Genomic DNA, 57,671 nt, shown 5'->3' with positions numbered 1-57,671 from the left:
TTCTTTGGCCGATTATACAGAAATGTTGATATTTTTCTATGGGTTGTCTTTATGTCTTTTGCTTGGATTTCCACTATAGTTAATCTCGGTGTTTCACTTCACTTTTTCATGTCTCAGTTCTTTTGTGTATGGTTAATGTTTCTGGCTATATACTGTGCTGTTCAGATAACTGATGATCCCCGGGAATTTTTAAGATGGGTTTTCGCAGTCTATTCGGCAGCACTTTGTATGATGTGCCTGTACGTTCTTGTAAAGGCAACTGAATCATTGAGATATAAGTCTTCATATAATGATTATGTCAGGGGATGTTTCCGCTCCGGAAGGTTATGTGCCATGAACAATGCTAACTTATTTGCATTTTCATGTGTTGTACTTATCATATCCTCTTTGCTTGCTTTCTTAAGTATTCGCAGGCGACTTAAGTTTGCGTTTATTTTTACCGGATTTACAGGATGGCTCTGTCTGGGACTTACAGGCTGCAGGTCAGGAATGATAGGAGTTTCGTTATCTTTTGGAATTGTGATGTACTCTTTGCTGCAATCAGGAAAAATCCGCCTGGGAATAAGAAACGCGTTACTTAGGAATATAGAATCGGTGCTGATATCTGTTTTTGTTTTCTGGTGTGCACTGGAGTCTTTCTTGTTGCCTGTGCATTTTTACCGCCTTGCCATTACTGCTGTGGCAAATCTGACAGGTCAGAGCAGTCTTCTTGAAAATGTATCATCGCTGGTTATACGCAGGATATCTGACGATGACGGAACATTTTCTGACAGAATCTTTATATGGCCGAGGGGAATACAACAATGTTTGAAGACCCCCAGACGTTTTCTGATTGGAATATCACCATTTTCAAAAGAACCTATCACTGGCGTTTATGAAGGGCACCATGAGATATTGACTTCTCATTCTCATAACACGTACATAGAACTTTTGCGAAAACACGGCGCTCTCGGGCTTATTACCTGGATTAGCCTGCTATTCATCTGGGGCGGTATAGGCATAAGAATCCTGTTTGATAAAAGAGAATCTTCAGCGATGAAATATTTAATGGCTGCAGCTGCGGGAATACTGGTCATGGGGCTGGTTGAGCCTGTTCCATTCATGTTCTCGAGCTGGAGCTATGCAGCTATACCTTTCTTTTTAGCCGGTGGATACTGTTTCAGAAATAGGAGCATAGTCAAATGAAGCGAAGAACACTTTTTATAGCATATGGAATACTTGCAGCAATATTGCTGCTAGTGACGGCGATTCAGATTTGCAGGATGCATATTCCTGAAAAGACATATCAGGTGACGGAAGAAACAAACGACCCTTATAAGGGTTTGGTTTCAACAATTGAAGGAACTACAACGGAAATGTTATCTGCTGATCATTGGATCACCGAAGGCGGGAATAGAGAGCTCTTTTCTCAAGATGAAATAGAAGCTTTTAACCATAACAATCAGCCCTATGTATTGTATTATTCCAAAACGGATTCGCGCGACAAAAAGCTCTTTATGAACGATCTTCCGGAAGAACTCCCAAGAGAAGCTATAGAGTCACTGATAAACGATGAATCAAAAAGCATTATTTATGAAAGAAAACAACCTCTGTACATAAACGGAGAGGTTGCATCAGAAGATTATTTTGATGACCTAAGGTCATTGATGGCAATTGATGAGATACCTGAAACTGTAGAGCCTGTGTATGCTGTATGCATAAAACGATGCGATGCCAAGACGGTTCCGAGCGAAGATTTTGCCTCAGAGGATAAGGATGAGATATTTTTTAATGACTATACCAGTTCTGAAGTGATGCCCTTTGCCGGAGTTGTGATCCTTCATGAGAGCTCAGACATGCAGTGGTGCTACATTATTGACGGATCATTTTGCGGATGGATTAGAAAGAGTAACCTTGCTGTCTGCAAGGATAAAGATGAATGGTCATCGGTATGTGAACCGGAGGACTTTCTTGTAGTGACCGGTAGTGAAATTGTCATGGATGAGACTGCGGCTCCTACTCATTCATCAGGAATGGTCCTTCCAATGGGAACAAGGATCGCACTGTCAAAAAACAATTCGGAAACAATAAACGGAAGAAGTACAATCGCAGCTTACTGCGTAGATGTTCCCTACCGTGATGATGCCGGCAATCTTGGACTTGAACAGACACTCATTCCTGTGTCCAAAGATGTCAATGCCGGATTTATGCCTATGACTTCTGAGAATGTCTTGAGACAGGCGTTTAAGTTCCTTGGTAAAGTCTACGGCTACGGCGGAACCTTATGCTCCAATGACTGTTCTGGATTTATCAGACAGGTATATGACTGCTTTGGATTTGATCTTCCAAGAAATGCTGCAGCTATTGCGCAGCTGTCGGATCTCGGAAGCATCGACTGCTCTAAGATGACTTCAGAAAAAAAGAGGAGTCTGATAACAGAAATGCCTGCCGGACTTCCTCTTTATATGAGTGGACATATTATGATGTATATCGGAACCGAGGGGGGACAGCCTTACGTTATCAGTTCATGTGCCACCACCATTGAGCCCGGTCACGATACCCAGGATCTGGTTGATGCATACTGCATCTTTGTGTCAGGCATGGATCTGAAGAGAGCAAGCGGGCTTACCTGGCTTGATGATATAAGTTATATTCTCTGGAAGGAATATTGATCTACTTGTTTAAATGCTTGAAAGAAATCGGGTAGACACCTACTGTGACAAAGGAAACTATCAGATATCGCATGCTCCTTACAATTCCTGCAAGTAGAGTTCCTGATTCAAGGAACTCCTTGTGGAACGGAAGTTTAAGGACTTCATTTAAAATCAGATAAATAGCAACACCACAGAAAATCCTCAGAATGCAAAGCAGAGGATTTTTTGTATTTTTGAAGTGAACAAATCTCTTTTCAAACTCAAAGGCACCATAGATTCCGCCAACCAGTCCAAGGCAAGTGAAATAGTCTGTGGTCTTGCAGTAGAAAAGTCCAAGGCATGATACCAGGAATACCCCAAGGTAAATGAGCCAGGTCTTTTCCTCGGGAACTTTGTTCCTTAAGAAGGTGATGAGCCAGATGCAAAAGAAACCTGATAACCATCCCAAAAGAACGTCGGTGGGATAGTGGACGCCTACTACCACTCTCGAAAAGCCTACCAGGAAAATGACAATTCCACAGATTATGGAAACCCATCTTTTCCGGGCTTTCAGAGCAATAGTGCCGAATGCTATTGCTGAATTGGTTGAATGCCCGCTTGGGAAAGACAGGCCCTGTGCTGCTATATCATACAGATCATGCTCTTTATCAAGAGGCCTGTAGCATTTTATGGTTTCATGGTCAAAGTAGGGACGCCTTCTCCAGAATATATTTTTAATAAGTGGATTTATTATGGTTCCAAGAATCATGATAGAACCTATGTGCTCACCGAATTTCTTGTCATAGCACCAATAGGTAAAAGCTAAAAGAAGTATAAGAAAGAATTCCTCGCCAAGGGCTGAAAATGCAGAAACAATGCCGGCTCCTGTAGGACCCAGTACGCTTTGCAGCCATTCCATCAGAGAAACTTCAAAATCAAAATAAAAGGTGTTACCTGTGAGTGTTTCCATCTTTCCCCTCGCAATCCCCAACATACTTAATAAATATTACTACGAAATGGTAACAACGGGCAATTTCTTTGGTAGAATGGATAACATAGGAGTAAGGAGGCAGAAAATATGACTGTTGAGGGCATCAGAGAAAAGTTATTTGAGCTTCAGGATGAGAAATACAGGGATTTTCAGCAGGGACTCATACCTTCAGTGGAGCAGAAGGAGTTCATCGGTATCAGGACCCCTGCGCTCAGAAAGCTGGCAAAAGAGCTGTATAAGGCAGGAGAGCTGGATGAGTTCTTTAATGATCTTCCTCATAAATACTTTGATGAGAATCAGCTCCACGCCTTTGCCATATCTGAGATCAAAGATTTTGATGAGTGCATGAAGGCTTTGGAAACTTTTCTTCCCTTTGTTGATAACTGGGCAACTTCCGACCAGATGTCGCCTAAGGTATTTAAGAAGAATAAGGAAGAGCTCTTTTCCCACATAAAGAAATGGCTACAGTCTGATCACACTTATACCGTCAGGTTTGGCATCGGAATGCTTATGCAGCATTTCCTTGATGAGGACTTTGATCTGTCATACCCCGAGATGGTTGCAGGGATCCGCTCCGATGAGTACTACATCAACATGATGATAGCCTGGTATTTCGCAACAGCCCTTGCCAAACAGTACGAGAGCATACTTCCTTTTATTGAGGAAAAGAGGCTTTCTCCCTGGACTCACAACAAGGCAATACAGAAGTCTGTGGAGAGTTATCGCATCACAGATGAGCAAAAGACATATTTACGTAGACTAAAAATTAAAATCTGATATAATAGTATTCTTGGCTTTTTTAAATTTAAATAAGGAGGAAAAAATAATGGGAGTCAATTCAATCGACGCAGAGGACGATCAGTTTGCATATCGTTATGACACACAGCTTCTTATTGACAGAAGAGACAAAGACCTCGATGAGGATGAGATAGCAGATTACATCACTGAGAATTTTGAGGGAAACAGCCTTATTGCTGCAGGTGATGAGGACCTTGTTAAGATTCATTTCCATACCAATGAGCCCTGGAAGGTTTTGGAGTATTGCAATACTGTTGGAGAGATTTATGACATCGTTGTCGAAGACATGATTCGTCAGTCTTCCGGAAAGCAAGGCTGATACTGGACTTTAACGTGGTGCAGTTATACAGAGTTTCCTTGCTAAATGTGCTCGTATACAGTATAATAGTTTGGTGATTTTTATAGAAATTTAATAATTTGAAAGAGAGTTTACTATATGAAGTGCTCAGAAATGCCATACAACAGAGTTGATATGGACGAGGTAAAAAAGTTCTTTGAACAGCTCATCGCAGACAGTAAAAATGCCAAAAGCGGTGAAGAGCAGTTTGAGCTTCATAAAAAATATTATGAGTTCATGGCTGATGTTTGGACAAACATCAAGCTTGGAGTCTTCAGACACAACATCGATACAACAGAGGAGTTCTATTCTAAAGAGAACGACTATATTGATGAGATCACGCCTATGATCTCCAAGTATGCAAACGATTATAATAAGGTACTCTTTGAGTCACCTTACAGACCCTACCTTGAGGAGAAGATCAGCAAGGTAGCATTTAAGAACATAGAGCTTGCCAACAAGTCAATCGATGACAAGATCCTTCCTCTTATGCAGGAAGAGAACGCTCTTATCAGTAAGTATGACAAGCTGATAGCATCTGCCAAGATCATGTTTGATGGAGAAGAGTGCAATATATCACTTCTTCGCAAGTACCTTACCAGTGAGGACAGAGATACCAGAAAGCGCGCATGGAAGGCTCTTTCCGATTACTTTATGTCTGTGACCGACGAGATCGATGACATCTATGACAAGCTGGTCAAGAACAGAACACAGCAGGCTAAAGAGCTGGGCTATGATAATTATGTAGAACTCGGCTACAACAGAATGAACAGAAACTCTTACAGAAGAGCTGAGGTTGAGAACTTCCGTAAGCAGATCAAAGAATCTTTTGTTCCATTTGTATGCAAGATCCAGGAGCAGAGGAAGAAACAGATCGGCGTAGATGAGCTTAAGTACTACGACAACGATATGTTCTTTAAGAACGGTAATCCTAAGCCCACAGGAACTCCTGAAGAGATCATGAAGGCCGGACAGGAGATGTACAAAGAGCTTTCTCCCGAGACAGCAGAGTTCTTTGATTTCATGATTGAGAACGAGCTCTTCGATGTCCTTGGACGCAAGACCAAGAAGGCCGGCGGATACATGGATTTCCTTCCTAAGTACAAGTCACCCATCATCTTTGCAAACTTCAACGGAACCAGCGGAGATGTGGATGTTATCACCCACGAGTGCGGACATGCATTCCAGGGTTATGTTACAAGAAACGATGAGATAGTTGAGCACAACGACATCACCATGGAGACAGCAGAGATCCACTCCATGTCCATGGAATACTTCACCTACGGCTGGATGGACAAGTTCTTTGGTGACAGAGCAGATGACTATTTCACAATGCACCTTCAGGATTCTGTAACTTTCATCCCTTACGGATGTATGGTTGATGAGTTCCAGCACATTGTATATGACAAGCCTGAGATGACTCCGGCAGAGAGGAAGCAGGTTTGGAAAGAACTTGAGAAGACCTACAGACCATGGCTTGATTTTGATGGCGATGAGTTCTTCGGAGAGGGCGGATACTGGCAGAGACAGGGACATATATTCTGGAATCCTTTCTACTATATTGATTATGTTCTTGCCAGCGTTGTAGCTATGCAGTTCAAGGTTTGGATGGACAAGGACTACCAGGATGCCTGGAAGCATTACCTGCAGCTCTGCAAGCTTTCAGCTAAAGACTTCTACGAGCCCATGCTTGCTGAAGTCGGACTTAAGAGCCCGTTTAAGGACGGAACCATTAAGGAACTGGCAGATAATATGAATGCCAAGATCTTTGGTTAATATGATTTAATTGCCTTTTATTTCTTTGAGGGGCATTTAAATAAATACAAAAGGAGGATTGTTTATGAAAAACAGAAACAAAGTGTTGTCTGTACTTCTTGCTACATCTCTTGTTCTTGGAACAGCAGCTTGTGGCGCACAGCAGCCTGCATCTGACAATACAGGCGCTGATACACAGCAGACAACAGAAAACACCGGTGATCAGGCAACTGAAGCCGCTTCTACAGAAGAAGTTGCATCTGGTTCTGACGCACCACTGGTAATCGCATCTGACGATTTTTCAGAGAAATTCAGCGAGTTCTTTGCTGCATCCGTACCGGATCAGCGTGTAGCTGATTTCACATCAGTAGCTCTTCTTGGTAATGACCGTGCAGGTGAGCTCATCTACAACGGTATCGAGGGAGAGACTAAGACTTACAACGGAACTGATTACACCTATCAGGGAATTGCTGATTGTGTTGTAACAGAGAACGCTGACGGAACAGTTGACTATGAGTTCAAGCTTCGTGATGGCGTTAAGTTCTCAGATGGTGAGGAGCTCACAGCTGATGACGTAATCTTCTCATATTACGTTTACATTGATCCTTCATACGACGGAAGTGCTTCAACATACGCTCTTCCTATCAAGGGTCTTGCAGAGTACAGAAGCGGATCAGATACACTCTTTAACCTTCTTGTTAAGGGCGGAGCTGATAACACAGACTTCACATTCGTAACAGAAGATCAGCAGAAGAAGTTCTTCGAGACAGATCTTCCTGAGGCAGGTGCTAAGTTTGCTCAGTCAATTGCAGACTACTGCACAGCTAAGGGTTATCTTGCAGCTACAGAGGCAGTTGCTAAGGCAGACATCGCTAACGCAATGGCTAACTGGGGCTTTGCTAAGGATAACGAGGACGGAACAATCACAACTGCTGCAACAGGAACAACATTTGATGTTGCCGGCGGACAGGCTCCTACAGCAGAAGATTTCTGGAATGAGATGATGGCATCTTACGAAGGAGATGTTGTTACTCTTTCTGACACAGAGCAGGCTGATTCAGGAATCCTTGATTTCCTTTCAGATGACTACAAGGTTGCTATTGAGACAGGTGATTCTGTAGATCACGTTGAGGGTATTCAGAAGGTTGATGACCACACTGTAAAGATTACTCTTACAGAGGTTGATGCTACAGCTATTTACCAGCTCGCAATCATGGTATCACCTATGCACTACTATGGTGATCCTTCAAAGTATGATTATGACAACAACAAGTTCGGATTTGAGAAGGGTGACCTTTCAAGCGTTCGTGCTAAGACAACAACTCCTATGGGAGCTGGCCCTTACAAGTTCGAGAAGTTCGAGAACAAGATTGTTTACATGACAGCTAACGAGAACTACTGGGAAGGCGTTCCTGTAACTAAGAACCTTCAGTTCAAGGTTACATCAAATGCTGATAAGGAGAGCGGTGTAGTTCAGGGTACAGTTGATATTTCTGATCCTTCAGCTTCTAAGTCAGCTCTTGAGCAGATCGCCGGCGAGAACTCAAACGGTGAGATCTCAGGTGACAAGCTCACAACAGTTCTTACAGACTACAGAGGATACGGTTACATCGGTATGAACTCTGAGAACGTTTGTGTAGGCGGAGAGAACGGCAGTGAGGCTTCTAAGAACCTTAGAAAGGCTATCGCAACTGTAATTTCAGTTTACCGTGACGTAACAATTGATTCTTACTACGGCGAAGCTGCTTCAGTTATCAACTATCCTATTTCTAACACATCATGGGCAGCTCCTCAGGCTTCAGATCCTGATTACAAGGTAGCATTCTCTGTTGATGTAAACGGAAATGATATCTACACAGCAGGCATGAGCGAGGATGAGAAGTATGCAGCAGCTCTTGAGGCAGCTCTTGGCTACTTCGAGGCAGCAGGTTACACAGTAACAGACGGCAAGCTTACAGCAGCTCCTGAAGGTGCTAAGCTTGGTTACGAAGTAATGATCGGTGGCGGCGGATCAGGTGATCACCCTTCATTCGGTATCCTTACAGCAGCTTCTGAGTCACTTAAGACCATCGGCTTTGATCTTCAGATCAACGACCTTTCAGACACATCCATCCTTTGGAATGCTCTTGAGGCCGGCACAGCAGAGCTCTGGTGCGCAGCTTGGCAGACAACTCTTGATCCTGATATGTTCCAGATCTATCACTCAGAGGGTGGTAGCGCAGGTCATTACAGAATCTACTCAGATGAGCTTGATAAGCTCGTTCTTGAGGCAAGAACTGTAACAGATCAGGCAGTTCGTAAGGCTCTTTACAAAGAGGCTCTTGACTTCGTTGTTGATTATGCATGTGAGATCCCTGTATATCAGAGACAGGATTGCAACATCTTCAGCACAGAGAGAATCAATGTTGACACTATCACACCTGATCAGACAACATACTACACATATCTCAACGAGATTCATAAGATTGCTATGAACTAAGTTTTAGCGGAAAATCCGTAAATTATGCTTTATTTGGTAGCAAATCGCAGTGCACATCTGTGCACTGCGATTTCTGCGCCAAAAGATTTTGTTTTTCTACTAGATAAGGAGCACCATTACAATGAAGAAGTTTATAATTAGAAGACTGCTTATATCTGTTGTTCTTCTATTCTTTGTATCTATGATCATTTATACAATAATGCGTCTGATGCCTACATCTTACGTGGAGACTCAGGCAATGACTCTTGCCCAGAGACCCGGATCAAAGTCATTTCAGGAGTGGGTTGATCAGCTCAACGCACAGTATGGTCTGGATACCGGCATAGTTCAGGGATACTTCAGATGGCTATCTAAAGCGATTAGACTGGATTTTGGAGATTCCTGGTATTTCAATCAGCCTGTTCTTCAGAAGTTCTCCAGTGTTATCTGGTATTCATTCGGACTCGGACTTGCTGCATTTATTATTGAGATCTTAATTGCTATTCCTGCCGGAATCGTAGCAGCAAGAAAACAGTATTCAATTGCAGACTACGCAATAACAGTTATTGCACTCATCGGTATTTCACTGCCGAGCTTTTTCTTTGCGACAATTTTGAAATATGTCTTTTCCATCAGACTCGGATGGGTTGATCTGTACGGTATCGTAAGCCGTATGCATGAGACTATGTCCGATGCGGGAAAAGTTTTAGATATGGTTAAGCATATGGTACTTCCTACACTTACACTGGTTGTTGTAAGTATCGGATCCCTTATGCGTTATACACGTGCCAATATGCTCGAGGTTCTGAATTCTGATTACATCAGAACAGCAAGAGCAAAAGGTCTTCCTGAGAACAAGGTTATCAATCACCATGCCTTCAGGAACACACTTATTCCTATCGTTACACTTCTCGGTGGATCACTTCCGGGACTCTTTGGTGGTGCTATGATCACTGAGACTCTCTATCAGATCCCCGGAATAGGATATACTTTCTATCAGTGCGTAACTCAGGGAGATATTCCTTTTGTTATGTTCTACATGGTATTTATGGCTGTTCTTATTCTTTTAGGCAACCTCATCGCAGATATCACATATGCTCTTGTTGATCCAAGAGTACGAGTAAATTAAGAAAGGAGGAAGAAGAAATGGCTAACGAAAATATTGAGAAAAAAGATATGAGCCTTGATGATGCAAACAGAGTCAGAGTTCTTTCTCCCGGAATGATGGTCTTTAAGAGATTCATCAGAAACAAGCTCGCTATTGTAGGTATCGTTATTATAGTATTTATGTTCCTGTTCTCATTTGTGGGAGGCCTTTTAAATCCTTATTCACAGAGTCAGGTATTCTATACAACAGAGCAGATCCTTAAGGATTATGCCGGAGCAACAGCTATAGATCAGTATCAGATCTATCAGGTAGATGGAGTAAAGCTTCCATCAGATATTTATTCAAAGACACTTATTGCTGCTTCCACAAACAAGTTCGTATTTGAGACCAGAGACGGTTCACTTTTAGGACTCGGAAATGTAGGAGAGGGCGTATACCGTATCTTCTCTTTGGAAGAAGTAAACATGCTTCTTAAAAAGAATGCTGCTTATGATGAAGCAGTAGCAGCAGGTGAGAACTTCTTTGTTGACAAAGACGGTAAGACTTATGTTTTCCAGGACAATGGTGACCCAATGCCATCTGTTTATGAAGCAACAGAGATGGGCGTAGCTGCCATGAAGTCTTTTACAACCTATGAAAAGGATGCCAAGCTTTCATACGAATTCTACTGCGGCGCTCTGACAGCCGTTGCTGATGGAGAGAAGTCTTTTGAAGCAGACGGCAAGACATATTCCGTTGATGGAGATGTCATTACTGATGGCACTACAGAAGTAGCTCTTGTTTCAGACGTCAACTTCAACGCTGCCAATGCAGGTGTGTTCATCAGCCCTGCATACAAGGAGGCTGCTATGGCTGCTATCGAGGCTGGACAGACTTCCTTCACCTTCGCTGATGAAGACGGAACCGAGATCGAGTACAGGATTGAGAACAAGAACGGACAGTACACCTTCAGAAGATTCCAGGAGACACGAGTTATCGATACATACGCAAGACCTTCAGCTAAGCACTGGGTTGGTACAGACGCTAACGGCATGGACCTTCTTGCAAGACTTATGTACGGTGGACGTATCTCACTTCTTATCGGATTCGTTGTAATCTTCATTGAGGTGTTCATCGGAATGATCATCGGTGGTATCGCAGGCTTCTTCGGAGGCTGGGTAGATAACCTCCTGATGCGTATAGTAGATGTGGTTTACTGTATTCCTACAATGCCTCTTTACCTGATCCTTGGTTCAATCATGGACTACTATCAGGCAAGCGCAACAACACGTATTTACATGCTCTGCGTTATCATGGCTGTTATCGGATGGGTTGGTATTGCCCGTATCGTAAGAGGACAGATCCTCTCTCTTCGTGAGCAGGAGTTCATGGTTGCAGCAGAAGCAACAGGTATCAGTACTTACAGACGTATCTTTAAGCACCTTATTCCAAACGTAGTTCCACAGCTTATCGTATTCGCAAGTATGGGACTTGGTGATGTTATCCTTGCAGAGGCTACACTTTCATTCCTGGGACTTGGTATCAAGTATCCTGCAGCTTCCTGGGGATCAATCATCAACGCGGTTAATGATTCTTACGTTATGAGCAATTATGTATTTGTTTGGCTTCCTGCCGGCGTATTCATCCTGCTTACGGTTCTTGCATTTAACTTTATAGGTGACGGACTTCGTGATGCGTTTGATCCAAAGATGAAGAGGTGATAAAGATGGCTAAAAAGGATAATTATATTTCTGCCAGGGAGTCGAGAAGGATTTCAAGAGAAAACCGTAAGATCACTGCAGCAATTGAGAAAAAGAGAAACAGAAAAAACATTCCGGAGAGTGAGTATGTTACTCAGATGAAGAATCCGGATAACTGTGTAGAGTTTGATAACGTACACACATACTTCTTTACAGATATAGGAACAGTTAAGGCCGTTGACGGTGTTTCCTTCGAAGTACCAACAGGTAAGACTGTAGGTATCGTTGGTGAGTCAGGATGCGGAAAGAGTGTAACTTCTCTTTCACTTATGCAGCTGGTTCAGCGCCCTTCAGGACAGACTGTTGAGGGTGAGATCAGATTCAACACCGGAGATAAGGCTATTAATGTAGTAAATGCACCTGCATCATATATGCAGAAGCTCCGCGGTAATTCCATGGGTATGATCTTCCAGGAGCCTATGACCAGCCTTAATCCTGTATTCAGGATCGGCGATCAGGTTGATGAGGTTATTAAGCTTCACAATCCCGATATGAGCGCTGATGATGTTAAGGCAAGAACACTTGAGATGCTTCAGCTTGTTGGTATTGCCAACAAGGAGGGCGTTTACAAAATGTATCCTCATGAGCTTTCAGGTGGTATGAGACAGCGTGTCATGATCGCTATGGCTCTTGCCTGCGATCCTAAGCTTATTATTGCCGATGAGCCTACGACAGCTCTTGATGTTACAATTCAGGCTCAGATCCTTGACCTTCTGCGTGATCTTAAGGACAAGATCAATTCATCTATCATGCTCATCACCCATGACCTTGGTGTTGTAGCTGAGATGGCTGATTTCGTTGTTGTTATGTACGCCGGAAGAGTAGTAGAAAAAGGTACTGCTACAGAGATCTTCAAGGATCCAAGACATCCTTACACCATCGGACTTATGAATTCAAAGCCTGTGGTTGGTAAGCACGTAGATAAGCTCTACAGCATACCCGGTAATGTTCCTAACCCTATTGATATGCCCAATTATTGCTATTTCAAGGATAGATGCGAGATGTGCACAGAAAAGTGTAACGGCGCTTATCCTAAGACTTATAAGGTATCACCTACACATGAGGTTGCCTGCTACAGATGTGAGGAAGGAGGGCTTAACTGATGGAAAATATATTAGAAGTTAAAAACCTCAAGAAATACTTCCCCATAAAGGGCGGCTTCTTTGGAGGCGTTACAGGAGAAGTTAAGGCTGTTGACGATGTTTCTTTTACAATCAAAAAAGGAACAACAATGGGACTCGTTGGAGAGTCAGGCTGTGGTAAGTCAACAACAGGACGTACAATCTTAAGACTTATTGAGAAGACTTCAGGAGATATCATCTTCAACGGTCAGGATATCAGTACGCTTGATAAGAAGCAGCTCCGCGAGCTCAGAACCAAGATGCAGATCATCTTCCAGGATCCGTACTCATCTCTTTCACCAAGACTTCCTATCGGTGAAATCATTGGAGAGGCTGTAAGAGAGCACGGACTTGTACCTGCATCAGAGTATGATGAGTACATCAGCAATATCATGAAGGAGTGCGGACTTCAGGAGTATCACAAGGACAGATATCCTCATGAGTTCTCCGGCGGACAGAGACAGCGTATCTGTATCGCAAGAGCCCTTGCTCTTAAGCCTGAGTTTGTTGTATGTGATGAGCCTGTATCAGCGCTTGATGTTTCTATCCAGGCACAGATCATTAACCTTTTAAAGCAGCTTCAGGAAGACAGAGGACTTACATATCTGTTCATTTCGCATGACCTTTCTGTAGTTGAGCACATTTCCGATACTATTGGCGTAATGTATCTTGGAAATCTGGTTGAGACAGGTAACACAGAGGATATCTTTGCAAATCCTCTGCACCCATATACAAAGGCATTGTTCTCTGCAATTCCAATGCCTGATCCTGATATCAAGAAGGACAGAATCCTGCTTCAGGGAGACATTCCTTCACCTGCAAACCCACCTAAGGGCTGCAAGTTCCATACAAGATGTTCTCAGTGTATGGCTAAGTGTAAAGAGGTTGCTCCTACTCCTAAGGATATGGGAAACGGACACGTTGTTTGCTGCCATCTTTACGATGAAAACTGATCATTTTGGAAACTGAATAAGTAATGCATAAAAGGCGGTGAAAATCGCCTTTTTTTGCGGAAAAAAAGCCGTTTTTATGGTAATATAAAAATAGATTATTATGTTAAATTTTATTTTAAGAAAAAGGGGATAATTATGGCAAAAACTATGGCTGAATGGAAAATCGGTGATCCTATGATCAACGAGAATGACTTTTGGCAGGACGAGAACTATGTGGCAGAAGATCCTGAAAAGGAAAAAATGGTTCTTGAGCTGGCAACTCTCATTACTGATCGTATGATCAAAAAGATCACCAAGAAGGTCAACAACAGAGATCCTGAGTACTGGATGCTTGACCGGGTTCTTAACAAGGAGCAGGTAAGATTCTGTCTTAACTTCAAGAAGACACGTGTACCTTATTCAATTCCTGAACTTGCTAAGATGAACAACATGACAGAAGAAGAGTGTACCAAGATGGTTCACGACCTCAGATTTATCGGTATCATCGAGCAGAACAGGGCTAAGACACCTGATAAGCACCTTCAGTATGAGCTTCCTATTTTCGTTCCGGGATCAGCTGAGTTTATGATGATGCAGGATAAGATTACTGATGAGCATCCTGAGATGGCTACATTCTTTAACCTTATGACACAGCTTCCACTTCAGGGAATCACAGAGTCTGTTCCACCCGGAGGAGCCGGTATCGGAATGCACGTTATTCCCGTAGAGAAGGCTATTTCACTTGAGAATCAGTCAGTACCTGTAGAGCATCTTTCACGCTGGATCGACATGTATGACAAGTACGGTATTTCAGAGTGCTCATGTCGTAAACAGCAGGCTATGCGTGGAGAGGGAAGCGGAGAGATCCGTGGTGACTACTGCATCGGTATGGGAGATATGGCCGAGTACATGGATGATCGTGGAATCGGACACTATATCACCAAGGAAGAAGTTTATGAGATCTTAGAGAGAGCAGAGCGTCACGGCTATGTTCACCAGATCACAAATATCGACGGCGAGGGCAAGATTGTTGCTATCTGTAACTGTGCTCCCGGCGTATGTAACGCTCTTCGTACATCACAGCTCTTTAACACACCTAATATGTCAGCATCAGCTTACAGAGCTCATGTTGAGAAGGAGAAGTGTGTTGCCTGCGGTAAGTGCGTAGAGGTATGCCCTGTCGGCGCTGCTAAGCTTGGTCAGAAGCTTTGCAAGAAGAACGGCACAGAGGTTACATATCCTAAGAGTGAGCTTCCTGATAACAAGAAGTGGGGACCTCACAAGTGGAATTACAACTATCGTGACGATGCCAAGATCAACTGCTATGACACAGGTACAGCACCTTGTAAGACTGCTTGTCCTGTTCACCTTTCAGTTCAGGGATATATCAAGATGGCTGCAGAGGGCAGATATGAAGATGCTCTTAAGCTCATCAAGCAGGACAATCCATTCCCTATGGTTTGTGGTGCTGTCTGCAACAGACGTTGTGAGGACGCATGTACAAGAGGAACCATCGACCAGCCTCTTGCTATCGATGAGATCAAGAAGTTCATCGCTTCTCTCGACCTTAAGGCAGATAAGAGATATGTGCCTCTTTGCGAGAAGCATGACGGCGGTATGTGGGGCGATGAGTACAAGGTAGCAGTAATCGGTGGAGGTCCTGCAGGACTTTCAGCTGCATATTACCTGCGTCTCAACGGCTATCCTGTAACCGTATTTGAGAAGGAGAAAAGAGCCGGCGGAATGCTTATGAACGGTATTCCAAGCTATCGTCTTGAGAAGGATATCATCGAGGCAGAAATCGATGTTATCAAGGAAATGGGCGCTGAGTTTAAGTGCGGCGTAGAGGTAGGAAAAGACATTACAATCGAGCAGCTTCGTGCAGAAGGATATAAGGCATTCTTCATCGCTATCGGTATGCAGGGCGGAAGAATGGCAGGAGTTCCGGGGGAGGATTCCAAGGGAGTTCAGACCGGTGTTGATTTCCTTCGCAACATCAACCAGGATCACTCCATTAAGCTTAATGGCGAGACTGTAGTAATCGGTGGCGGTAACGTTGCTATCGACGTTGCAAGAACTGCAGTAAGAGCAGGAGCAAGCAAGGTTACAATGCTCTGCCTTGAGAGTGAAAAAGAGATGCCGGCTGCTAAGGACGAGGTTGCTGAAGCTAAGGAAGAGGGCATCGAGGTTAAGAATGGCTGGGGACCTAAGGAAGTTCTTTCCGAGAATGGCCATGTAACAGCTGTTGTATTCAAGAGATGTACTTCAGTATTTGACTCTGAGCACAGATTCAGCCCTCAGTATGATGAGAACGACACAATCACAATTCCTTGTGAGAATCTGCTTCTTTCCATCGGACAGTCAGTTCAGTGGGGAGACCTCCTTAAGGGAACAAAGGTTGAGCTCAACAGAAACGGCACAGCAAAGGCTGACGCACTCACAAGACAGACAGCAGAGCCTGATATCTTCGTTGGCGGAGATGTATTTACAGGAGCCAAGTTCGCTATTGATGCTATTGCAGGCGGAAGAGAAGGTTACGTATCCATCAACCGTTTCGTTCATAAAGGAAACCGTCTTGACCTTGCCCGTGACAGAAGAGAGTTCATCGAGCTTGATAAAGACGACATTAAGGTTGAGAGCTTTGATAACGCACAGAGACAGATTCCGGGCAAGAAGGCCGGAGTTGCCAAGGATACCTTCGATGACCTCAGACTTACTCTTACAGAGGAGCAGGTTAAGACTGAGGCAGCAAGATGTCTTGGATGCGGTGCTACAACCGTTGATGAGAACCGTTGTATCGGATGCGGACTTTGCACAACCAAGTGTGAATTCGACGCTATCCACCTTACACGTGATATGCCTGCTGCAAGCACAATGTACAGATCTGAGGACAAGCTCAAGGCTGTTGGACCATACGCAGCAAAGAGAGCCGGTAAGATCATTATCAACAAGCTCACAGGCGGCAAGTAATATAGTAATAAAGACAAAAAATATGGGAGTAGGTTTCAAGGAACCTACTCCCATTTATTTGCTTGAATTTCTCAATTATCTGTAGATGATTCTGATGAAGCTGCGGAAGAACTCTCTGTTGCCGATGTGTCTGTTTCAGTTGCAGGAGCTCCTGTACCTGCGATTGAGCTGTCATAGCTCTGAACCGATGTTACATACCAGGTCCCTGTTTCTTCGTTCTTGGAAAGGTTAAGAGCGATGAGATAGGATACCGGCTCGGAAGACTCTATAGCATCTTCATAGATATCTACCGCCAGGAGAATAATGTCGTTATAAGCCTTGGCAATGGCTGCATCCTGTCCCTGTTCCTCTGTGATCTTTAAAAGTTCGTCCTGGCTATTGACGTTGTATTCATCAGTCGCGGCAGTAAATTTAGCCTGCGTATCCTCACTGGTAATAATATCATAGGGGAAACTTGCCTTCATGGTGACGTAAGCAGTTGCTGTTCCATCATCATTTAACGAAACCTCTGTGAGCTGATACTCCTCCATGAGAGTGGAGTACATGGCTCCCAGTTCGTCAAGCTTAGCTACTGTTGTGTCATCCAGCTCCGGATTGCCGAGCTTGGAGGTGAGATCCTCTTTCAGATAATTTTTATCGAAAAGAGCTACGAAAGAGCCTGTGGATACCTCTGAAGAAGAGTAATTGTTTATGGCGTTGGTATCGCCGGTCTTAACGGCTTCCATAAAGCCCTCGGCAGCTTCCTTGGCTGCGCTCTTATCGGATGAAGAACAGCCTGTTAAAGCGGATAAAGATAGCAAAATTGCAACAGCTGCTGCAGCTATTTTCTTATTTCTGATCATGATAAAACTCCTTAAAACGAATATAGTCTCAAGTGGCTTAGCCACAAATATTACATTTTCTGTAACACCTTGCCTAGTATAGCATATTATAGCTATTTCTCCAACTTTTTTTATTCTTTTAATAATTGACTGGGGTAATCAGTGATAAAATGTATTTAGTGGTCTGAACGTAATTGCAATGATAAATTAACAATTATATAACGCAAGGAGGGTTATCGATGAGAGTACTTTTTGGTGAAGGAATTGTTAAGGAAGTCGAAGAAGTGGAAGTTAAGCCACTTGACTTTGGAGACGGCCAGATTTCCGGAACAGAGATTGATTTTGCTCTTACCAGCGGAGATCATATTAAGTATATTTACAGCCAGAATGTTCCGATTGAGGAATCGGGTTCAAGAGCTATAGATTTCGTCAGAAAGCTGTATGAGGATGGCAAAGCAGACTTTACACATGAGCCTGTAGAAATGCTCTAAAAACAGCCAATAATCGCAAAATAAAAGGTCCTGAGCTTTTTAAGCACAGGACCTTTAATACTGCTGCGTGATTTCCATAAGATTCTCCTATCTGATTATCAGCGCTTTCCAAGACGACCTTGGTTCTTAAGTTCGATTAAAAGATCAAAAACAACCCCCAGTGGCAGACCGGTAATATGAGCTACTTTTTCAGGATCAGGATAATACTCATTCTCGCAATCGTGAAGAATGCAGTCAATTACTTCCATTTTTGCATCACATGTAGCTGTCATACACATTTCTCCTCCTTTCTTAAATTGTAAAAATACTCAGTAGCAGATATTTCCTGCTACTGAGTATTATAACGTAATTATGTATGCTAAGTTAAGGCTTTTGTGTGAAATTTTAGAAAAATTTATGAAATAAAACCCTCTCAGCCCTTTGTCTGCATGTCTTTGAGCTTGTTGGCCTGTTGGAAAATCTGTCCCAGAGTGCCTTTGAAAGCCTCGAATTTTTCAACTGCCCTGTCTGAGGACTCTAAGCCCTGATTTGAAAGAGACGCAACTTCCTGACTGGTAGCGGAGAGATTTGAGATACTGTCGTTGATTTCTGTAGTAGAAGTAGCAATAGACTTCATGCCTTCTCCGATTACCTGGAAGCGATCGAGCATCTCTGTTACATTGTTATTGATGCTGTCGAAGTTTTCACCTACGGTTTCAATCATTTCGTTCTGTTCTGATACAGATGCAACAGTGTCATCTATGCTGGCCATGGCTTTCTGTACATCTTCGGTAAGCTCATTGATGATATTTGTGATCTCAGTCGAAGCTGTGTTTGTTTCAGCAGCAAGTTCTCTTACGTCATTGGCAACAACTGCAAAACCTTTACCTGCATCGCCGGCTCTGGCAGCTTCGATACTTGCATTGAGAGCAAGAAGGTTGGTCTGCTTTGAAATTGACATGATGGAGCCGACAATCTTTTGAACTTCTTCTACCTTGTTGATAACAGCCTGAGTGGTTTCAACGGTTACCTGACTGGTTCTTGCAACATCCTGTGACTTATTCTTAAGCTCACTTATTACTTGAACGCCTTCCTGTACAGTTCTCTGAGCATTCTCAGAGGCCTTTGTCATCTCTTTTCTGTTTTGTTCTGTGGCATCTGTTTCTTCCTGAATTTCCTGAACCTTCTGAGCCTGATTGGTTATTGCCTGAGCAGTACTTTCCATGCTGCTTGCGATATCCTGCATGCCTGAATGCTGAGTATCCATGATCTCCTGAAGAGTGCTCATATCTTCCTGGGATTCGTTGAAGAGATCTGTAATGGTATTGGCGATATCAGCCATGGCATTTCCGGCCTGAAGAGTCTTGTCTGCATTCTCGCTTATGACTGCATTGTTTTCGGTATTGAACATGGTCAGAAGCGTAACGGTGCAAAGACATGCGATGAATGCCAGTGCAAGAGTTATGGCAGCCGGCAGTAGAGACTGATCTATAGAACCAGTTGCAATATAAATCTTTACACAAGTGATTATGAAAGAAAGCGTAATAGCAGCTATTCCATACTTACATAATTTAACGTTCAAATAGATGATGGAGCATATCAGTATCGGAAGGCCGAATGCGAAGTATATAAGATTATCTTCAGCAATAAGAAGGACAAAGTAAAAAATAGTGGAGCCTCCCATTAAAAGAATTGATCCTCTTTTTACTGTAGGGAATTTGAAATTACCAATAGCAGCCATAACTCCGCCAATTCCGGCAGCAATAATGATAGCTATTCGTCCGGGGGTTACGCCGGCACTAAACAACTTGATAATTGTTAATACCAGACCGCTTACAAGAATTACAACACATACATAGAAACTGTTATTAGTGGCTCTTTTGTACTGTTCAGCGTTCATATATTATTCTCCCTTAGTTTTAGATGAATTAACACCACTTTAATTTTAACATGTAAACAGTGAAAATAACGCAAAAGCGTTTATTAAAAATTGATAAAAAATGCTTTGTAACATGCACATTTATTATATATTCATTTCTTTTTATACTTTTTTAAGAACATATTGTGTGCGCTATATAGTACAATTAATTTGGTGTCTAATAAACCTACAACTCACGAAATTTACTAACAATTCCATTAAGAAAAGGGGTAAACAGATGAAGAAAATGAGCCTTCGTGCCAAGATGCTGCTTTGTATCCTGCCTATCATGGCTATTGCTATGGTGCTTCTTACATATGTGGCAGCCAATCAGCTGAGTGCATCAATTCAGACAGCAACCACCGACACAATGAATCAGACAGTAATAGCTAACGCTAATATTGTTGATGGTAAGCTCAATATCATTAAGACATCCTGTGTTGATATCGCGCAGATGATATCAACATCCTATCGTTTTGTTACGATGGATAACTACAAGGGTACAATTACTAAGATCATAACCAATAATGATACGGTTTTGGGCTCAGGAATCTGGTTTGAACCGTATATGTTTGATGAAAAAGAAATGTACATGGGCCCATACTGGTATAAAGATGGTGGGCAGATTGTTGAGACCTATGATTACAGTAATGCAGAATACGATTACTTCAATCAGGAATACTATCTGAATGCTAAGGGCCTTTCAGAGGGACAGGCAATAATTACAGATCCATACTATGATCCTACATCAGGTATCGTTATGGCCAGCTGTTCTGCACCAATCTATGACAATGGCACATATGTTGGTTGTGTAACAGTAGATATGTCTCTTGGCGATATTGAAGAGATGGTTGCAAGTATTCAGGTTGGTAAGACCGGAACAGCTATGCTTTTTGATTCAAAGGGAACATACCTTTACTGCCTTGACTCTGCAAAAGTAGAAACTGGTGTAAATGTTACAGCCGATGAAAATCCGAGTCTTGCAGCTATGGGTGCAGAGCTTATGGCCAAGGATTCTTCTTCACCTCAGATGGGCGCCTTTATGGAAAATGGCAAAAACGTCCTTCTGACATACGTTACTATCCCTGACGTTAACTGGAAACTTGCACTTCGTATGAATATAGATGAGCTGGAAGAGCCTGTTAAAGCAGCTACAGCCAAGCTTGCTGTGATCTGTGTTATAGCTCTTTTGGTAGGCGCAGCTATCATTTGGGTATTCGTAATGAGTATCTCAAAGAGTATCAACAATGTTAAGGCCTTCGCCGGATCTCTTGCAAACGGAGACTTTACAGTTAATAAGATCAAGAGTAAGAGCGGAGACGAGCTTGGTCAGATGTCCGATTCCCTCAACAATATGTTTGAGAGCAATCGTGATGTTATCAGTAAGATTTCAGACGGATCAGAACAGGTATCCGAGACATCTTCTGGACTTGCAACAATGGCCAGCGAGCTTCAGGATCAGTTTAACAGTATCCAGGGCAATATCTCCGGTGTTAACGACGCTATGATGTCCTCCGGCGCAGCAACCGAGGAGGTTAACGCTTCCGTTGAAGAAGTTAACGCATCCGTACATCAGCTGGCAGGAGAGACTGAGAAGACCAGCGCTGAGGCTGCAGACATCAAGGCAAGAGCAAGAGATATTGAGAGACAGTCCAAGCAGGCTTATGACAATGCCATCAGCATTGCAGAGCAGAGAGAAGCTGATCTTGCTGAAGCCAATGAAAAGGCTAAGGTTGTTGACCAGATCGGAACCCTTGCAGATACAATCGCTGAGATTGCTGATCAGATCAACCTCCTTTCACTCAATGCAAGTATTGAGGCTGCAAGAGCAGGAGATGCAGGTAAGGGATTTGCGGTAGTTGCTTCCGAGATCAATAAGCTTGCAAGTTCAACATCTGAAGCAGTTGAACAGATCAGAGATACAATCGATGGCGTACAGGAAGCCTTCGGAACACTTTCAAATTCTTCAGGAGAGCTGCTTGAGTTCATTAAAGAGACAGTTACACCTGACTACGATAACTTCGTAAATGTAGCTAAGCAGTATGGAGATGATGCTGATTCCTTCGGTGGTTCTTCAGAGAACATCGCTCAGATGGTTGAGAATATCAGATCTGCAATGGAAGAAGTTTCAAAGGCTATCCAGAATATCGCTGAGTCTACACAGGATACTGCTGATCTCTCCAGCAGAGTAAACGACTCCGTAATGGCAGCTGCAGATGTTGTTTCCAACGTAAATGACATGTCAGGCAAGCAGGAAGAGATTGCAGGAACACTGAAAGAGATTGTTGGTAAGTTTAAGTTGAAATAAAAGCCTTACATAGAGACAAAAAAGTAGCGGGAATGAAAATCCCCGCTACTTTTGTATTTGATAAAACATTAAATCAAAGTGTGTCCTGCCTCTTAATATACTGTGGAGCATCAGCCTCGCCTCTGATATTCTTGGCATGGATGATATGTGCCCACTTATCTACGATGGCATTTTCAATGTGAACTCCCTCCTCGATTGTGGAGTAGGCCATGATAATGGAGTTCTTGATAACAGCTCCCTTCTTGATGGTTACGCTACGTCCGATGATGGAGTTATCTATTGTTCCTTCGATGAGACATCCGTTACTTACAAAGGAATTTGTAACCTTGGCACTCTCGAAGTACTGTGTAGGACATGCATCCGTTGTTCTTGTGTAGATAGGCCATTCAGGTCTTAAGAGGTCATGAGCCTTGTCATAGTCAAGAAGCTCCATAGAAGCATTGAAGTAATCCTCAAGACTTGTGAGGGTAGCAAAGTAACCTCTGTGCTGGAATGCTCTGATGTCCATGTCCTTGCACTTAATGTTTACGATATCTGCAAGAGTGTACATGGATGACATCCAGTTAGCTGCTTTTACAAGTTCTACGAAAACATCTCTATGCATACAATAGGTATCCATGAAGATATTCTTTGAATTGGCTGTTCCGAGGTTCTTGTCGATGGACTGAACACCCTTTTGCTTGTTAACTGTAACGGTGTGACAGTTCTTGAAGTACTCTCTGGCGTTATCAACCTTGTGGTAAAGGAGAGTAACGTCTGCGCCGGAGGCAACATGTGCATCAAGGAGCTGCCTGAAATCCTGTTTGTAAACCATGTAGCTTGGAGCGATGATAACATATTCCTGGTGCATACGCTGGATGATATCAAGGTTCTCCATATAAGCTGAGATATCGTTGTTGTAAATGGAGCGGGAAGAAGAGTTCTGAGAGAAGAGGAGCTGGATCTTACCTCTCTTTGAGTTGATGTTGTAATGTCTTCCGCTTCCTACGTGCTCTGCGATTGATCTCGGCCTTGAACGAACATATACCTGAATACGGTTAATGTCACTGTTACTCATGTTTGAAATAGGGAAGTCTATAACACGAAATCTTCCAAGGAAAGAGAATGCGCCGATGGGGCGGTAATCGTGAAGACCCTCTACATGGATGGAGTTATCTGCGGAGGATACTATACCAAATGCCTTAACTGCCATTACTTTGTACCTCCTTTCACATTTTTAGCGACAAGCTCAATGCTCTCGCTGTTCTTAGAGCCGACTTTGGCTTTCTTGCCAATATGAACATCTTCAGCTACCAGTGCTCTTGTGACCGTTGCGCCTTCTTCGATTACTACGCCGGGCATGATGACTGAATCAACTACCTTGGCTCCCTTGCCGATAACTGCTCCCGTAAAGAGAACGGAGTTTGTAACGCTTCCCTCTACTCGAACACCCTGTGTGATGTAAGCTTTCTTGATCTTGGCTTCCTTACCTATGTATTGAGGAAGAGTGGATACATCCTCTGTGTAGATAAGCCATGAAGAGTCATTGAGATTGAGCGGATTCTTGGGATCGAGAAGGTCCATGTTTGCTTCCCAGAGGGAGTCGATGGTTCCTACATCCTTCCAATAACCCTTAAACTCGTATGCGAAAAGACCTCTCTTTTCGTTTAACATTCTTGGAATAATGTCTTTTCCGAAGTCATGATCTGAATCGGGATTCTTCATATCCTCAATCAGCATCTTGCGAAGAAGCTTCCAGCTGAAGATATAGATACCCATTGATGCGAGATTGCTCTTTGGCTTGGCGGGCTTTTCCTCAAATTCTATGATCTTGCCCTTGCCGTCTGTGTTCATGATTCCGAAACGGCTTGCTTCACGCATGGGAACACCGCGGACAGCAATGGTTGCGTCAGCGTGCATCTGCTTGTGATAATCAAGCATCTTGGAATAATTCATCTTGTAAATGTGATCTCCGGAAAGAATGAGAAGATACTCCGGATCGTAGGTATCGATGAAATCGATATTCTGTGAGATTGCATCAGCGGTTCCGCGGAATACATCAAGGCCCTGATCAGCCTTCTCGCGAGGAGTAAGTACATATACACCGCTATCCTTGGAGTCGAGACCCCAACGTCCGTCCTGTGCTACATAACTGTTAAGGAGCACGGACTCATACTGTGTAAGGACACCGACAATATCGATGCCGCTGTTAGCACAGTTGCTTAAAGGGAAATCAATGATACGATACTTTCCCCCATAGAAAACTGCTGGCTTAGCTACCTTCGTGGTTAGGTCTTTTAGCCTGCTTCCACGTCCACCTGCCAGGATCATCGCTAACATTTCGTTTTGCGCCATATTAAGATCCCCCTATCCATTGTGTTTGTAGAAATACCCTATAAACTATGATATAATGCATGAGGACTTTAATCAAGCACGAAAGGGGTATTTTAGGGTGCTTTCAGTAATAATACCTGCATACAATGAAGAAGAAATAATACCGCAAACTGCATCTGTGATCGATGGCATTTTGAGCGGTGAGAATATAGAACATGAGCTGCTTTTTGTAAATGATGGTTCCAAGGATATGACCTGGGAAAAAATAGAGGAACAGGCAAAGACGTTTTCCAGTGTAAGAGGCGTTTGCTTCTCAAGAAACTTTGGAAAAGAGTCAGCAATATTTGCGGGGATTGCTGAAGCAAAGGGCGATTGCTGCGTAGTGATCGACTGCGACCTGCAGCACCCACCGGAGAAGATTGTTGAAATGTACAGACTCTGGGAACAGGGCTATGAAATAGTTGAAGGAGTTAAGAGCAACAGAGGAAAAGAGAGTGGCTTGCACAGGTTTGCGGCCAAGAGTTTTTATGAAATCATGTCAAACTCAGTTGGCTTTGACATGTCAAGGGCATCAGACTTTAAGCTTCTTGACAGAAAGGCCATGAACGTACTTCTCAACATGCGTGAAAAGAATGCGTTCTTCAGGGCGCTTTCATCCTGGATCGGATTCAAATCCACCGAGGTTGAGTATGAGGTAAGAGAGAGGGAAGTCGGAACATCCAAGTGGAGCACTAAGGCTCTTTTCAAATACGCTCTTACCAATATCACTTCCTTTACATCAGCACCGATGCAGATTGTAACATTCCTTGGAATTATAGTTTTTGTAGTTGGTCTTGGCGCCAGCCTTGAGGCAATTATCACTTTCTTTGAAGGAAAGGCACAGGATGGTTTTACAACGGTTATCATACTTCAGTGCTTTACGGGATCATTTATTATGATGGCACTGGGAATCATAGGATACTACATTTCTAAAATCTATGATGAGGTCAAGGGAAGACCGAAGTATATTATCGATAAGACGGTATAAATCTACGGAATTTTATAAAATTATTATTGGTTTAAACATTTTTTAGAGGTACAATATAAGTAAGTGGGAGTTTGTCTTTAAATGGCTGAAAGGAGAACTTTATGCTTGCTACGTTGATACCTCTTTTTGATAACCGGATGTCTGTGAGTGCATATTCTGTCTTTGCTCGAAAGACCAATCTCTTTTTGAACCCCTCTTTCATGGCCGGTGCAAGATTTGACGGAGCCGGAACGGTTCCCGAACTTGAAGTTGTAAGCAACATGGGTGTTGCAACTCTTTCCGGCGGAAAGGAAGTCTTTGTTCCCATAAATCAGTTCTCCGTATTCGCGGAAATTTCCCTTCAGTGTACAGTTCCACCCGAGAAGGTTGTTCTTCTTATGGACAATTCTATTCCGCCTGAGGCAGAGTACATCAAGAGGGTAAAAGAGCTCAAGGAACAGGGCTACAAGCTCGCCATCCGAAAGATTCCCATCAGCAGTTTTGAAGATTACAAGGAGATAATCAGCCAGTGCAATTATATCCTCCTTGATCATGCCAAGATAGATATTTCAAAAGCTAAGATATACTTTGGCAGACAGTATCCAAACATCAAACTATGTGCTGTCAACGTAGATACAAAAGAGCAGTATGACAAGCTGGTAGAAGACGGCGGCTACGACCTCTACGAGGGAGGTTTCTTTAGAATGCCGGTAACTAAGTCAGAGACGGAAGTTAACCCTTTGAAAGTCAACTACATTGAGCTGCTAAATGTGGTCAACGCCCCTGACTATGATCTTACCGATGCTGCAGATGTCATTGGAAAAGACCCTGCTCTTGTAATCTCTCTTTTGGAAATGGTCAACAGAATGGCCTTTAATTCAGAGATTACTTCCATTCGCCATGCAGCAGCAATGCTTGGACAGAAGGAACTTAAGAGATGGATAAACACAGCCGTTACCAAAGAGCTCTGTGCAGATAAGCCTACAGAGATCATAAGACTTGTAATGATAAGAGCTAAGTTTGCAGAGAACCTTGCAAGCGAATTTGAGATGGCTATGCATGCCCCTGAGCTGTTTATCATGGGACTGTTCTCAGCTCTTGATATCATGCTCGAGAAGACCATGCCTGAAGCGCTTGATATGGTTCAGGTTTCAAAGAATGTAAGAGAAGCACTCCTTGAAGATAAGGGAGATTTTGCCAAGGTACTGGATTTTATTAAATGCTATGAGGATGCGGACTGGACTGAAATATCCAGGATTCTGGTTCTTGAAGACATTGATATGAACGATGTTTATACTGCATATCTCGGGGCACTTAGATGGTATCGTGACCTGATTCCTGCATAAGGGAAAAGATCTTTTGGATGCCTTGAGGATTTTGTATGGTAGATGTTAGAGGTATCGGCAGTTTTACCTTTAACCTTGCGGCTATTGTCATTTCGATGACCTGTCTTTTCTATACTCTTTTGATGGGCAGAAACCGCAGGTTTAAGAACAAACTGTTTATCACGTTAATAGTTATTGTTATCGTTGATGCGATAACGGTTATCGGAGCTGACCTGGTCGTCGCCGGAGGACTTTCAAACGACAGTAAGCTCCTTCTTCTTAATGTGCTCCAATTTCTCTATTTCTTTACCCATTTTGCAATTGCCCCGATATTTGCCTTGTACATAATTTTGGTCTGCAATGTTTCGTACAGGTTCTCAAGAAGCGCACAGTTTTGTCTTGCGCTACCCTTTTATATTCTTGAAATTCTTGTTCTGACCAATCCTCTTACACGTTTTGTCTATATCTTTGACGATAACCTGACATTCCACAGACATGCCGGAGTGTATGTTGCATACATTCAGGCCGGTTTCTATGTTCTCTTTGCGATAGTGGCACTCTTCCTGTACTGGAATATCCTAAACGGTATGAAGAAGATAGCCCTTTTGTATTTCTTTGCCATAGTCATAGTCGGAACTCTGATACAGATGATACACAGCAATATCCAGTGCGAGCTCATGTGCGAAGCCATAGGTCTTATGGGTATCATGATAGTTCTGGAAAATGACGATGACAGAATGGATATGCCCACAGGTGCCTTCAACAGAAATGCAATGACCAGGGATGTGGCAAGCTATTTTAAATATGGACGTAGCTTTTACAGCATCTGTATAAGAATGGTCAACGCCGATTCGTATCGCAAGATAACAGGCTACGAAGAGTTTGAAAAGATTCTGAGAGAGATCGTTAATTTTATTCGCAGCATAAACAACAGCTTTGATATTTACAGGGCAGCTTCGGACTGCTTTATGGTTGTGTGCCCGGATATTGACGGAAGCGACGCAAAAGAGGCTGCAGAAAAGATATATACCAGATTTAGCAAGGGCTGGTCTTTGGGAGATAATACCTTATTCTTAAAGGCTTATATTCTCATGGCCTCATCCCCCGATCAGTTTGCGTCTTTGGATAATCTCTATTTCCTCAGTGATACCTCAATAGATGCGGACAATGACAGAGTTTTGATCGGACACGATCTGGACTTCATCCTAAGAAGAGCAGAAGTTGAGAAGGCAGTAAAAAGAGGCATTGGAACAGATGCCTTCAAGGTTTACTTTGAACCAATATACACAAAGGAAGATCTGGCTATCTGTGCTGCCCAGGCAGTTGTTGTTTTTGAAGATCCCGAGCTTGGAAAGATAGAGCCCGAAGAGTTCATCCCGATAGCGGAGCAGACAGGACTTATAGAAAAGCTCGGATGGTTCACCATCGATGAAGCTTTCTATTTCCTGGGCGGTGGTATTGCAGAAGAGATGGGACTTTTGTTTATTGAAATCGGCCTTTCATCTATTCAGCTCATCAAATCAGACTTCAGTAAAAGAGTCAGAGAAGCTCTCTCAAAGTTTGGAGTCAGACCGTCGCAGATTGTCTTTGACATCACGGAATCAGCAGCTGCAACGGATCAGGATGTGCTTGGCGTTGTTATGTCTGATCTTGCGAAAGACGGAATCCGATTCTTTATGGATGAGTACGGAACCGGCTTCTTTAACATGCAGTCGGCATCATCTCTGATGTTTGAAGGTGTAAAGATGGATGCAGCTCTTTTGCATGTGGCAGGTAAGCAGATGCAGAACAAGATCATCCTTGAGAACAGACTCAAGATGATGAATCAGATGCTAAAGCGCGTTGTTATCGATAATGTTGACAGCCAGGAGCTCTTTGATACCATTGCACACATCAAGGCAGATTATTTGAAGGGAACATATTTCTCCGAGGCGGTAAGTAAGAACGAGTTTATCGCAATCCTTCGTGCCACTGAGCTTGCAAGAATGGAGGAGAGAAGGGCAAGAGCTGCCAATGAAGCCAAGAGTAATTTCCTTGCAAATATGTCTCATGAGATCAGAACCCCCATCAATGCCGTGCTTGGCATGAATGAGGTTATTCTTCGCGAGTGCAAGGACGAAAAGATCCTTGAATATGCCCAGAACATTGAAGGTGCGGGAAGAACTCTTTTGTCACTGATAAATGATATCCTGGACTTCTCCAAGATCGAGGCGGGAAGCATGGAGATCAACGAGTCGGATTACGACTTCTCATCAGTACTCAACGACGTTTACAACATGGTTCATATCAAGGCATCCCAAAAGGCGCTGAAGCTCGAGTTTGATATTGATGACCAGCTGCCTGAGAGGATGCATGGCGACGAAATGCGCCTTAGACAGATAATGGTCAATATCCTCAACAACGCGGTCAAATACACCTCGGAAGGTAAGGTGACCTTAAGGATCACAGGCTACAGGGAATATGAGGATCTGATAACCCTCAAGATAGATGTCACTGATACCGGCATAGGTATCAAGGACGAGGATAAAGAAAGACTCTTTGAGAAGTTTAAGAGACTTGATATCGACAAGAACAAGACGGTGGAAGGAAGCGGACTTGGACTTGCCATTACCAGTTCTCTTCTTGATCTCATGGGCGGAAATATCTCTGTTGAAAGTGAGTACGGAAAGGGATCAACCTTCACGATGTCATTGCCGCAGAGGGTTGTGGATGATAAGCCTATAGGTGACTTTAAGACCAAGCTTCAGGAATCGGTCAAGGAGAGAAAGAAGTATAAGGCTAAGCTCACTGCACCTGAAGCAGAGATTCTGGTAGTTGATGATACACCGATGAATCACGTGGTGATCAGGGAGCTTTTGAAGAACACCAAGGCAAAAGTAGAGTCTGCAAGAAGCGGAGATGAGTGCTTAAAGAAGCAACACGAAAAGAAATACGACATCATCTTTTTGGATTACAGAATGCCCGGAATGGATGGCATTGAGACTCTGGATGAGATCAAGAAGGATACGGCAAGTCCAAACAAAGACACTCCGATCATCGTTCTTACAGCCAATGCTATTTCAGGCGCCAGAGAGAACTTCCTCAGGGAAGGCTTTGATGACTATTTAAGTAAGCCGATAGAGAGTGACAGGCTTGAAGATACACTTATAAGATATCTGCCAAAGGATAAGGTTTTGATGTCCGCTGAGGAAAAGGCGGCTGCAGAGACTCGTGGCAGTAGCAAGGAAACGGAAGAATATCCACAGTGGCTTAAAGAGCTTGAAGAGATAGATGTGGGCGAAGGCCTTAGGAACTGTGGCGGAGTAGACAGCTACTTCAGCATAATCAAAGTATATTACGAATCAGCGCAGATGACTGAATCAAACCTGGTAAATGCCTATGAGGATGAGAACTGGAAGGATTATACGAGCTATGTTCATTCCTTAAAGAGCACCAGCAGAACCATCGGTGCAAGGCAGCTTAGCGAACTGGCTAAAAAGCTTGAAGATGCAGGTAATGCAGGTGATATAGAAACCATAAGGAATCATCAGGATGAACTGATGAATCTGTATGCAATAGTTATTCATACCCTCTCAGAAGTTCCGGGAATTGATAAGGATGAAGAGAGTGATGATACAGAGGATAAGGTAGACATAAGCACAGCACAGTTAAAAGACGCATATCAGAGCATTATTGAAGTAAGCAAGAGCCTTGATTATGACACACTTACCTTTATTCTCGATTCATTAAGAAGCTACAGACTCTCCGATGCGGACAGGAAGATCACAAGAAGTATCGGGGAAATGGCCTACAAACTTCAGTGGGATGAGATAGTGAAGCTGGCATCGGAAGGACTTGCCGGATTGGAGGAGTAAGCTATGTTTAATAAAAAAATATTACTCGTAAGAAATGAACAGACATTCCTGGTAAACGCCATAAAGAACGCATTGGATGCTGCCAAATTCATCGTGAATGAAGCGGCTTATTCCCTTGCGGATCTAAGTGCAAAGGCCAGGGATGCCAATCTGATCCTTCTTTATACGGATAACGAGCTCGAGGAGCATCGTGATGCCATGGTCTACCTTAAGGATCTGAGCATGGAAGACAATATAGTCATGATGGTCATAGGAAATAAGGACGCCTTTGATTTTGTTCATCAGTATATTCCCAAAGAGGATGTGGCCTACGAGATAGAAAGACCTCTTGATATGGCAGACCTGGTTCAAAAGGCGCAGATTGTCACAGATGATGAGTACGAGTTCCAGAGAAGAAAGAGTATTCTCATAGTTGATGATGATCTTACCTTCCTTCAGATGATAAGGGAGTGGCTAAAAGATACCTACAGAGTCGGCATGGCAAACTCAGGAACACAGGCTGTTGCATGGCTTGCAACCAACAAGGCAGACCTTGTGCTTCTTGATTACGATATGCCTGTTCTTGACGGCCCAAAGGTTCTTGAGATGCTTAAGAGCGAGTCTTTTTCCAGCTCGACACCGGTAATGTTCCTTACCGGCAAGAACGACAAGGAGAGCGTTACTAACGTTATCGCATTAAAACCGGCTGATTATCTGCTTAAGACAATATCAAAGGATAAACTTCTTTCAACTCTGGATGCATTCTTTAAGGCGAGGAAGTAATACATGGGCGATCTAAATCCTATTGGAGCGCTATCCTTTAGGACTGCTGCGGCTATAATCTGCATAACCTGTATATTCTACACGGCTGTGATGAAAAGAGAGACCACAAGAAGGCTCCGCAGCCGTTTATTTCTTGCTGCCCTTGTGATCACGCTCTATGACTGTATCACCGGTATCATCAATACCGTTGTTCTTGACAGCAACCTCTCCCAAAGTATTAAGAATGTAGTTATTTATTTTAACAAGCTAAGCTATTACGGAACACATTTTGCTTTTGTTCCGATATTTGCAATGTACATAATGATGGTCTGCGATGTCTTTCACAGATATAAAAGTAAACTCAAACTCGCAATATTCCTTGCACCGTGTCTTATTCTCGAGATTGCGGTTCTGACAAATCCATTCACAGGTTTTATTATCAGCAATAATCTGGAAAAGAACTTTGCCAGAGGCGGCGGTGTCTATCTGGCTTACATTATCAGTGCGTTTTATCTGGGATTTTGCTTCTATCTTCTTGGTAAATACAGGAATACCATGAATCACCTTCAGAAGATCGCCATGTTCTATTTCCTGGGACTTGCTGTGCTGGGCGTCTTCATACAGATGATATTCCCTGAGATCATCTGTGAGATGCTGGCTGAATCTCTGGGACTGATGGGCGTTATGATCATGATAGAGAAGGATGACTACAGGCTTGACTATAAGACAGGGGCTCTGAGCAGAGCTTCACTCCTTCAGGATTTAAAGGGCAGCATCAATGTGGGAAAAGAGTTCGTGGCCATCTATGTTCGCATTGTTAATGCTGACATTTACAGGCGAGTTATGGGCTATGAAGGATATGACATAATCCTTACAAAGGTTGCGGATTTCCTCAAGGGAATAAATTATGAATATGATGTTTACAGGACTACCGGAGGCAATTTCTATCTGATCTGCACAGATGCAGATGAAGATACGGTAGATATAATCATTGACCGCATAGTGGAGAGATTTGGACAGAGCTTTGAAGTAAGCGGCGGAGCAACTAACGTTAAAGCTAAGATCATCTGTGTAAAGTCTCCCGATGAGTTTAACGATGCCGATGATATTTTAAGACTCTCTGAGACTAAGATCGATGACGACGAAAGAATGGTATTTCGGGGAAAGGATCTAGATTTCATTCATAGAAGTATAGATGTTGAGAAGGCAATTATTAAGGGAATGGCAGGCAACGCCTTCAGAGTAATGTATCATCCTGTATACAAAAAAGAGACTATGGGTATATTTTCTGCAGAAGCTCTTTTGACACTGAATGACCCCGATATGGGAAGAATCAGATTCTCGGAGTATGCAGTCGTGGCAGAGAACGCCGGAGTTATCGATGAGCTGGAAGTCAGGATGATAGAGGCTGTCTGTCAGTTTATCAATACCGGTGTCACCAAATCGGAAACAAATATAAAGATATTCTGCATACACATAATGTCGGTTCAGGTTCTTACTCAGGAACTGGTGGACAAAGTGCGTTTTCTTATCAATAAATATGAAGTGGATCCGGCTATGCTCAGATTCAGTGTAAATGACACGATCGCAACACAGGCACAGGATGTGCTGGGATTCATAATGGATGAGTTTAACAAGATCGGAATAGAGTTTATTCTCCTGAATCATGAATCGGTATTCCTTGGACTTGATGTAGCAACTATTGATAAGTTTGACGGCATCAACATTGATGTCAAAAGACATTTCGAAACCGCGGATGAGAATCAGGCGGATGCAATACTGCGCAACAGGGCAGCTATGGTAAGTCAGCTCGGAAAGCGCGTTATCCTTAGCGGTATAGACAGTAAGGAACTGTACAACAGGATAAAGGACGTTAAGGCAAATTACCTTATAGGAGATTATCTGTCGCCTATGGTAACAAAGAATGAACTTCAGAACAAATTCTGGAATAATGAGGTATTTTCGGACAACAGTTAATCAATTGGTTTTGTTATCTGACAAATAGCGTGTATAATTAATATATCAAGTAATCCGAAATGGAAAGGAGAAGAATTATGAAAAAAAGATTAGCATTGGTATTGGCGGGGCTTATGACTCTTGGCCTGATCGGCTGCGGAGAGGCTGAATCTTCGGCTCCTGCAGCTACTGAAACACCCGCAGCAACTGAGGCACCTGCAGCAGAAGCACCTGCAGCAGAAGCACCTGAAGCAGAGGCTGAAAGTTCAGGAATGGACGCACTCATCGAGGCAGCTAAGGCAGAGGGTGAGCTCATTGTTTACGGTTCCTGCGAAGAAGAGTATCTTGCAGCAGCTTGTGAGAACTTTGAGAAACTCTATGGAATCAAGGTTCAGTATCAGCGCCTTTCAACAGGTGAGGTTCAGAGTAAGATCGAAGAAGAGAACGGAAATCCTTCAGGTGATGTATGGTTCGGCGGAACAACAGATCCTTACAATGTAGCAGCTTCAGAAGGACTCCTTGAAGCATATGATGCACAGAATGCCAGCCACCTTCTTTCAGATAAGTATCGCGATGCTGATGGATACTGGTATGGTATCTACAAGGGAATCCTTGGATTTATGGTAAATAAAGACGAACTTGCAAGAATGGGTATCGAAGAGCCTGCTGACTGGAAAGACCTTCTTGATGAGAAGTACAAAGGTCTCGTTTGGCTTTCAAACTACAACACAGCAGGAACAGCTAAGCTTGTTATCAACACAATGATCCAGAAGTATGGTCATGACGAAGGTATCCAGTACCTTGTAGACCTTGATAAGAACATCGAAGTTTACACAAAGTCAGGTTCAGGCCCTTCTAAGAACGTTGGTACAGGTGAGTGTGTTGTTGGTATCGGATTCCTTCATGACGGTATCACACAGATCGTTGACAACGGATATGGCAACATCGGCCTCATCATTCCTTCAACAGGAACATCTTACGAGGTTGGTGCAACAGCTATCTTCAAGGGATGCCAGCATCCAAATGCAGCTAAGCTTTGGATTGAGTATGCACTCAGCCCTGATTGCGTAGAGCTTGCAGCACAGAACGGTTCATATCAGTTCCTGGTTATCGACAATGCTAAGCAGCCTGAGCTCGCTACAGAGTTTGGCCTTGATCCCGAGAACGTTATGGATTATGACTTCGAAGATGCTAAGCAGAACACAACAACTTACATTGAAGAAGTTATGAATGCACTTGGAAGCGCAGCAGACGATCGTTTCCAGACAGAGTGATTTCTATATCGGGGATATTACAGGGCGGATGTTTATCCATCCGCCCTTCTCTTTTTAAGTTGATGTGAGGAGGATTTTCAGAATGGCAAAGAGTCAGAGTGCCAGCCTTGACAGAAAAAAGCTTTTGGCCGACCCGATCATGGTGACGACCATTGTGCTTTTGGTGGTATTTCTTACAATATTCATCTTGTATCCGCTGGCAATACTTCTGGTAGACAGTTTCGTTTCGGACAATGGACTTACGCTTGATACATTTAAGAGAGTAATGGCGCTTCCCAATTTCAGACGCGCTATCACCAATACTCTTAAGGTTGGTTTTTTGGTTGGAATTGCATCAGCTCTCATAGGCCTTTTGTTTGCGTATGTGGAGGTCTATGTTAAGCTTCGTACAAAATTCATGGAGGGACTTTTTAAGGTAGTATCAATGCTTCCTGTTGTTTCACCTCCCTTTGTTTTGTCGCTTTCAATGATCATGCTTTTCGGAAAAGCAGGTATCATTACAAGATTTCTTTTACATATCTATGACAACAGTGTGTATGGATTCTGGGGTATTGCAATAGTCCAGACACTTACATTTTTCCCTGTATGCTACATGATGCTCAAGGGGCTTTTGAAAAATATCGATCCTTCCCTTGAGGAAGCAGCAAGAGATATGGGCGCTTCCAGATTCAAGGTATTTATGACGGTTACACTTCCTCTTATCCTTCCGGGACTTGGAAATGCATTTCTTGTAACCTTCATCGAGTCTATTGCAGACTTCGCAAACCCAATGATCATCGGTGGTTCATACGATACTCTGGCAACAACGATCTATCTGCAGATAACAGGTGCTTATGATAAACAGGGTGCAGCTGCCATGGCGGTAGTTCTTCTGGCTATAACACTCATGATGTTCGTGGTTCAGAAGTATTACCTTGAGGCAAAGAGTACTGCAACACTTTCAGGTAAGGCATCAAGAGAGCGTATGCTGATCACCGATAAGAGCGTTACTATTCCTCTTACCATCATGTGCTCAGCCCTTGCGATATTCGTAATCATCATGTACATCTGTGTTCCCTTCGGTGCGATGTTCAGGACCTGGGGATATGATTTCCATCTGACCTTTAAGTGGTTCGGTCAGGTATTTAGCAAGTACAAAGGCTTTAAGGCATTTAAGGACAGCTTTATTCTGTCACTTATTTCAGCGCCTATAACAGCTCTTTTGTCCATGATAATCTCATACCTTGTGGTAAAGAGAAAGTTTAAGGCCAAGGGCTTTATTGAGGCAGTATCTATGCTGGCTATGGCAGTTCCCGGAACGGTTCTCGGTATTGGATATATAAGAGGATTTTCCGGCGGATTGTTCGGCAGCGGATTCCTTCAGGGACTCTACGGAACAGGTGCGATACTGGTCATCGTATTCGTAGTACGAAGCCTTCCTACAGGTACCAGAAGCGGAATTTCAGCCCTTCGCCAGATTGATAAGAGCATTGAGGAATCAGCTTATGACATGGGCGCAGACAGCTTCAAGGTATTTATGACGGTAACACTTCCGCTCATAAAGGACAGTTTCCTTAGCGGCTTTGTTACCTCCTTCGTAAGGAGCATTACAGCCATCAGTGCTATCATCCTTCTGGTTACACCTTCTTATCTGCTCATCACAGTTCAGATCAACGAGTTTGCAGAGAAGGGTGCTTACGGAATAGCCTGTGCGTTTGCAACTATCCTGATCCTTATTACTTACACAGCGGTTCTTCTCATGAACATATTCATGAAGTACTTCGGAACCAGCCGTAAGGTAAATTTAGAAGACTGACACTTAACATAGATTAAAGCCGCATGAAGATGCGAGATAGGTGGATAAAATGGCAAAAGAGAAAAAGGGCGTACGCCTTGAACATATTTCAAAGATATATAAAGATCCAAAGACAGGAAAAGATTTCTACGCAGTAAAAGATCAGAACCTTGAGATTGAGCCGGGCAGTTTTGTTACACTGCTTGGACCATCAGGCTGCGGTAAGACGACTACTCTTAGAATGATAGCGGGCTTTGAGTCACCGGATGAGGGCGAGATATACCTTGGAGGAGAGCCTATCAATGCTCTTACTCCCAATAAGCGTGATACAGCCATGGTTTTCCAGAGCTATGCGCTTCTTCCTCACTACAACATTTTTGACAACGTAGCTTACGGACTTAAGCTTCGCAAGATGGATTCCGAGACCATCAAGAAAAAGGTTACGGATATCCTTTCACTGGTTGGACTTGAGGGAATGGAGAACCGTATGACTAACCAGCTCTCAGGTGGACAGCAGCAGAGAGTTGCTCTTGCAAGAGCACTTGTAATTGAGCCCGGAGTTCTTTTGTTCGATGAGCCTTTGTCAAACCTTGATGCCAAGCTCAGGGTATCCATGAGAACTGAGATAAGACGTATCCAGCAGGAAGCCGGAATTACAGCCGTTTATGTAACTCATGACCAGTCAGAGGCCATGGCTATTTCGGATAAAGTTATCATCATGAATAGGGGCGTGGTAGAGCAGGTGGCAACTCCACAGGAAGCTTACTACTATCCAAACAGCAAATTTGTTGCTGACTTTATCGGTGAGTGTAACTTCCTGAAAGCCAAGGTGACAGGTCAGGATATGGTTGAGATTGATGGATCGGCCGTAAAGTGCGCGACAGGAAGTCTTCAGACCGGCGCAGATTGCGATGTTGTTCTTCGCCCTGAAGGAGCTGTTCTTTCAGATACAGGAGCAATTAAGGGCGTTGTTGATTACTCATGCTTTATGGGTGCTTATCAGGATTATCGCATCAAAGTCGGCGAGAGTTTTGTTAAGATCCAGGAATATAATCCCAAGAACAAGAAGATATACAATGTTGGTGATACTGTATGTCTTGGTTTTGAAGATAATACATTATATGCGCTATAAAGGGGTAATATATGTCTTTAGCTACTATTATTGATTATTTGCAGGGAAGCAGCAGTATAGCTGTTGGCATAAGGCTGGTGGTAGCCACTGTATTCGGAGGCCTTGTAGGCTGGGAGAGGATAATAAAGCACCACAGTGCAGGTATTAAGACCCACGCACTGGTAAGCCTTGGATCAGCCTCAGCTACAGCACTAAATATTTACCTTGCCATGCTTCCCGGACTAAATGCCGACGTCAGCAGGATTCCCGCCGGAGTGGTAAGCGGAATCGGATTTTTGGGAGCCGGCACAATACTGGTTACCGGCAGAAAGCAGATAAAGGGCCTGTCTACAGCTGCAACACTATGGGTTACCTCCTGTATGGGAATGGCTATAGGAGCAGGGTATCTTGAAATTGGCTGTGTATGTCTTTTGATGGTTGCCTTTTCAAATATCCTTCTAAAGCAGCTCTCCAACAAGGTGGAAGGCTACAGCAAGTACATGAACATCTACATCGAGGTCAACAAAAGCCGCGGTGTAAACAAGCTCATGAAGATGCTTTCGGATCAGGGCTTTACAATTCTTAGCATGACCAAGAGCAAGGAAAAGACCCTTCAGTCCTCCGATACAGGCCTGATCCTTGATCTGGATCTGGATAAAAAGAGATCGCACCATGAGATATTAAACATGCTCAGCGATGAGGAATATGTCAATTACGTAGAAGAAGTTTAGTGGTTTTGCAAATCTTTTTCAGAGGGACAAAATACTATGATAATTGAAGGTTGGCAGGTCAATAATTTCCTAACACTCTTTATACTGGTCATGATTCTTGCATTCCAGAGAAGAGGCAGCAGAGTTAAGACAAGCAGAATGTTTACGTACGTGATAATCACCACTATAGTGCTTGTCGTTGCAGATACATTTGCAAGGATAGGAGAGAATAGAGGAGGTTCCTATATTCTCATGGCCTTTTTCGGCAACCTGATTATGTTCCTTCTAGATCCTCTTATCATCCTGTTTTCAGTTATCTATATAGATTGCTGGATGGATGAAAAGAATAAGAACGCACGAAAGATATCCAAAGTTGTTTTTCAGATATTTGCAACTGTAAACATAATACTTGTACTGGCGGATCAGGTTTTTGGCCTTAAGTGGTTCTTCTATTTTGAGAAGAGTGATTATTTCAGAGGCAAATTCTTCATGGCAAGGGCTGTTGTGCTTGCACTGTTTATGCTTTTTGTTACGGCTTATCTTGTGGCCTTCAGGAAAAATGTACTAAACGATTACAGAAGAACACTGTATATCTTGCCGGTGTTTGCTTTGATCGGCACCATTATCCAGATTCTGTATAATGGCATAAATACCACTTATACAGCCGGTGCACTGGCATGCCTGATACTCTTTATCAGCTTCCAGAGTAACGACGTCAACATGGATAACCTTACCGGAGTTTTAAACAGGCGCGGATTTGACATAAGGCTCGAGCAGATGATGAAGAGCAGCGCTGCCGGAGAAGGTGATTTTACAGCTGTAATGCTGGATATCAAAAACTTCAGAGAGATAAATGAAAGCTGCGGCCATGAGGAGGGCGATGGTGCTATTATAGTATTTGCCGATATGCTCATGGATGCTTTCGGTGAAGACTGCAAGATGGGCAGGATTGACGGTGTGACATTCTGCGTGCTTTTGGACAATGCATCCGAGCCAGAGATAAAAGAGGGCATCAGAAAGGTAAAAAACAGCCTTGAGAGAGTTAGAAAAAAATGTGACTGGGACGAGAGCGTAGGAGTAAACAGTATCTACGAGGTCTATGATCCCGCTCTTAACATGACTGCTTCAGAGTACAGAAAGCACCTTGATGAGCTCATGCATAAAAACGCTACTTAAAGAGAAAATTAAGAACAATGCAGAACGATTTTCATTACTATGGAACATATTGCGCGGCGTATCTGGCAGGGTACTCCCATGAGGAGAGCCTTGACATCTGTTACTGCGCCCAATTTGTTGATCTTTGTTCAACTACATTTTTATCCAAAATAAAGGCGCCCACCAAGGCAGCCACAACCCAGCTTCAGCTGGAGATGATGGATGCAAGGACTGATATCATAGGCCTTCAGGACATTACCAGAATCTGGGCATCCTTCCACTTTCTTCCAAGAGATCTGTATGCTTACAAACCAAAGCGCACAAAGAGATACTTGAATAAATTCAGGCTTATCTGCGGACCAAACGGAGATCTTTTGGAAAAGACCGTAAGGATTGCGAAGGATAAGCCTCTTCAGCATGCAGGTATTGCAATGCATGTACTCGCCGATACCTGGGCACACATGTACTTTGCCGGGACGCCTTCACTTGTCATCAACAATGTAGATAATTCGTTTTTTGAGATCATAGAAAAAGACGGTGAGGAGATAGCAAGACCTATCAGGTTCAGGCATAATCCATCAGCTCCCGATGACATTGAAAAGGGCCTATATACAAACAGTCTTTATCAGTCAAACGAGAATTCCATCATGAACTTAGGGCACGGAAGAGCTGGGCATTTCCCTGATTACTCTTTTGCCAAATACAAATATATGCCTGCCTGGGGAGATTACATGGAGGTTTTGAAGGACAACCCGTCTGACTACGAGAAGGCCTTTACGCAGATGGTATATGCTCTTAAGTACTTAAGGGGCGAAGTGGAGTCTTTTAACAAAGATACTTATGACACCTCCGTGATGGAGAAGTATGGCGACAGAATCAGAAGCATAATCAGAAAGAGGCAGCTGAATGCCTGCGCTGACTGGAAGAGCTTCGGCGAGGAGCTATCCGGTGAGAGCATTGAGGATTTTGATATCACGAAATATGAGGATGAATACGACCTGATTCCGGCCGATTCCAAGAACAAGTCCTTTATTGGTAAATTCATTGAGGGAGCTCTTTTGCAAAAGGGAATGGTGACGGATGAGATATCAAAGGCCGGTATAAATCACGCCGGATTTGTACTTCCAAAAGAACTTAATCTGAGGAAATCGGGATGACGAAACTACAGAAAATCAGAAATTCATTATTCGGGATAGCCATGATGGTGGCAGCAGTTGTTATGGCTTATAAACCAAAGGATGCATACGAGAGCGTGATTGTCTTTATGGCACTGGGCTTTTTTGTTACGAGCATCGCAACACTTGGGTACTACTTCACCATGGCCAAATACATGGTGGGAGGCAGAATGATACTGTACAGAGGTGTCGTGCTGTTTGACTTTGCGATTCTTACAGGCTCGATCACGGATGTTCCCAGATTTTATGTGATCATTTATCTTGCAGTGCTCCATCTTTTCTCGGGACTTGTCGAGATACTAAGGTCAAGGGAGGCAAGAGCCAGCGGCGGAAGGGGCTGGAGACTCAAGCTCTTCCATGGAATCTTTAACATGTCGATTGCAATCGGATGTATTGTCCTTGCCAGAAGAGTAAATACCGCAGTCTATATGTACTGCTTTGGTATATTCTACTCAGGACTTATAAGAGTGATACAGTCTTTCAGAAAGACAACTTTTGTTTATATCAGGTGATGCAAGAGGAGATACTAAATCGGAGGATTGTAATGATAAATCACTTCAATGCTTTTATTTCATACAAGCATGCTGACCTTGATAATAAGATAGCCGCCTCTATTGTAAAGGACTTGGAGCGCTTTCATATACCGAAGAAGATACAGAAAGCTACCGGTGTAAAAAAGATAGAGAGGATATTCAGGGATAAGGATGAGCTTCCAATAACCAGTGACCTTGGGGATACCATATCACAGGCGCTTGAAAACTCTGACTTTTTGATTGTCATCTGTTCTCATAACACCAAGCTCTCAACCTGGGTTGAGAGGGAGATTGAGTACTTTTTGCAGAGCCATCCGATCAACCGGATTCTTACGGTACTTTGCGATGGTGAACCAAACGAAGTTATTCCGCAGATTCTTTTAAAGGGAAAAGACATTTTTGTGGACGAAAACGGTGTAGAGCACACCAGGGAAATTCCCTATGAGCCACTTTCCTGTGACTATAGATTGCCATATAGAAAGGCCAAGGCTGAGGAACTTCCAAGGCTTGCTGCTGCGCTTATCGGCTGCTCTTATGATGAGCTGATAAACAGAAGGCGCCAGTACAAGATGCGCAGAATGAATGCGATCTTTGCAGGTGCGCTTACGTTAACGCTTGGTTTTGTAGCGTATATGATGCATTCCAATGCGCTTATTCAAAAGAATTATCTGGAGTCACTTAAAAATCAGTCAAGATATCTGGCAAACGAATCCGAAATAAAGTTAAACGATGCGAACCGAATCGAAGCTATGCAACTGGCACTGGCATCGCTCCCTGAAGGTGAAGAGGATATAAGGCCTGTAATTCCCGAGGCTGAAAGAGCTATCACCAAGGCTTCTTACTCCTATGTGTCACTTGAGGGCAGCAATATAGGTGCTGTCTGGAATTACAGGATGCCGGGGCGTGTAAAGAACTTTAAACTCTCCGATGAAGGTTCATATTTTGCTGCCATGGATCAGAACGGTGTTGTTATGGCCTGGAAGACAGACGAGACCCATGAACTGGTTCTTTATGAGGACAATGCTGCCGATAAGGGAACAGGCTTCTTCTTCCTTGGAGATGACAGACTGATACTCTTGTGCCAGGGAAGCGTTTCAGTTTTTGACCTTAATGAGAGCAAACTTTTGTGGAAAATAGAGGATGAACAGTCAAAGCAGCTCTTTGTCGATGATGTCTTTGTGCTGCCGGAAGGTGATCTTCTACTTCCCGGAGCAAAGGGAAATGTTGATATTGTTTCTTCAGATGACGGGAAGCTTAAAAGAACGTTCTCTCTTTTTGGGGATGAGTCTAACATGATTGATGCTACTGATTTTGTTATGTCTGAAGATGGGACAAAGCTCATCTATATTCTGGCGAACAAGACAGATATCAATAATTATATTTACAGTCTGCACGAGTATGACCTTAGCACCGGGGAGCAGCTTGTAAACGATGAGATCGGCAGCTGGGTTACAAGTATAGTCTCGGCCGGTGACAATATCTATCTGGCATGCAAGGAAGATATGGACGGATCCAGCGTTCAGCTCATGAACTTTAGATTTGTAACGGAGGACAAGGCAGAGATCAAATGTATTTCCATAGAGGATCTTAGTGAGAAATGGACATCTGAAATTACAGCTACAGACGTGTATTTCAACGCAGAATTTCTTCCTCTGGCGGGCGGAAAGATTGCCTATTATGAGTCCGACACCTGCAGGATATGGGATGCAGAGACCGGAGAGATACTGGGAACTTATAATACCAATGATTCGATTATCGATATAAGCGATAATGATGGGGACGGAGAGCCGATGTTTATTACCAAAGGCGGAGCCACAGCAGCTCCGGCAATGTTTGGGGATAAGCAGGGAGTATCTGTCTTTGACAGATTTACGGACAATCTGTCAGATGCTCTTGTCGGGGGAGGAGTCTATACATTAAGCGATAATGCAAGACAGGTAATATACTATGGCACCAAGGTCTATGATGAAGAATGGAAACTTATTGATGAGGTTCCTGATTTTAAAACAGGCAATACCTATTTGCTAACCGAAGATGTATTGGCAATTTTGGATGATGAAGGTGAAGGAGCCAAGATAATCTTTGTTGATCCGGCAGAGAAGACATACCTGGGTAAGTGTGTTTTGAGTGAAGATATTCCGTCCTACAGCTATAGACTGATAGGCTCATATAATGGCACGTTCTATGCAGCTGTAAGTAAAGGGCTGGTTTTAAGAATAGTGAAGGTCAATCTTTCTGACATGACACTGGAGGAAGAGGTTATCAACGAGGATTACAGCAAGTATGAGCCGTATTGTTTTTTGAAAAACGGGAAGCTTGTTTATATCAATAGCGGAGAAGGATTTGAATATACAATTGTTCAAAGGGATCTTGCCACAGGAGAAGAGAAAAAGGTTGAATTTAATACCGCCTTTAGCGACGTATATTACATTGAGGAGATAGATAGCGTATATATTAATGCAGATACCGATCTTCTGGCTGATATGTCTAAAGAGACGATTACTGAGATTGACTTAGGAGAAGGTTTTGGAGACGCAGTCCTGGCTTCGGCAAACAGTGATGGCAGTATCATTGCTGTAAGCGACAGCGAGATTATAAAGCTCATAGGAAGAGATGGTGAAATTATTGGTGAGATATTCTGTGGTGGAGTCGCACCAATGGATATTACCTTTATAGATGCTGACGGAAAAGAGATCATAGTTGTGGCATACACTAATGGAACGCTTTACCGCTATGATAAAGAAACCTTTGAATTTCTGGGAAAAAGTGATCTTTCTGTTATAGGATCATCATTTGTTTCAAATAAATACTTTGACTATGACAGTGAAAAGGGTCTGCTTTATTTTAAAAACAGTGATATCACAGATGTGGTGGAGACAGATACCTGGGTCGAAGTTACATGTATCTATAATTCTTTTGGCCATGACAAAAAAACAGACACCTTCTTAACTTACGGTTATGACCAAAAGTCTACGGAAGGTGTCGTTGGATACTTTAAGCATTATTCTGTGGATGATCTGATCCAAAAGACAAAGGGTTATCTTCATGGTGAAGAGATGTCAGTGGAGCAGAAATCCACATACGGAATTACCGGATAATTAAACTTCTGAATACAATCTGTTAAACAGCGACCCTCTGATTATATATATATCATGAGGGTCGTCTTCACGACAGGCGATATAGTCGCCCGGATTTCCCAGGTAGTACTTCTCGCTGTCCCAGGCTGTGAAGACTTTTGCACCGCGCTTTAGAGTCTTGGCATAGATGCAGGAGGTATCTGTGGTGCTCACAGTCTTTGCAAACTCCATGATGGATTTCTTTGTGCCCGTAGTAAGAGACTTGATCTTTGGCGGGTATTCAAGAGCCTCTGTGTAGGGGCTATCTTTTAATGTATAGCTCTTTAGGAGCTTTTCTTCTTTTATAGGGTAGATCTCACCTTCGATTCCAATCATTATATAAAGATCCGGTTCAACGGTTATATCTACGTCTCCCTCAAGAGTTCTGATGGAAACAAGTGTCTTTTCAGGGAAAACATCGGTGAGCTTAACGCAGCCTCTGTCCTGAGGAAGCTTTTTGTATCTGCCCATTTTGGAAGTGTCAAGGGTGGTCTTTAAGGCGTAGATTACATCATAGCTGTCATAGTAAAGGCGGAGTCTTTCTTTAAGTATTTCGTCTGCACTTTTTCCTTCAATCTTCTCGGGACGGATGGATCCGCCGGCTTTGTAGATATGTCCGCCGCCGCCTCCGATGCCTTCTGCAAGGAAAGCAGCAAGATCGTTGGCATGAACTTCCTTGGAGCAGCTCCTTACAGAGAACTTGATCTCTTCAGGGCTCTCGTAGTAGGCGACGCAGACATCAACACCTGCAGTCTCAAGTGAGAAGTCGCTCATTACTCCAAGGATATTGGGGTCGCAGGGTTCAGCCTGGATTATCATGTATCTGTTATCATCAAAAAATTCGTATCCGAGGATAGCCTTTCCGGTTATCTTCAGCTCTTTTAAAGAGATATTGGAGTTGCTCATTCTGACAATAAGGCTCTTATTGACGATAAGCTCATCCATCATATCTCTGTCCAGAGGATGGGATACTTCGGATAGTTTGTTGGTATCTGTATAAAGACCGTAGTATAGGGCAGTGGAAAGCTTTTTGTTTGTGCTTATCAGCTCTTTTGCCTTTTCACCTTCTGCACATATCATGTCCCAGACGACAGTAGATGCGCTGCCGATGTTGCTGCGAACCTCAGAAAGCTCAGGCAGATCAACGGTTTTCTGGTGATGGTCTATAATGGCGATATTCTGCGCTTTTGACGTAGTCACATTTCTCTGGCCGTACTGGCAGTCAACGGTTATCAGAAGCTCAGGCTCTTCGTCGTAGTCAGGGACATACTCTATGGGAATCTTAAGCTCTTTTAACATGATCATAAGATTGCTCTTCTGGATCTTGTTGCGCCCTCTGTAGATAAAACGCACATCCTTGCCGGCAGCCTTAAAATATGTATAGAGGCCAAAGCCTGAAGCAAGGGCATCTGCATCAGGGTTGTCGTGGCACTGGATCACTATATTTTCAAATTTCTGAAGATCTTGTAGTTTCATAATATTTCCTTTATCTTTGTTTTTTCAGGCGTATAAATTCTAACATAGTAGGATGTCCTTTGCCAATTTAGAGTTGCAACGGATATAATCTGTATATATGATTTAGTCGTTACGAAATTGATTGAACTGAGGAAATGCTTTTTATGATAATCAACACAGGACAGAGGACTGATATTCCTGCTTTTTACCCCAAGTGGCTTGCGAACAGGTTTAAAGAGGGAGAAGTCTGCGTCCGCAATCCATTTAATGAAGAGAGGGTCAGCAGGTATAAGCTAAGTCCTGACACTGTAGATGTGGTGGGATTTTGCTCTAAGAATCCTGCGCCCTTTTTTGAATATATGGATGTGATAAAGGACTACGGACAGTACTGGTTCGTTACGATCACGCCCTATGGAAAGGATATAGAGCCGGGAGTTCCCGATAAACATAAGATACTGGAGGACTTTAAGGCGCTCTCGAACATGGTGGGAATTGACAGTATCGGATGGAGATATGACCCGATACTGGTAAATGACAGGTATACCGTGGACTATCATCTTCGCGCCTTTGAGCAGATGACTGAAGCGCTTGATGGGTACACCAAGACTGTTGTCATCAGCTTTATAGATCTGTATGAGAAGGTCAAAAGAAATTTCCCTGAGGTAAGCTCTGTCTCAAGGCAGGATAAGCACTTTCTGGGAAAAGAAATCGTGAAGATCGCCACAGCTCATGGCATGGTTGTAAAGCCCTGCGGAGAGGGCGAGTTTTTGTCGGAGTACGGTGCTGACTGCAGAGGCTGCATGACAATAGAGACTTACGAAAAAGCCATCGGAGCAAAACTCATCGTCCCAAATAAAAAGCCCGCAAGAAAAGAGTGTGCATGCTACATTTCAGGCGACATCGGAGCCTATGACAGCTGCGGACATCTCTGCAGATACTGCTACGCTAACAACGACATCGAGGCAGTAAAGCGAAACATGAAGCTCCACGACCCCGATTCGCCTTTTTTAATCGGCGGCTATCGCGAGGGCGACATAATCCACGACGTCGAGATGAAATCCTACATCGACAATCAACTCAGCCTCTTCTAAAATGAGCCCTTGACTCCGTCCCTAGGGCTCACTTTTGAGCCCCGGGGACGGAGTCAGGGGTTCATTTTTTTAATATTAGTGGTATAATATTGATATAAATTAATATATCTCTTTTGGGAGGGCAGGATTATGGATGATTTGGAAAAGATCAAAACTCATGTCACAAAGGAAGAGGAAATATATGCAGAACCTGAACGAGCTGCACTGTTTACCGATGATATCAGTGAAAAGGCGATAAAGCCGGAGATATCGAAACAATCAACGGTTGCATTTACCGAGAAAGAACGGCTCTGGGAAGGAATGAAATAAATAAAGAACAATAACTGAATATGGTATAAATTATAAAGGCTTCGGAGTTATCCGGAGCCTTTTTGTATATCAATATACTCTTCATCAAAGCAGGGATATATCAGGCTGACGCCTACTGTGGCATCGATAATCCTGGGATTTGTATTAACGGGACTCAAAAGATATCGTGTGATAGGGCTTGGAAGTAGAAGCGTCGTATGAAATGAAAAAAATTGAATAACAACTATTAATTATTAACATATGTTATCCGATATAATAGATATACAGGAGGATGGTATGCCAAAAGAAGAGATGCTTCCAAGTGAAAGTGAATGGATGATCATGGAGACGCTTTGGAGATGCGGGCATGATCTTACCTCTGCGGAGATAGCCGATGCACTTCCAAAATCTTCCAAGATGAACCAGAGGATGGTAAGAGTCCTTATAAACAGATTGTGTAAAAAAGGGATGCTCACATATACTGTTGATCCGGATGATGCAAGAGTTTATCACTACAGTGCTGCAAGAGGAAGGCAGGAGTGCCAGAGAGCCAAGAGCAGCGCTTTTGTGGAGAATTATTTTGAGGGCAACAGACTGTCAGCCGCATTTACTTTGCTGGAGGGCGGAAAGCTGTCGGCGGAGCAGATAAAAGAGCTTGAGGACATCCTCAAAAAAGCCAGGAAAGATATTTAAGTCTCACGGATGAGCAAGGGAGCAGTTATGCAAGGAATGCAAATGTTCTTTGAACAACTGCATAATGTCTTTGAATTTGTATGCGTTTACTATTCGACCATACTTGGTTTTTGTGCGATCATATCGATTTTTGTAATGGGAATTATCATGGCCTTAAGGAGTAGTGCGTTTGCCGGGCATGTCTTTGGCAGAGCTGCTTTGTGGTGCATGCTGATTCCTGTTTTATTTTGCGGGAAACTAAGAGCTTATTTTGAGACAAGAGTTGGTGTACGTACCATATTCAGGTGGTATAGCTTTTTGTCAGAGCATAGATGGATATGCGCCGTGTATATGGCTGGGATTATAGCATTTGCAGCACTGCTTATTTATAGGCGCGTCAGACTAAAACGCCTTATCAGTTTCATGACCGATTCTGAAGATCACTTATCCGTGTATCCTGTCAAAGTGTTTGCTGGTAAAGCATCGTCTTTCTGCCTGGGATGCTTTAAGCCGGTTATTGTAGTGCCGGACAGCTTGCAAGGTGCAGAAAGAGGCGTTGTGATAAAGCATGAAGAGACGCATATAAGGCTCGGACATCTGTGGATATTGCTGGCTTACGATATTCTTCGGACTCTCCTCTGGCCCAATGTCCTACTTCATTTAGGCGTTCGATATTTGAAAAGAGATCTTGAAGATATTTGTGATCTGGTAACGATACAGAGAAACAATATCGATACGGGATTTTATGGGCGCGTAATTCTCGACTGTGCAAAAGACATGTCTGATAGCGGGAGAAAGATTGGATATGAAAGCGGAATGTCTTTTACCACGGATGATAATTACAAGGCCTTGAGAAAGAGACTTGAGCAGATAGTAAGGGAAAGGGCATACAATCCGAAAGCTGTGCTGGGCGGGACTGTAATCCTAGTGATGGTGGTTTGCGCTGCGATCGGATTTATAAAGGCTAATTCCTATAAGAGAACCAATGATATGGGACCGGTCTGTTCCATGTGCTATACAGGTGATCTGGATTCTATATTTGTAGATGATGACCAGACTATTGTTACATATTATGACGACGAGTATATATCAATAAACGCCAAAGCCCTTCTTGAGCAGTATCCTGAAGCAAAGAGCGGCGATGGATGGTTTTATTTCTCAGTGGGCGGCTACTACAAGATCCCCGGAATCGGTGGCAGCGTAAGCTGGGGAGAGCTCAATGCAAAAGATATCAACGAGAGCATCATCATTATCCCCAACCACTCAGACATCGACATCTTCGAGCGCCTCATCATGTGGTTATGACCCCTGGGGACGGAGTCAGTGGCTCATTTTTGAGCCCTAGGGACGGAGTCAAGGGCTCATTTTTGACCCCTGGGGACGGAGTCAGGGGATCATTTTTGAAAACCGGGAACAGGAGGTGGTTATGTGAACGGATGGGAAATCACGGTAAGTGGCAATACAACTCATTACAGAAAAAGACTCTATGATGCATACGGCAATCATGTCGGAACCATCGGAATCTGCAGACCTACCAAGCAGACCGGTAAGAAAAAGAAGCCTGCGCTGTACAGCTTTAAGCAGGTTTCATCCGAGGTTTTGCAGGCCAAGACCTCCACAAAAGCCATGCAGGTATCGAACAGTATCAGGGCGAAGATAGCTCTTTTGAAAAAGCAACTAAAGAACGGGGATGTAGATGAAGAAGAGGTACTGAGGGCAATCCTTCATGCGGAGATGGTTCAAAGAGCTTGTGAAAAGAAAAAGAAGAACCTGAAAATGGAAGAAACTGCGGAGAGGAATATCAAGGCTGAGGAGGAAATGCCTGTAGAGACGGAGGAAGCGCCTGATGAAGCGGAATCCGAAGAAGAGATAAAAGAGCTTGAGCAGGCCGAGTTTGAAGCCCTTATGGAAAAGTTAGAGCTCAGCGCTGATGAGATGATGGAAATGGCGGAAGAGACGGTAGAGCTGGACGAGGAGCTTGATGAAATGGCAGAGGCGCTTTCAGGATCCATGACACCTGAGAACTTAGAGCAGCTCAAGGTCAAGCACAGATCGGACGAAGCCAGAGACATATTGAAGGCGGATCTTAAGTATTTGAAGGCACTGTTTGACAGGCTCCAGTCGGAAAAAGAGAATGCCGGAAAAAGCTCTTTTGCAGGAGCAGGGGCATACGACAGCGGAGTGATGCTATCGCTGGGAGGTGTGGACATGACAGTTATGGATGCGGGAACGACGAGCGCACCGGCAGAAACAGGCGGGACATTTGATGTAGGAGTGTGAGATATTTTTTTTGAACAATAGATTAACAGATGTTAATGGATTTTGAGCCCCGGGGACGGAGTCAGTGGCTCATTTTTGAGCCCCGGGGACGGAGTCAAGGGATCATTTTGTGGAAGAACAAAGGAGGTAACATTTATGAGTATAGGAATCAACACAAATTATGGAACGAATAATTTAGTTGGCATCAGTGACAATACCGAGCCGGCGTGGATCAAGGATGATGATAAGGAAAAGGACAAGGCTGCTAATTCAGCACAGCCCGGAGTTATCTATGAAAAGCAGGATGCCAATGCGAAGGCTGCAAAAAGCGAGAAGGATGATGAAAAGGCTATTTATAAGAAGTCCAAAGAAGACCGGGCTGCCATAGTTCAGCAGCTCAAAGCCGCCGAGGAGCAGCAGAGAAACAACCTGATCTCAATTGTACAGAAAACGCTGCAAGGCCAGGTGGGAGCTTACGGAACAGCCAAGGGCGATGACTTCTGGAGGCAGCTCGCCGGTGGCAACTTCAAGGTGGATGCTGCGACCAAGGCTCAGGCGCAAAAAGATATTTCAGAAGACGGCTACTATGGTGTAAAGCAGACTTCACAAAGACTCTTTGATTTCGCATCAGCTCTTGCCGGCGACGACGTGGACAAGATGAAAGAGATGCAAAAGGCCATGGAAAAGGGCTTCAAGCAGGCAACAAAAACCTGGGGAAGAGAGCTTCCGGCAATTTGTAAGGAAACAATGAATGCGGCGAACAAGCTGTTTGAGGACTACTACAGCTCAAAAGAGAAAGGAACAGAAGTATGAAGTTTTGTGACAAAAATGAATCCATTGGTGACATTTCTATAAGTTGCTACGGGTTATATGCCGATATAACAGAAAAGGAGTTATGTCGTCCATATACACGGAGGTAGATGGTTATGACCGGAATCAATATTACTTCGCTGGATAGGCAGGTAAAAGACATTGGTCAGGAAATTTACGCTGCGAAACAGCAGCGAGATGAGAAGCTGGCTAAGTCTTCGCCTGAAAATAAAGATGGTGGTTTGCAGAAAGCCATCCATGAAAAACTCAGTGATAGATCAAACGTAGCTTTTGGTGACACGGCAGCTACGCTTTCTATCTCTGCGCTTGGAGCAGAAGAACTGGAGAAAGTCAGAGATTCCTGGAATAACCATCCGGTAAGTTCACTGTACAGAACAGAGATTCCAATCAACAAGAATGCCGAAGGTGCGTACAAGATAGGCGGAGTTTCTTTTACCGAAGAAGAATTTACTGAAGCCAGAGAACTTGTGACGGATACAAGCAGTCAACTCAAAACCGGATACCTGAGCTACAGAGATTATGCCAAGATGGAAGTGGCGCAGAAGGTTGTGGATGATCGTGCTTCTAAAGGCTTTAGTGCAGAACAGGCCAAGGTGATCAGCCGGGCTATGAAGGACTACAACAGCAGCCTGGTAGAGCGGCAGAATGAAATGCTTTCGGGCAGAACTACACGTGTGAACAATGATCCTGAGTCAGGAAGATACTTTGGAGTCGAGGTTCTGGTGCCTGGTAGCGTTACAGAATCAGGAATACCAAGATATGCCAGCACGGACATTGCTACGGACAGGGAGCTGATAAAAACGCTACGCGACAGTATAGGGGCAGTTGATATTATCGGCAAAAATGCTGCTTCTGAGATTAAAGCTCTTTATCAGGACATTATGAAGCCCGTATATGCTGCGCAGTACCAATTCCAGAGGGAATCTGATATAAATGACGCATTGGATAAAGACGTAAAAGAGCTTATGGCACTTATAGATGTTGAGAAGTGATATGAGATTTGCTCATGAAAAATGAGCCCATGACTCCGTCCCTAGGGATCAAAAATGAGCCATGGGGACGGAGTCATGGGTTCATTTCGGAGGTAACAAATTATGAGGATACAACAGAACCCGTTTCAGGGAAATGATAATACACAGATGATTTCAGGCGCTGCAAATGCACAGAACAAGAATGGCAACATGAATTCGATTTCTGGCGCAAACCTTAAGGGTGAGAGCCTTATAACTCAGCGTCAGGGGCTTGCAAGAAAGCAGGCTCTTAAGGTTGTCTCCGATGCATTTGGAGGCGAGAAGAAGCTTGATGCGCAGATGCAGGGGATCAAGGATGAGATCAAGCGCCTCCAGGATGTGATAAATGAGAAGCGCACTGATACCAGGGACAATGATGCCAGGTTAAAAGAGCTTCAGGAACAATATGGGATAGACCCGGACAGCGAAGAGAACAAGAACCTGGAGCAGCTTGCCTTTAAAATGAATCACTCCAAAGACGGACTATCCGATGAGGAGAAGGGAAAGCTGTCCGAGTATCAGCAGCAGGCTCTTTACTATGTGGCAAAGAATCAGCAGAATGCGCTTGATGTCGACCAGGCCAAGGCTCAGCAGGCCGGAAATGTCCAGGGATATGCAGATATGAAAAGAGAGCGTGCAAAATCCCAGGACATGCTCAAGGCGCAGGATGCAGCTGAGGAAATCATGGAGGCTTCGAATGATGAGACGGTAGCTCTTTTGACTCAGGAAATGATCGAGCATGTGGATGAAGAGCAGAAAGAGCGCGAAGAAGAGGCAAAAGAGGCTGCGGAAAAGAAGAAAGAAGAGAAGAAGGAAGAGGCAAAGAAACTCGAAAAAGAAGCCATTCAGCAGGAGATTATCGAGAACATCAAGGAACATGCTGCAGAGAGCCAGAGGACCGGCGCCGATGCAAAAAGAGCTGTCGCCAGGCGTGAGCGCGCTGAGGCAGAGCGGATGGATGCCGAAGGCACGCAAAAGACCATTATTTCTGAGGGTGCTTCGATGGAGGAGACACAGAATGCGGTCAATTCTGAGATTACCAATATTCTCAACAAGCTGAGTCTTCTTTCGAACGATGTAAAGGGCAGTGCGATAGATAATCAGATATGAACCCAGGGGACGGAGTCAAGGGCTCATTTATGAGCCCATGACTCCGTCCCTAGGGCTCAAAATCAAGGATGCGCATTATTTCAATGGAATGAAAACATTGGAATGATGCGCTTTTTTATAAACAGACAAGAGGATGAAATATGAATAAGTACTGTATAGCGATTTGTGATGATGAAGAGCCGGTGAGATGTCTTTTACGCGAATGGACAAGGACAAGTACGCCGGGTGCAGAGGTTAAGGAATACTCAGGTGGCAAAGAGCTGCTAAAGGATATCGATGAAGGCCTTAGGCTTGATGTGTTGTTCCTTGATATTGCCCTGGAGGAGAGTGATGGCTTTGAGACAGCAAAAGAGCTGGAAAAGAAAATAGAGGCAACCGGAAAGAGTATGCGCGCTTCAAGGCCTCTTATCATTTTTGTTACCGGAATCCCTGACAGAATGGGAGACGCGTTTGAGGTAAAGGCTTTTGATTATCTGATTAAGCCGGTTTCAAAAGATATATTTGAGAGTGATCTGCACCGGGCAATTGAGGAGCTAAAACGACTTGATGCACAGCTCATATGCGAAACTTCATATCACAACAAAGAGGATTTCATTACAGTGCAGATTGGAAAAGAGTATGTGACTCTGAGGGTAAAAGACATTCTCTATGTTGAAAGCTCCGGAAGAAAAGCAGTAGTGCATATGAAGGATAAACGCTATGAAATCTACAGACAGATGGCCGGACTTGAAGAGGAACTGGGAAAAGAATTTTTCAGAATTCACAGGGGATATCTGGTTAATATGAAGCATATTAAAGGGTACTCGAGGTCTGAGGTTCAGATAGATAACGGGAATCTTCTTATCATATCCAAATATAAATACCAGGAATTTGTAAAAGCATATATGGATTACATATCCTAAAAAGCGGAGGGGTTATGACCGAAGAACAGATAAGGATAGCTCAGCAGTTATACGGAATAATTATGATTCTTATCAGGGGAGCGTTTCTGGGATTGTTTCTGGATCTTTTTCTGGAAAAAGAGATATTGAACAGAGCAAAGATAATTATGATATCAGCAGTTATGACTATTATCGGGCTAATTCTCTTTGCCATACCGTTCTCCACAAGAGGACTGTACAGCCTCATCGGACTTATCGTCATAGCCATAGTCTTTTGGCTGATCAATCCCAAAGTGCTGCCTCACTCGATATTTGTTTTCTTTTTGTGGAACAATGTCTTTTACGTATGGTATCTTGCAAACTTCGCAATCTTCAATGAAATTACTGATAAGATCACAGGAGCAATTGATTATTCAAAGGAAGGTGCCATAGAGCGTTTGTGGCTTTGGATGTTTGCACTTATAGTGGCGCAGATTGTCTTTATGGCACTTACACTTTTTGGCGAATACCTGGTAGTAAGAAAACTCTGTCAAAAGAAATATGACATGTCCTGGACGGAAGCTCTTTATCTGTCAGTTTATTCGGCGGTCTCGTACATTATCTGTTACATGATTGCCGATGTCATGGTGGTTCCTTTGGAAAAAGAGGTATTCTTTTTATTGGACGAAAAGAGAGGAATGGTATTTACGCTTCCTCTGCTTGCACTGCTGCTATTCATAGGCGAGATATCTGCCATTGCTACCTGGCAGAGGTACAGACGGCTCAAGGAAGAGGAACTGCGACTTCAGGAGGAACTTAAGCAGCAGGAATTTATCAGGAAGAAGATAGAGTACACAGAAAAATATCATGATCGCATCAGGACACTCAGGCATGATATGGCAGGAAAACTAATGATACTAAAGAGCTTTTTGGAAAATGAAAGATATGAAGATGCTTCGAAGTTTCTTGGTGAAATGAACATAGAATTAAGCATGAATAGCATGCGGATTTCTACAGGAAACCCAGTCACCGATATAGTGATAAACGAGGCAGCAGGCCAAGCGGACAATCTAAAATGTGAATTTCGGGCAGACTTCTCTTTTCCCAAAGAAAGCGGTATTGGCGCTACAGACGTGGGAATCATATTGAATAACCTGCTGGACAATGCACTGGAAGCTGTGGCAGCAATCCCGGAAAACGAAAGGTACATAAAAATAACGGGAGAGTTTAAGGAGAACTTTTTCCTGATAAGAGCCGAGAACTCTTTTGACGGAGTGCTGAAAAGAGACTTGGATGGCATTATTGTGAGCAGGAAGAGACAGCAAACCGATGGAGAGCTTCATGGAATTGGGCTAAAGAGCGTGATGAGCATTGCGGATAAATATCTTGGGACAATGGATATCAGTTCAGAGAATAAGGTATTCATGGTTAGAGTTATGCTCCAAAGCATGGAAGATGACTATTCATTACATAAAAATGTCCGTTGATGCAATAGCTATTTATCCGGATATCTTCATAGTCGATACCTGTAATGTAACAGTAAAGCGCTGGAATTGTGAGGTAAACAGAATATGAAGATAGCGAGTAGTGATGTTTATTCCAAGGCAAATTACAGCTATCAAAAGGAATTGAAAAGTAGCGGCGCAGGGACAAGCGGATTTTTTGCAGGAATAGTAGAAAAGCATGTAGAGAAGGAAAAGGCGGATTATCAGGCAACGGGCAGGATTACAACAGAGGATGGCAGGGAAATCAAGGTGGATGTAGATGTTGCGATAGCGCGGAAGAAAGAGCGCGATACCTTTATTGCAATGTCATCATCAATGGATAGCCTCTTTGACCCACTGATAATAAATACCGGGCAGCAGGTGGCTTCACTTAGTGATAAGAAATTTAAGTTCGACCTGGATGCTGACGGCAAGCAGGATGAGATTTCCATGACAAAGGCAGGAAGTGGATTTCTTGCTCTTGATAAAAATGGGGATGGCAAAATAAATGATGGCACGGAGCTGTTTGGTGTTAAGAGTGGTGATGGTTTTAAGGATCTTGCTGAGTATGACAGCGATGGCAATGGCTGGATTGATGAGAGTGATGAGGTCTTTGAAAAGCTTCAGGTTTGGAGTAAGACAGATGAAGGAAAAGAGGAATTAAAGAGCCTTAAGGAATCGGGAGTTGGTGCGATTTTTCTTGGAGCTGAGGATACTGAATTTACAATAGACGGAACGGATGGTGTTCTGGACGGAAAGGTAAGAAAGACCGGATTTTATCTGAAAGAAGACGGCGGAGCAGGAACTATACAGCACGTTGACCTTGCCATAAAGGGTAGGGAATCCGAGCTAATGAGCGCAGCTGAGAAGCTTGATGAATTGCTCGAGAAAATGCGAAGTGAGCGATCTTCGAGAAGGCGAAATAGTAACAATGATAACGCAAGGCGCAGAGCACAGAGAGCAGCAAGGCAAAAGAAGCAGATCGAGGAATGTCAAAAGCGCAAGGAACTCAATAAAGAACTAACAGATAAGGCAATCGAACATAGAAAGCTTATGTATGGCCGGCAGATATGAGCCCTAGGGACGGAGTCAGTGGTTCATTTTTGAGCCCTGGGGACGGAGTCATGGGTTCATTTTCAGAAAATTCTGAAAATGAACCCATGACTCCGTCCCCAGGGCTCAAAATAGTATAGAATGTATATAGGTATAGACTTGAAGGGAGAATCAGGCATGCAGATTTCAGATATCGATAATGGAAAAGCCTTTGACTGGGGGAATACATCGAAAGACTATGCTAAATACCGTGATATTTACCCTGAGCAGTTCTATCAGTGCATTCTGGATATGGGGCTGTGCAAAGATGGGCAGAAAGTGCTTGATATCGGGACAGGAACTGGAGTCCTTCCGCGCAATATGTACAAGTACGGCGCTAAGTGGATTGGGACCGATATCTCGGAAAACCAGATAGCTCAGGCAAAAGAGCTTGCGGATCAGCAGGGGATGGACATTGAGTTTTACACGTGTCCTGCAGAAGAGGTTAGCTATCCGGACAATACATTTGATGTCATCACCGTGTGCCAGTGCATATGGTATCTGAATGCTGAGGTTATAGCAGGTAGATTTGCCGGAATGCTTAAACCCGGAGGAAAGCTTCTTATCCTGTATATGGGATGGCTTCCATACGAAGATCCGATTGCCGGAAAGAGTGAGGAAATCATCCTGAAGCACAATCCGAACTGGTCTTCTTACGGAGATACGGTTCATCCGGTTTACGTTCCGGATGCGCTTTTGTCACCTTTTGACATAGTGAAAAGAGATGAGTTCAGAGTCGATGTGTCTTTTACCAGAGAAGGGTGGCATGGCAGAATGCGCGCGTGCAGAGGAGTTGGAGCTGCAATGAATGAACAGCAGCTAAAAGCCTGGGATAAAGAGCATATGAAGATGCTTGAACAAAATGCGGGGGAAGAATTTGTGGTTAAGCACTATGTGTCTTTTGCTGAGCTTCAGGTGAAAAAGAAATAGTTAGAGATCGCGGTGAAAACGGCCGGCAGAGGTGAGAATCTTTGCCGGTTTTTTGTTATAATAAACATGACATACTGATGACATGTTTAGCTTGATATTATAGATATTGAGAGCCGTAATATGAAAAACTAAATTCCTGTTCAGATGCATTAATCTGGAATTTACTCCTGCACATATTTTTTGTTACTATATCCAAGGTTATCTGTCA

At 43.4% G+C, this 57,671-nt stretch carries 45 protein-coding genes (1 of these 45 running past the window's edge); 38 read left to right on the top strand and 7 right to left on the bottom strand.

What is annotated here, in order from left to right; translation table 11 throughout:
• Together G633_RS0107460 and G633_RS0107455 are read left to right on the top strand one after the other, a co-directional pair.
• Window positions 1–1,185 carry the 3' portion of an O-antigen ligase family protein gene (locus G633_RS0107460; protein WP_026519540.1) on the top strand. The gene continues 153 nt to the left of window position 1, outside the view, so only the last 1,185 of its 1,338 coding nucleotides appear in the window; its start codon lies beyond the left edge, outside the window; it ends in the stop codon at window positions 1,183–1,185.
• Window positions 1,182–2,651 (top strand): NlpC/P60 family protein, encoded by a 1,470-nt coding sequence (locus G633_RS0107455; RefSeq protein ID WP_026519539.1) that lies wholly within the window; start codon window positions 1,182–1,184, stop codon window positions 2,649–2,651. Before G633_RS0107460 ends, G633_RS0107455 begins: the two co-directional genes overlap by 4 nt.
• Before the next feature lies 1 nt (window position 2,652).
• Here G633_RS0107455 and G633_RS0107450 read toward each other — a convergent pair whose 3' ends face one another.
• Window positions 2,653–3,582 (bottom strand): phosphatase PAP2 family protein, encoded by a 930-nt coding sequence (locus G633_RS0107450; protein WP_026519538.1) that lies wholly within the window; start codon window positions 3,580–3,582, stop codon window positions 2,653–2,655.
• Window positions 3,583–3,690: 108 nt separating this feature from the next.
• On the opposite strand from G633_RS0107450, the gene G633_RS0107445 reads away from it, so the two are divergent.
• The 9 genes from G633_RS0107445 (at window position 3,691) to G633_RS0107405 (ending at window position 16,821) form a co-directional block, all read left to right on the top strand.
• Window positions 3,691–4,380: a DNA alkylation repair protein gene (locus G633_RS0107445; RefSeq protein WP_026519537.1), complete on the top strand. Its 690-nt coding sequence runs from the start codon at window positions 3,691–3,693 to the stop codon at window positions 4,378–4,380.
• A gap of 49 nt (window positions 4,381–4,429) precedes the next feature.
• Window positions 4,430–4,720: a hypothetical protein gene (locus G633_RS0107440; RefSeq protein WP_022768414.1), complete on the top strand. Its 291-nt coding sequence runs from the start codon at window positions 4,430–4,432 to the stop codon at window positions 4,718–4,720.
• A 117-nt stretch (window positions 4,721–4,837) separates the two neighbouring features.
• Entirely contained in the window at window positions 4,838–6,514 is a 1,677-nt protein-coding gene (locus G633_RS0107435) for a M3 family oligoendopeptidase (protein WP_026519536.1), read from the top strand.
• A gap of 64 nt (window positions 6,515–6,578) precedes the next feature.
• Entirely contained in the window at window positions 6,579–8,972 is a 2,394-nt protein-coding gene (locus G633_RS0107430; RefSeq protein WP_026519535.1) for an ABC transporter substrate-binding protein, read from the top strand.
• Between the two features lie 121 nt (window positions 8,973–9,093).
• Window positions 9,094–10,080 (top strand): ABC transporter permease, encoded by a 987-nt coding sequence (locus G633_RS0107425; protein WP_022768417.1) that lies wholly within the window; start codon window positions 9,094–9,096, stop codon window positions 10,078–10,080.
• Window positions 10,081–10,097: 17 nt separating this feature from the next.
• Window positions 10,098–11,759 (top strand): ABC transporter permease, encoded by a 1,662-nt coding sequence (locus G633_RS19735; RefSeq protein ID WP_022768418.1) that lies wholly within the window; start codon window positions 10,098–10,100, stop codon window positions 11,757–11,759.
• A gap of 5 nt (window positions 11,760–11,764) precedes the next feature.
• Window positions 11,765–12,901 carry an ABC transporter ATP-binding protein gene (locus tag G633_RS0107415; RefSeq protein ID WP_022768419.1) on the top strand — a complete coding sequence of 379 codons (1,137 nt, stop codon included), beginning with the start codon at window positions 11,765–11,767 and terminating at the stop codon, window positions 12,899–12,901.
• Window positions 12,901–13,872 (top strand): ABC transporter ATP-binding protein, encoded by a 972-nt coding sequence (locus tag G633_RS17735; protein ID WP_051192324.1) that lies wholly within the window; start codon window positions 12,901–12,903, stop codon window positions 13,870–13,872. The genes G633_RS0107415 and G633_RS17735 overlap by 1 nt, the downstream gene beginning before the upstream one ends.
• Before the next feature lie 174 nt (window positions 13,873–14,046).
• Complete coding sequence (locus G633_RS0107405; protein WP_051154912.1) at window positions 14,047–16,821, top strand: FAD-dependent oxidoreductase; 2,775 nt, start codon at window positions 14,047–14,049, stop codon at window positions 16,819–16,821.
• Window positions 16,822–16,892: 71 nt separating this feature from the next.
• On the opposite strand, the gene G633_RS0107400 is transcribed toward G633_RS0107405, so the two are convergent.
• Window positions 16,893–17,663, bottom strand: coding sequence for a hypothetical protein (locus G633_RS0107400; protein WP_022768422.1), 771 nt, complete (start codon window positions 17,661–17,663; stop codon window positions 16,893–16,895).
• A gap of 218 nt (window positions 17,664–17,881) precedes the next feature.
• Here G633_RS0107400 and G633_RS0107395 point away from each other — a divergent pair, with 218 nt between their 5' ends.
• Window positions 17,882–18,133, top strand: a complete 252-nt coding sequence (locus G633_RS0107395) for a hypothetical protein (RefSeq protein ID WP_022768423.1) — start codon at window positions 17,882–17,884, stop codon at window positions 18,131–18,133.
• A gap of 98 nt (window positions 18,134–18,231) precedes the next feature.
• On the opposite strand, the gene G633_RS19920 is transcribed toward G633_RS0107395, so the two are convergent.
• Together G633_RS19920 and G633_RS0107385 are read right to left on the bottom strand one after the other, a co-directional pair.
• Complete coding sequence (locus G633_RS19920) at window positions 18,232–18,405, bottom strand: hypothetical protein (RefSeq protein WP_022768424.1); 174 nt, start codon at window positions 18,403–18,405, stop codon at window positions 18,232–18,234.
• Between the two features lie 140 nt (window positions 18,406–18,545).
• Window positions 18,546–20,012, bottom strand: a complete 1,467-nt coding sequence (locus G633_RS0107385) for a methyl-accepting chemotaxis protein (RefSeq protein ID WP_026519534.1) — start codon at window positions 20,010–20,012, stop codon at window positions 18,546–18,548.
• Window positions 20,013–20,268: 256 nt separating this feature from the next.
• Here G633_RS0107385 and G633_RS0107380 point away from each other — a divergent pair, with 256 nt between their 5' ends.
• The gene (locus G633_RS0107380; protein WP_026519533.1) at window positions 20,269–22,338 is read left to right on the top strand and encodes a methyl-accepting chemotaxis protein; all 2,070 of its coding nucleotides are present in this window, start codon (window positions 20,269–20,271) and stop codon (window positions 22,336–22,338) included.
• 73 nt (window positions 22,339–22,411) lie between these two features.
• On the opposite strand, the gene glgD is transcribed toward G633_RS0107380, so the two are convergent.
• Both glgD and G633_RS0107370 read right to left on the bottom strand, forming a co-directional pair.
• A complete protein-coding gene (glgD, locus tag G633_RS0107375; protein ID WP_026519532.1) occupies window positions 22,412–23,530 on the bottom strand; it encodes a glucose-1-phosphate adenylyltransferase subunit GlgD in 1,119 nt (372 codons plus the stop codon).
• Window positions 23,530–24,672, bottom strand: a complete 1,143-nt coding sequence (locus G633_RS0107370; RefSeq protein ID WP_026519531.1) for a glucose-1-phosphate adenylyltransferase — start codon at window positions 24,670–24,672, stop codon at window positions 23,530–23,532. Before G633_RS0107370 ends, glgD begins: the two co-directional genes overlap by 1 nt.
• 97 nt (window positions 24,673–24,769) lie before the next feature.
• On the opposite strand from G633_RS0107370, the gene G633_RS0107365 reads away from it, so the two are divergent.
• From G633_RS0107365 to G633_RS0107305, 13 genes are all read left to right on the top strand, one after another.
• Window positions 24,770–25,678, top strand: a complete 909-nt coding sequence (locus G633_RS0107365) for a glycosyltransferase family 2 protein (protein WP_026519530.1) — start codon at window positions 24,770–24,772, stop codon at window positions 25,676–25,678.
• A 101-nt stretch (window positions 25,679–25,779) separates the two neighbouring features.
• Window positions 25,780–27,003 (top strand): EAL and HDOD domain-containing protein, encoded by a 1,224-nt coding sequence (locus tag G633_RS0107360; RefSeq protein WP_026519529.1) that lies wholly within the window; start codon window positions 25,780–25,782, stop codon window positions 27,001–27,003.
• 35 nt (window positions 27,004–27,038) lie between these two features.
• Window positions 27,039–30,836 carry an EAL domain-containing protein gene (locus G633_RS19215; protein WP_051200031.1) on the top strand — a complete coding sequence of 1,266 codons (3,798 nt, stop codon included), beginning with the start codon at window positions 27,039–27,041 and terminating at the stop codon, window positions 30,834–30,836.
• Between the two features lie 3 nt (window positions 30,837–30,839).
• Entirely contained in the window at window positions 30,840–31,598 is a 759-nt protein-coding gene (locus G633_RS0107350) for a response regulator (protein WP_026519528.1), read from the top strand.
• Window positions 31,599–31,601: 3 nt separating this feature from the next.
• A complete protein-coding gene (locus G633_RS0107345; RefSeq protein ID WP_026519527.1) occupies window positions 31,602–33,554 on the top strand; it encodes an EAL domain-containing protein in 1,953 nt (650 codons plus the stop codon).
• A 77-nt stretch (window positions 33,555–33,631) separates the two neighbouring features.
• On the top strand, window positions 33,632–34,807 hold the full coding sequence (locus G633_RS0107340; protein WP_026519526.1) for an ABC transporter substrate-binding protein: 1,176 nt from the start codon (window positions 33,632–33,634) through the stop codon (window positions 34,805–34,807).
• Between the two features lie 82 nt (window positions 34,808–34,889).
• The gene (locus tag G633_RS0107335) at window positions 34,890–36,602 is read left to right on the top strand and encodes an ABC transporter permease (RefSeq protein ID WP_026519525.1); all 1,713 of its coding nucleotides are present in this window, start codon (window positions 34,890–34,892) and stop codon (window positions 36,600–36,602) included.
• 49 nt (window positions 36,603–36,651) lie between these two features.
• On the top strand, window positions 36,652–37,713 hold the full coding sequence (locus G633_RS0107330; protein ID WP_026519524.1) for an ABC transporter ATP-binding protein: 1,062 nt from the start codon (window positions 36,652–36,654) through the stop codon (window positions 37,711–37,713).
• 11 nt (window positions 37,714–37,724) lie between these two features.
• Window positions 37,725–38,423 (top strand): MgtC/SapB family protein, encoded by a 699-nt coding sequence (locus G633_RS17725; RefSeq protein ID WP_022768437.1) that lies wholly within the window; start codon window positions 37,725–37,727, stop codon window positions 38,421–38,423.
• A 36-nt stretch (window positions 38,424–38,459) separates the two neighbouring features.
• Window positions 38,460–39,578 carry a GGDEF domain-containing protein gene (locus G633_RS0107320; RefSeq protein ID WP_026519523.1) on the top strand — a complete coding sequence of 373 codons (1,119 nt, stop codon included), beginning with the start codon at window positions 38,460–38,462 and terminating at the stop codon, window positions 39,576–39,578.
• Window positions 39,579–39,595: 17 nt separating this feature from the next.
• Window positions 39,596–40,714 carry a DUF6765 family protein gene (locus G633_RS0107315; RefSeq protein ID WP_026519522.1) on the top strand — a complete coding sequence of 373 codons (1,119 nt, stop codon included), beginning with the start codon at window positions 39,596–39,598 and terminating at the stop codon, window positions 40,712–40,714.
• On the top strand, window positions 40,711–41,244 hold the full coding sequence (locus tag G633_RS20095; RefSeq protein WP_022768440.1) for a DUF308 domain-containing protein: 534 nt from the start codon (window positions 40,711–40,713) through the stop codon (window positions 41,242–41,244). The genes G633_RS0107315 and G633_RS20095 overlap by 4 nt, the downstream gene beginning before the upstream one ends.
• A 32-nt stretch (window positions 41,245–41,276) precedes the next feature.
• Window positions 41,277–44,363, top strand: a complete 3,087-nt coding sequence (locus G633_RS0107305) for a TIR domain-containing protein (protein ID WP_026519521.1) — start codon at window positions 41,277–41,279, stop codon at window positions 44,361–44,363.
• Here the strand turns inward: G633_RS0107305 and G633_RS0107300 are convergent, their stop codons facing one another.
• Window positions 44,364–45,857 (bottom strand): DHH family phosphoesterase, encoded by a 1,494-nt coding sequence (locus G633_RS0107300; RefSeq protein WP_026519520.1) that lies wholly within the window; start codon window positions 45,855–45,857, stop codon window positions 44,364–44,366. It abuts the gene before it with no gap.
• A gap of 143 nt (window positions 45,858–46,000) precedes the next feature.
• Between G633_RS0107300 and G633_RS0107295 the strand changes: the two genes are divergently transcribed.
• The 12 genes from G633_RS0107295 to G633_RS0107230 all read left to right on the top strand — a co-directional run bounded on the left by G633_RS0107295 (window position 46,001) and on the right by G633_RS0107230 (window position 57,463).
• Window positions 46,001–46,927, top strand: a complete 927-nt coding sequence (locus tag G633_RS0107295) for a DUF1848 domain-containing protein (RefSeq protein ID WP_026519519.1) — start codon at window positions 46,001–46,003, stop codon at window positions 46,925–46,927.
• 129 nt (window positions 46,928–47,056) lie between these two features.
• Window positions 47,057–47,236 carry a hypothetical protein gene (locus G633_RS0107290; protein WP_022768451.1) on the top strand — a complete coding sequence of 60 codons (180 nt, stop codon included), beginning with the start codon at window positions 47,057–47,059 and terminating at the stop codon, window positions 47,234–47,236.
• Window positions 47,237–47,512: 276 nt separating this feature from the next.
• On the top strand, window positions 47,513–47,908 hold the full coding sequence (locus G633_RS0107285) for a BlaI/MecI/CopY family transcriptional regulator (protein ID WP_026519518.1): 396 nt from the start codon (window positions 47,513–47,515) through the stop codon (window positions 47,906–47,908).
• A gap of 9 nt (window positions 47,909–47,917) precedes the next feature.
• Window positions 47,918–49,192, top strand: coding sequence for a M56 family metallopeptidase (locus tag G633_RS19210; protein WP_081664714.1), 1,275 nt, complete (start codon window positions 47,918–47,920; stop codon window positions 49,190–49,192).
• 123 nt (window positions 49,193–49,315) lie between these two features.
• Window positions 49,316–50,167, top strand: coding sequence for a hypothetical protein (locus G633_RS0107270; protein WP_026519516.1), 852 nt, complete (start codon window positions 49,316–49,318; stop codon window positions 50,165–50,167).
• Window positions 50,168–50,302: 135 nt separating this feature from the next.
• Entirely contained in the window at window positions 50,303–50,959 is a 657-nt protein-coding gene (locus tag G633_RS0107265; protein ID WP_026519515.1) for a hypothetical protein, read from the top strand.
• A gap of 113 nt (window positions 50,960–51,072) precedes the next feature.
• The gene (locus tag G633_RS0107260) at window positions 51,073–51,969 is read left to right on the top strand and encodes a hypothetical protein (protein ID WP_026519514.1); all 897 of its coding nucleotides are present in this window, start codon (window positions 51,073–51,075) and stop codon (window positions 51,967–51,969) included.
• Window positions 51,970–52,071: 102 nt separating this feature from the next.
• Complete coding sequence (locus G633_RS0107255) at window positions 52,072–53,097, top strand: hypothetical protein (protein WP_026519513.1); 1,026 nt, start codon at window positions 52,072–52,074, stop codon at window positions 53,095–53,097.
• 140 nt (window positions 53,098–53,237) lie between these two features.
• Window positions 53,238–53,999: a LytR/AlgR family response regulator transcription factor gene (locus G633_RS0107250; protein WP_026519512.1), complete on the top strand. Its 762-nt coding sequence runs from the start codon at window positions 53,238–53,240 to the stop codon at window positions 53,997–53,999.
• 14 nt (window positions 54,000–54,013) lie between these two features.
• Window positions 54,014–55,444, top strand: a complete 1,431-nt coding sequence (locus G633_RS17715) for a sensor histidine kinase (RefSeq protein ID WP_035770951.1) — start codon at window positions 54,014–54,016, stop codon at window positions 55,442–55,444.
• 84 nt (window positions 55,445–55,528) lie between these two features.
• Complete coding sequence (locus G633_RS19205; protein ID WP_051200030.1) at window positions 55,529–56,515, top strand: hypothetical protein; 987 nt, start codon at window positions 55,529–55,531, stop codon at window positions 56,513–56,515.
• Window positions 56,516–56,671: 156 nt separating this feature from the next.
• Window positions 56,672–57,463 carry a class I SAM-dependent methyltransferase gene (locus G633_RS0107230; protein ID WP_026519511.1) on the top strand — a complete coding sequence of 264 codons (792 nt, stop codon included), beginning with the start codon at window positions 56,672–56,674 and terminating at the stop codon, window positions 57,461–57,463.
• Window positions 57,464–57,671 lie beyond the last annotated feature (208 nt).

It is taken from the genome of Butyrivibrio sp. FCS006 (assembly GCF_000424525.1).
GTDB lineage: Bacteria > Bacillota > Clostridia > Lachnospirales > Lachnospiraceae > Butyrivibrio.
This window is presented reverse-complemented; position numbering and strand designations above follow the sequence as displayed.

Bases quoted from the DNA above. Each gene is read 5' to 3' on its own strand.
- G633_RS17735 (WP_051192324.1), top strand. From the start codon at position 12,901: ATGGAAAATATATTAGAAGTTAAAAACCTCAAGAAATACTTCCCCATA.
- G633_RS0107290 (WP_022768451.1), top strand. From the start codon at position 47,057: ATGGATGATTTGGAAAAGATCAAAACTCATGTCACAAAGGAAGAGGAA.
- G633_RS0107320 (WP_026519523.1), top strand. From the start codon at position 38,460: ATGATAATTGAAGGTTGGCAGGTCAATAATTTCCTAACACTCTTTATA.
- G633_RS17715 (WP_035770951.1), top strand. From the start codon at position 54,014: ATGACCGAAGAACAGATAAGGATAGCTCAGCAGTTATACGGAATAATT.
- G633_RS0107405 (WP_051154912.1), top strand. From the start codon at position 14,047: ATGATCAACGAGAATGACTTTTGGCAGGACGAGAACTATGTGGCAGAA.
- G633_RS0107435 (WP_026519536.1), top strand. From the start codon at position 4,838: ATGAAGTGCTCAGAAATGCCATACAACAGAGTTGATATGGACGAGGTA.
- G633_RS19215 (WP_051200031.1), top strand. From the start codon at position 27,039: ATGGTAGATGTTAGAGGTATCGGCAGTTTTACCTTTAACCTTGCGGCT.
- G633_RS0107395 (WP_022768423.1), top strand. From the start codon at position 17,882: ATGAGAGTACTTTTTGGTGAAGGAATTGTTAAGGAAGTCGAAGAAGTG.
- G633_RS0107255 (WP_026519513.1), top strand. From the start codon at position 52,072: ATGAGGATACAACAGAACCCGTTTCAGGGAAATGATAATACACAGATG.
- G633_RS0107300 (WP_026519520.1), bottom strand. From the start codon at position 45,857: ATGAAACTACAAGATCTTCAGAAATTTGAAAATATAGTGATCCAGTGC.
- G633_RS0107260 (WP_026519514.1), top strand. From the start codon at position 51,073: ATGACCGGAATCAATATTACTTCGCTGGATAGGCAGGTAAAAGACATT.
- glgD (WP_026519532.1), bottom strand. From the start codon at position 23,530: ATGGCAGTTAAGGCATTTGGTATAGTATCCTCCGCAGATAACTCCATC.
- G633_RS17725 (WP_022768437.1), top strand. From the start codon at position 37,725: ATGTCTTTAGCTACTATTATTGATTATTTGCAGGGAAGCAGCAGTATA.
- G633_RS19735 (WP_022768418.1), top strand. From the start codon at position 10,098: ATGGCTAACGAAAATATTGAGAAAAAAGATATGAGCCTTGATGATGCA.
- G633_RS0107330 (WP_026519524.1), top strand. From the start codon at position 36,652: ATGGCAAAAGAGAAAAAGGGCGTACGCCTTGAACATATTTCAAAGATA.
- G633_RS19920 (WP_022768424.1), bottom strand. From the start codon at position 18,405: ATGACAGCTACATGTGATGCAAAAATGGAAGTAATTGACTGCATTCTT.
- G633_RS0107250 (WP_026519512.1), top strand. From the start codon at position 53,238: ATGAATAAGTACTGTATAGCGATTTGTGATGATGAAGAGCCGGTGAGA.
- G633_RS19205 (WP_051200030.1), top strand. From the start codon at position 55,529: ATGAAGATAGCGAGTAGTGATGTTTATTCCAAGGCAAATTACAGCTAT.
- G633_RS0107340 (WP_026519526.1), top strand. From the start codon at position 33,632: ATGAAAAAAAGATTAGCATTGGTATTGGCGGGGCTTATGACTCTTGGC.
- G633_RS0107285 (WP_026519518.1), top strand. From the start codon at position 47,513: ATGCCAAAAGAAGAGATGCTTCCAAGTGAAAGTGAATGGATGATCATG.
- G633_RS0107430 (WP_026519535.1), top strand. From the start codon at position 6,579: ATGAAAAACAGAAACAAAGTGTTGTCTGTACTTCTTGCTACATCTCTT.
- G633_RS19210 (WP_081664714.1), top strand. From the start codon at position 47,918: ATGAGCAAGGGAGCAGTTATGCAAGGAATGCAAATGTTCTTTGAACAA.
- G633_RS0107360 (WP_026519529.1), top strand. From the start codon at position 25,780: ATGCTTGCTACGTTGATACCTCTTTTTGATAACCGGATGTCTGTGAGT.
- G633_RS0107385 (WP_026519534.1), bottom strand. From the start codon at position 20,012: ATGAACGCTGAACAGTACAAAAGAGCCACTAATAACAGTTTCTATGTA.
- G633_RS0107345 (WP_026519527.1), top strand. From the start codon at position 31,602: ATGGGCGATCTAAATCCTATTGGAGCGCTATCCTTTAGGACTGCTGCG.
- G633_RS0107350 (WP_026519528.1), top strand. From the start codon at position 30,840: ATGTTTAATAAAAAAATATTACTCGTAAGAAATGAACAGACATTCCTG.
- G633_RS0107335 (WP_026519525.1), top strand. From the start codon at position 34,890: ATGGCAAAGAGTCAGAGTGCCAGCCTTGACAGAAAAAAGCTTTTGGCC.
- G633_RS0107400 (WP_022768422.1), bottom strand. From the start codon at position 17,663: ATGATCAGAAATAAGAAAATAGCTGCAGCAGCTGTTGCAATTTTGCTA.
- G633_RS0107380 (WP_026519533.1), top strand. From the start codon at position 20,269: ATGAAGAAAATGAGCCTTCGTGCCAAGATGCTGCTTTGTATCCTGCCT.
- G633_RS0107425 (WP_022768417.1), top strand. From the start codon at position 9,094: ATGAAGAAGTTTATAATTAGAAGACTGCTTATATCTGTTGTTCTTCTA.
- G633_RS20095 (WP_022768440.1), top strand. From the start codon at position 40,711: ATGACGAAACTACAGAAAATCAGAAATTCATTATTCGGGATAGCCATG.
- G633_RS0107455 (WP_026519539.1), top strand. From the start codon at position 1,182: ATGAAGCGAAGAACACTTTTTATAGCATATGGAATACTTGCAGCAATA.
- G633_RS0107230 (WP_026519511.1), top strand. From the start codon at position 56,672: ATGCAGATTTCAGATATCGATAATGGAAAAGCCTTTGACTGGGGGAAT.
- G633_RS0107440 (WP_022768414.1), top strand. From the start codon at position 4,430: ATGGGAGTCAATTCAATCGACGCAGAGGACGATCAGTTTGCATATCGT.
- G633_RS0107305 (WP_026519521.1), top strand. From the start codon at position 41,277: ATGATAAATCACTTCAATGCTTTTATTTCATACAAGCATGCTGACCTT.
- G633_RS0107445 (WP_026519537.1), top strand. From the start codon at position 3,691: ATGACTGTTGAGGGCATCAGAGAAAAGTTATTTGAGCTTCAGGATGAG.
- G633_RS0107415 (WP_022768419.1), top strand. From the start codon at position 11,765: ATGGCTAAAAAGGATAATTATATTTCTGCCAGGGAGTCGAGAAGGATT.
- G633_RS0107450 (WP_026519538.1), bottom strand. From the start codon at position 3,582: ATGGAAACACTCACAGGTAACACCTTTTATTTTGATTTTGAAGTTTCT.
- G633_RS0107370 (WP_026519531.1), bottom strand. From the start codon at position 24,672: ATGGCGCAAAACGAAATGTTAGCGATGATCCTGGCAGGTGGACGTGGA.
- G633_RS0107315 (WP_026519522.1), top strand. From the start codon at position 39,596: ATGCAGAACGATTTTCATTACTATGGAACATATTGCGCGGCGTATCTG.
- G633_RS0107265 (WP_026519515.1), top strand. From the start codon at position 50,303: ATGAGTATAGGAATCAACACAAATTATGGAACGAATAATTTAGTTGGC.
- G633_RS0107295 (WP_026519519.1), top strand. From the start codon at position 46,001: ATGATAATCAACACAGGACAGAGGACTGATATTCCTGCTTTTTACCCC.